Origin of the sequence: Nostoc sp. UHCC 0870, from assembly GCF_022063185.1 — a bacterium.
Classification (GTDB): domain Bacteria; phylum Cyanobacteriota; class Cyanobacteriia; order Cyanobacteriales; family Nostocaceae; genus Trichormus.
The window spans coordinates 1,470,230-1,527,900 of sequence record NZ_CP091913.1; the positions used below are offsets into that span (position 1 = coordinate 1,470,230).

Below are 57,671 nucleotides of genomic sequence, written 5' to 3' on the forward strand. Positions count from 1 at the left end.
TGCAGGGATTTGGGATTAAGTGCTTTAGACTCAGCAATTACTTGGGAGATAGCTTGAGATTTCTTAACTGAAATTGTCTCTTTATCTTTCTGGTCTAATTTAGCTTGAAGGTCTACTAATTGATTTTGGAGGGTTTTGAGAGTTAGCTTATCTGATACTTCTGGAGTTTCAGTCTCAGAAGGTTGGTTTACTGTAGATAAGGTTTTCTTAATTTCTTTACTTAATGAGGAGGCTAATCCTTGATTTGCTTTTGTGAAGTCTTCTTTTAAACCAGAAATAGCTTCAGCAATACTAGAATTAACAAGTGCGGTGATTTCTTCAGGTGTCATAAAATCCTTTGTAAATTTAAGGTATCTGTATATTATTCTCAATACAGTTTGAGTAGTCTGGTTTGAGGCTTATCCAGTTGCCATCTTATATAAAAGAATACTGTCCAATGTTTTTAAATTAAGTATTCTCTTTCTATAAATATTAAGTGTCCAATACTATAGAAGGGGTGTCCAAGATTAGGGGTTCTCTAAGTTTGGCTTCAATCTCTTTCTTAATTTGCTCCTGTTGTTCTGCTGAAAGATTACCTGTAGCTTTAGAAATTAGGTCAGTGTAAATTAAACTGTAAGCTGTAGCAGGTATCTCTCCTCTTAATTTATTAAAGTCAACTTCAGATAAAGATATTAATTTAGATATCTGGGATTCTAGAGTATCATTCTCAAATTCATTTAATCCAGTAACACTAATAAGGTCGGGAGAATACCCTACTGATTTAGCTACTAATTGAAGAACCTTTTGATATGTGCTGGAGAGTAACTGTCCATAGAATCTTAATAAGGTTTCTTCCTTAACAAAGTCCATTCTCTTAGACTCACCAGATTGAGCTACAACACCTAATTCAGCAGAAACCCCACCTTGAGATAGAAGTGTTTTTACTTGACCCTCTATCTGCTTTAGGGCATCCATTAGGTGAGGAATAATATGTCCTTGAGGTTCACTCCACTCAAACTTATCTAATTCCAAAACATACTGTAATCCTGTTGGGGGTGTTCCAGATTCTGAATCTGCAAATGATTCCTCAAAGTTACTATCAGGGGTTTGAACTTTCTTATAAGTTCTTTGAAAGTAGGCAAATGTTAATAAATCATACTTTGCACAATCTGTTCTTAAATGTTCTAAAGCTTTGGCAGCAGCTTGGTCAGTTAACCACATCTCATCAGGTAACTCCAATTTGACAACAGGAATCTCCCCTAAACCATGAGCTATTAATTTACCTACTAAAGGTATAGTGGTATCATCATTTACATTCTCATCTTCTATTTTAGAGATTGCTCCACTTTTATCTAACTCAACATTAGAAGCCTCATACCTGGCAATATAATTTGAATCAATAAAAGTCCAGATAACTTTAGTAATTGGAGGTAGGAGAGGATTAGAAGTATCTGTTATAACTTGCCTAACTTTAATCCACTGGGGTTTACCTTTACTCTCAGACCAGTTAATTACTTCAAAAGGAGAATAGGTTGTAATATAAGGTTTGATTTTTAAAAGTTCTTCTTGGGCTTTATTAAGTGGAGTTATCTCACTTCTAGTTTTGTCTATATGTAAATAAACTTTCTTGAACTTGAGGGCTTCTCTTAATAAGTGGGCAAGTAATGTTTTTTCATCTCTGCCTGATAAGTTGGTATCTGTTCTAAATTGATTTATTTCCTCAACATCAGCACCTGATACAACTAAAGAACTATTAGATAATTTAGAGGTTACATCCCCTATAGCACTAGCTAAAATGTTTAGATAGGTAAACTTCTTTAATCTGAATTCATAGGTCTGGGCATCTTCTCCAGGTCTCTGAGGTAAGAATAATTCTATAGCTTGCTTTAGTTTATAACCGCCTGAAGCTAATAAATCTATCTCTCCCCAAACTGGTAACATACTAGAGTATTCTGGATGGGTTGCTTCCAAAATACCTAAACTTAAAATATTAGGATACATATAATATTATTTCTTGGATTGTATTAATTGATGTAAGGTTGCAAGGACATACCTAGAAGCATCTACTAGGTGGTCTTCTTGATGATCAGCAGGTTTATTTAATATCTGATTCTCTGAATTAGTTGCCCTGTGATAGTTCTCAAACTGTAAGATAACTTCACTAAGAGATTGCTTTATAAATAGGTTGTTTTGATATAAAAGAGAATTGATAATCTCACAACCTTCCATTATCTTTATCTCATTTCTAACTACCTTCACTGCCCTCTGTAAGCCTGGTATATTCTTCTCTTTACCTAGGTTTCTAGCAGCTAAAATTGAGCTAGGTCTATCATCAGGAAGATAACATCTGTAAACTTTATATTGATTACAGAACTTGGCTACTTTATCTAAAAACTCATCTTGAGTTATTGGTTGCCCAGTTGAGTTATACCAGGAGTCTACTATATAAAACTGAGTATGGTCTTTAGATAATCCTATTACTGAGATTGCTGGATTTACATCCCCCCAATCACACCCCAAATAATAAGATAAATCATCAGGTATTTTATTTACTTTATGGTTGATATTAAATTGGTCAAATATCTGCCCATCAAAATCCTCAAATGAAGCCTGAAATTCTTGACGGTAACTTTTATCAGGCATTTGCTTTTTAGCTTGCCTAAGTTGAGCCTTTGGGAAGAATGGATTATCCTTAGTTAGAAAATGAAAGTAAGCCCAATCTTTTAAGTCTTTAATCTTCTGATAGAAATGATATAGCGGGTGAGCTTTACCTTTAGGAGTTGCACATATGGTTGCTTTTGAGCCTTCTGTATCCCCTAATGCAGGTAAGATAACATCATCCCAGATTCCTACTTTGAAGTCCTGAAACTCATCGCAGGCACAGAAAAAGAATTTTAAACCTCTTAATCCATCACCCCCATCATCATTTGCACCCCTGAGTATAATGTCTGGTTTGTTTCCTTTGAGAGTTATTCTGTAATCTGTATTGTTAATACTCTCTACAAAAGGGGCATCCTTTAATATACTCTTTAAAGCTTTCCAATGTACCGCTTTAGCTTGCTTAAGCGTTGGCATTATTAAGGCTACTATTGGGGGGAAGTTAGGATCATAGGGTTGATTGAAACTTGTAGCAGCATATATAATTTCAGTCCTTAACTCATGAGACTTCCCAAATCTCCTACCACAAACAAGTAATTTAAATCTAGCAGGGTCTGTAAATATCTTCTTTTGATTAGCGTGTAAGTTTATATTAAAAGCTTTATAGTTCATCATCCCCCTCAAGTTCTTCATAGTCTGGAGTCTTAGGAGGAACAGCATCCCCTATCTGAATTACATAAGTAGACTGTTGGTTATCACTTACACCTACCTCTTCTTTAATAGCTTTGATAGCATTTATAGCTGTTGAGAAATCTTTCTTGTTTATAACTACTACTTCTCCCCTGGATGTTTGTATTTCATGAGGGTCCCCATTTATACATTTATTAGCTATATCTTCTAAAGCTATAATTCTATTTATCTTTTCACTTAAAGTTACAAGCCCTAAATTCCTAGCTAACTCAAGAGTTAAAGCTTCAGAATCCTTAGTCTTATTTATACTCGGTTTAAGTTTATGGAGTAAATCCCTTAATTGTGTATCAGTAATAATAGAGTCAAATTTGGATTCATATAAAGCTTGAATTTGTTTGCGAGTTAACCCAGGTTTTATTACTGCCAGTAATCTTATAAAGTCTTCTTGTTGAGGAGTTAACCTCTGGTTTTTTGGGTTCATATAAGCAACAAAAAAGGTGCTTAATACACCTAACATAATAAAGTCTTATTTATATAAACTTATACTCTGTCCAATTATTTACAAAATATCCAAGATATCATAAGACAATAATTCAAGAGCTTCAATAAATGTTGCCGCTATCCAAGAGTCAACAGATGAAGTATTCTGCTCTCTTATATAGTACTCATACAGCAAACTCTTATTAAGTTCAGGGGATTGGTCATAATTTAATTTGAGGGCTGCTTTATGGGCAGAGGGTAGTTTACTAATAAGTTTACTAACAGTGTCTGAATCTAATTGACCCCATAAAGTATTAGTAGGGTGTAACTTAGCAGGCTCCATATAAAGTCTACCAAGGTAAGGTTCAACATTATCCAACTCATTGGCAAAGTAAGCTTCTAGAACTTCCTTGAGGTCATCTGTATCAATATAGGATTCTGTGAGGGTGGTAACTTGTTCTGGGTAAATAAAAGCTTGATTATACATTTTTTAATATCCTTTAAATTTATAAATAGGGTAATAATAATAATTAGGCGGTCAACATTGCTTCAAATAAAGTCTTCCAATCTTTCTCTCTTCTTGAACACTGCTCTCTAGTTAACTTATCTAATTTACTATCTGAGAATAGTGGGGTTTGATGATTTCTTATATCAGAATCTATAACACTTGAGAGATTTAAATATAACCAACTTTTAATAGTATTCTTTTCTCTTTTACTTAAACTAGGGCTTCTAAGATATTCATTGATTACTGACATCACCCCTTCTTTATTCTTAAGACTAGAATAATTGTCTCCATATCTTTTCTTGAATCTAAAACTTAAAGTTGATTTGGGAATCTTAAATCTTTTCTCTAAATTACGTAAACTAAATCCTTGAATGTAAAGTTGAAAAGCCTTTTCTAATGTGTCCATACTTCACCCCCTATACTTTAATATTAGATTATTAATGATGTTAAAAGTGGGCATAAATTATACCCACCTTATATACTAAGCTGCTATATCTAAACTGTTTATAGAAACTACATTATTAATAGATTTACGAACTAAAGTTCCATCCATATAAGCTTGGCTAACTTGAGAATTCAATTTACTAATTGTTCTAGGACTCACCACAAAATTTAAATCTTCTGTTCTTAACTTATTTAATAACCAAAACCAGGATTCAATAGGGTTATTGTTAACTATATTGTCTACAAGTCTTTGAGAAATATCTTGGAGGTCTACAAAAGAAATCTTAGCTTTGACACCTTGAATATTTGTATACCCTAATTGATCATTCATTAACTCTCTAATCAAGGCTTTAGCTTCCCAGGAAATTCCATTGGGAGAAGTGAATATAAATTCAATAGGTTTATTATTATACTTTTGTGCAGCTAACTCTAAATAATGTTTACTATATAAAGTATTCTTAATATCATTCTCAGAGATAGTTCTAGCTTTTAACTCATATACCTTAACAACTCTGGGTAACTGTTCAACCCAATCCCAGCGTCTATGGGAGGCTTCATCTGGGGTGTTAAAAGAATTCTTTATCCCTACTTCAAATCTTAGGTTAATAGTTGAGTAGGCTGTTAATTTAATAATCTGATCCTGAAGTTCATTTTCTGAAATTAATTTAACAGGAGGATTTTGAGAATTGTTAATTCTTTTTATTTCTTTAGTTGAGGAATCTTCAATTGCTCTGGAACCTAAACTTTGAAAATCTTTAGCTGCTTCTGTTTTACCTTGAATTAAATAGGCATAAGCATGTTGCCAATCTCCAACTCGGATAGCAGAAGCTCTACCTAAACTTTTACCATAGGTCTCTTCATAGGTTTTTTTGAATCTAGCTAAACTTTTACCTTTTAGTAAAAAAGCCTTTCCAGGTAAAGATTCTAACTGCCGCCCTTTTGCGGCGGGAGTGGATTTAGCTTCAGGACTCCAATGCTTTCTATAATCTTCTGGGTCTAAACCTTTGGCTACACTAAGTTGACTCATAATATAGTAAGCTCCATTGTCTTCCTTATTAGGAACCCACTTTAAATTATGTTTTCTTGTTAGGAAACAAAGCTCTTCTAAAATGGTGGAGTCTACTTCTGGAGTGGAAGCTAAAATAGAATTCTTTAAACTATCTGTTGATATAATATTCATAATTTGTTAGTAATAAGTTTTATTTATATTTACATACTAACAATTAAGTATTGTATAATCTGGGCATTATTAAGTTAAATAGTATTTTTATACTAAAAAAGGCCCCTAAATTAGGGCCTTCTAAATTCTACTCTTTAATAATTATTCTTTATCCATTTCCCTAATTTTAGTTTTCCAATCAAGGTCAATACCCTCTAACTCCTTAGCTAATAACTCCTTAGCTAACTTTTCTAACTCTAAAATACCTTTTAAATTATTAGTATTCTCAACTGCATTATCTAATTCTACAACTAACATCCCAGATAACATTAGTACAGGATTCATAGTGCATATACCTGCTAATCCTAATAAACCTGCTGTACCTAATCTAGCTGCTTTTCCAGTATCCATAATCTTTTCCTTAATCTTTTATCTATATCTATATACTAACAAATTGGTATTGTTAAATCTGGGCATTAATAATAGGTCCGCTATCAGCCTCTAAATATTGAAGATGTCTTAATTATGGGGCTAAACATAGGGACCTTAACAGATTACTAAACCTATCAATTCTATATCTGGTACTCTCATTACAGAACCAGTTAATTACCTATATTAAGGGGCTTATATAGGGACCTTAACTTGATTACTAAACCTATCAATTCTTAAGCTTGGGTTACTTTAACTTATGTTTACTTAAAGCCCTCCGGGCTATTAGGGAGAAATAAATCTACCTCCCCAACTTCACCCCAGCCCCCTATTTTTAAGTTTACTGTCACAACCCAGTTTCTAGTTTATTAGTATAGAAAAAGGTTGTGACAGTAAACTCTACTCTATGATAATTTTACTTTTTAGTTTACTTTATCTATGGTAAACATTAGGTTAGAAGGTAGTAGATTTCTTCTCCCAGCTAGAAGCTACACCCCCCCTATAAATCTCTAGTAAGTAAGCTGCAACTTGAGTTGTCAAAGTTAAGAAAACCTAATCAACACCCCTATTCAAATTAACTCTCTTCAGATTCCTCATCCTCAACCTCACAATATATTCTAGGAGTTTTGTAATAGTAAGCTCCAACTTTGTCATATATATAGAAGAGATCTTTTTCAACTAAAGAGTGAGCTAAATTATAATACTGCCAGGGATGAATTTGGATTAATTTATCTTTTACTTGATCCTCCATTACATTCAAAGCTTCTATTACTCTGTCTAATTTATCTCTAGATGTTTTTAATTCTTTTATTATTATTTGTAAGTTGGGCGGTGGATCTGATGGGTACATAAAGTGGGATTTATTTGTGGGTTGCTGTTACTATTTTACCTTTTATGCGGGGGGTTTTAGCCTTTTCTTAAGCAAAGATTACTAAATAAAGTAAACAACATAGAAAACAACAAAACAGTAAACAATGACAGAATAAGTGAACAATCAATACTAAGTTAACTAAATATTAATTCAGTAAAATCCTCATTGGCACTTTAGAGTAATACTGAATAAAATTGATACAAAACAATCTATAAAATTAGAGGGGTTTAAATAATGAAGATTATAGATAAACTTTCAGAATTATCTGATGCTAATTTGATATTAGTTGTGTTTCTAGTCTGTGTAACTGGGGGAGGTGTAGTAGGGCTTATATCTGAAGCCTGGAAGATTTCTGAAAAAAGACAACAAGAGGAAGAAGCTCGCCAGGTGTGTGAAAAAATGAGGAATCTTAGAAATGTAACAATTGAAAGGATGAATAAAGGATATAAAATTTCCCCTGCTGAAGCTGGTGCAGCCTATCAGATAGGAATTATGACCTCTGAGGGGTGTGAGCCAATAAAATAGGCAATAAAAAAGACTCCTGAGATGAGATTTTCAGGAGTCTTTTTTATTTAAAATATTGGACACTTCTCTATATATAGAGAGACATACTAATATTGTGTACATACAACATGAAAGACTCAAGAATCATTTTTCTAATAAATAGACACACAAAGGAATACTGGAAGGAGTTAGCTGTTAAGAATAATATATCCCTATCTTCTTTAATCATTACAGCCATTAACAAATATGCTAAGGAGGTGGGGCCTGGAGAAGAGGAGGAGCACGTACCCCCCACACTGTATACCTATAAAGGGGAACCTTATTACTTACCAAATAACTCAAATGATTATGACGAGTTAGATTGGAAAGTATATTTAGGGAATATTAAATAGAGAATTATTAATTTTTAATGATTTATAATTGCCTATTTTATACCTTATAAACAGTGGACGTTTCTATTATTAATTGCTAAGATATAGAGAGAGGGGATAAGAAATCTAGAATCTGAAAAGTAGAGGTCAGTTTCCTTTACCTTCCCCCTTTCCCAAAAAACTAAATAAACAACAGAATAAAATAATTAAAACTGAATATGAATAAATCTTATATTATTTCCAATTTAAGAGCCCCAGAAGTAACTAAGTTATACCTGGACAAATTACTAAAAGATTATACTAAAGAAGACTATCAATTCTTTGCTCATATATATAACTCTACTTTAATCTCCTACCTTAAAAAAGAAAGTGGTTGGGTTCCTATAAGTTCCACTTTAATTAGAAAGAAGTGGGGTAAGAAAGGAGTACAGTTTCAAAAAATGGTAGAGGATGAAATCTTAGAAATTAAGTTAATAGATACAATTGAAATAGCTGATGGAATATTTCTAGACCAATTTTATTCTAAAAAAGATGGGTTATCTAGGTGCTTTAGAGTACCCCTAGAGGTATTGGATAACATAGACTATCATTCTCCTAAGACAGTTCAAGATTTTGCTAAATGTAATTACTATGATTTAATGTCTGGCAAAAAAATGAACAAAGTAATTAGATATCGTAAGAATGATGATAGTAATCACCCATTTCCTGATTTAATTTTAAAAGCTATGGAAATTATATCAACCTGTACAGTTAATATAAAAGCACTACAAGACCATATAGATTTGTTGAGTCTGAGAGCTGATTCAATGTGGGGAGAAGATAAGAATAAAGAAAAAAATAGGAGGGCTTTAATAGTAGATAGATCATGCTTTAATCATATCATGGCAAATATTGTTGAAGTAGATGGGGACTTTGTAAACTATAAGGTTTGTTATAAAGATCCACAGATGAGTGGAAGATTAACTGAGAGAGGTAGCGGGATGCAATCACCTTCAAGAGAGATGAAAAAAGTAGGGTTCTCTGGAATTCCCAATCTAAAAAACTATGATTTGAAATCTAGCCAAGTTTACGGGTTAATTCAATGGTTTGAAAAAGCTAATATTGATACATCTTGGCTACATGAATACTTAAATCAAGATAAATTGGTTTATGCAAATAAAGTTGGTATCAGCAAAGATAGATGGAAACAATGCTTCATGGCTTTAATTATGGCTGCTCATTTACAAAAGAAAGTTACTAAAAAGAACTTTGAAGGTAAGAAAGTTGTGAAAGAAGTCAAAGGAATAGAAGTAGAAAGTATAGAATATGTTGATGTAGCAATCATACGTGCCTTATGTGAGGAAGCTGAGGGTGATGCTGATAAAGCACTAGATTTCTATCTAAAGTTTTGTGAATTGGTTGCCCCTCTTAAAAAATCTATTGATGCTTGGCAGACTTGGTTAGTAGATGTTTACATCCCTGAAGCTTCAATCTATCCAGGGGGCAAGCAGCTTGTAGTAAACAAGACTGGTATGACTTTTGATCTTACTGATTATAGAAGTGATAAAGGGGATTGGATTAATTTAAATGCCTTGAAGAGAAAAATATCAGCGTTCTTCTTGCAGGGTACTGAAGCAGCCTATATTCATCACTTAACTATAATTAGTGAACACTTTGGGTTTAAGGTAATTAGTAATCAACATGATGGGATTGTTACAATAGGTGAAATTCCCCAGGAAGCTATGGATATAGCTCAAAGGAATAGTGGTCTAAAATACGCCATTCTTGAAGAAAAAGATTTTGTTTAATTTAATAAAGTTTACTTAAAAGCCCTACGGGCATAGGAGAGGAAGGATTACTACAATCCCTCCTTTTTTTTAGTTTTCATCCGCTTAAGTAAGCTTAAATTAAGTAAACTCGCAAACCTAGGGAAATGGAGGGACAGAGAAGGAGATATGGAGGGGAATTAGGAAATATAGGAGAGGAAATATACAAGATAGGATAAGTTGTCTATAGGTATCCTTACAAGCCTTACCCTGTATAGTTTACAGCCATTTTACACACCTCGCACACATCAAGTAACCTGATGGTTGAAACCCCCAGATTTCAGTAAAAGATATATCAAAATAGCAGAACAGCTAATCTGCGGTGGATAGGGTTAATATAATATTTACAGGAAATTTGAATCCCTCCTTTTTTAAATCTCTTATTCCCCAAACTACTTGATTTTTATTTCATATTATTATCTTGCCCTTGAGTCTGCTAATAAGTTTATTAATATTCAGTGATGACACTATAGCCTCTTTGATTACCACTAATGTAGTATCAATGAATACCTAACATTATTAGAAAGAAGTATGAAAGATTTGTCAGATAATATTTCTATGATCTTTTTTTATTTATGTATAATTGCCTTTATTTATCAAGGTGTACATTGGGTTAAAGATATAATTTTTCCAGAACCATACTGTTATACGCAAGGATATAGGATAAGTAGAATAAAAATAAAGTGTAGTGAGCTTAACTCCAATGAGTAAAATCGATTCAGGGAGTAAAGTAATGGTTTACCCTATAGGTGTCTAAAATAGGTAATAAATAATGGCTGAATCCCTTGCTAGATAAAGATTACAGCCATTTAAAATTACTTCGTTTTCTAATCACAAGGTTCCCATAAAGATGCTGTTAGGCTCACTGTTGTACAACTTAATCCTCTTTTTTCTGCACAACTTTTAGATATTTTTTTACCATACCCAGCACAAGTTGGTCCTACCCAGCAGCCTGATAAAACCCCAGATAAAGCTAAAAATATAAACAGAAATTTTAATGGGTTTTTTTAAATTATTAAATACCATAAAGTCTCCTTAGAAAGATACAGATGAGTGAAATTTAACATTTAGAATTAATACAAACATCAGTAAAATCCGAGGAATATAAATTAAGGGGTAAAGTGTAAAACGCCCCTCATTTAAATTGAAGGTGAGCCCTACTAAACCCATAAGTAATAAAATACAGCCTTGAACAAAGCAGCTTGTTTAGAAGACCCTACCATACATGAATTGTATCTATATGAATGTTGAGGGTCTACACAACCTCTGAGTAAACTAACCATCAAGATAAACATAACAAGCATCCCTGACATCTGTTGCGGAGTAAAATCATCACTCATTTCAATTCCCCTATAATCTCAAAACTTCTCCTCCAAGTTAACTTTTTTATACCTAATTTATTAGAGAATAAATACTTAAAAACGTATGTATTTATTGTAAAGCTTATACACTAAACTTAATCCTCCCCCACCCCAGGTTCCCCTTCATTCAAGAATCCCTGGCTAATGTAGATTTAGCAATCCCACCAATTTAAGCCACCTTTAAGAGCAGTATAGAATCTCTCCCTTAACCTCTTTAGCAAACTATAGCTAAGGGGGTTTTTAGTTTTAGCCCCCTATTATTAATGCCCAGATTTTACAACTATACTTTTGCTATATTAACAATATGAATTAAGGGAAATAACCCCTGAATTCTAAATTAAATTAATTAAATTAAAGAGAGACATTATGGATTTTTTGAGTAAAATTACTAATCCCATTAAAGCTATTAAAGAAGCTAGACAACGTGATCTAAAAGAGAGGATAGAGCATCTTGAAAATATGGGGAAAATGTTTAAGGATATTGACGAGTCTGGTGTACTAAATGAACCTGGAGTAAACCAAGAAAATGTAAATGATGTATTAGTTGCAGAAGCAGAAAAATGGATGAAGGAGAACAATATAAAAGATATTAAAGGTAGACTGTTAAAAGATGATTAAGAATTTAGTTTAATTTGTTTTCTATAATTAGCCTCCTGAGAAATCAGGGGGCTTTATTATCGATTATCAATAATGATAAGCGTGACTATTGCCCACTTTTTACAACTACCCTTTTGCTATTCTTTAAGTATAGAAAACCACATAAATAAATTTCTTAAAAATTATGACAAACTTAACTATCAAGACCATTAATTCTACTTTAGTTGTTGATTCCAGACTTATTGCTGCTGAATTAGGTATCAATCATAAATCTTTTAAAGAAACGATTAGGACCTACCAAGTTGACTTTGAAGAGTTTGGTAATATTGCCGTTCATAGCGGCAGTATTATTGGACCAGGGAAACCTGAGACTTTTTACTATTTAAATGAAGCTCAAGCTAATTTATCCTTAACCTATTCTAATAACACTCCTATTGTTAGGCAGGCCAAAATTAAATTAATTAAAGCTTTTGAGGCAGCTAAAGAAGCACTTAAAACATTAAATTAACCTCAACTACCTACTACATATTTAGAAGCCTTAAAAGCTCTTGTGGGGGCAGAAGAAGAGAAGCAACTATTATCTAAACAGGTATTAGAATTAGCTCCTAAAGCAGAGATTTTTGATATTATTGCTAATGATGATAATTTCCTCTCCTTAAGTGAGGCAGCTAAATTAATTAACTCCCCTGGATTAGGAAGAAATAAATTAATGGTTCTATTAAGAGATAAGGGTGTACTTCAAATGAGTAACCTACCCTATCAAAAATATGTTGACCAAGGTTACTTTGTGGTAGTAGAAAAGGTAACTACTAATGTTGGTGTGCAATTAGTAACCAAGGTAACGCAAAAAGGAATTTCTTTCTTAATTAGACTTCTTCAAAAGGAAGGTTATACAGTTCCCTCTAAATCCCTAGCTGCATAAAAATAGACAAATAAAAAAGACCTCTGAAAACTCAGGGGTCTTTTTTATGCTTATTTACAGCTCAGGTAACTTTGGTTTCTTCACGCTACCTAAATAATGGTCAAGTAGAATTTTAGGATTATGCCCAGTAATTGAAGACACCTCAGCAACTGTTAAACCACTATCTACACAATGGCTAACAAAGGTATGTCTAGTATTGTAGAGAGGTCTGTGAGCTATCCCCAAAGCCTTCAGAGTGTTCCTCCAACAACGCTGGCTGAGATTATGGTCATCTATAGGTAAACCTGTAGGAGAAGGAAACAGTAACTCTTCCTGCCCTTTTTTGGGGCGTTCCTGTAGCATTCTGAGTACAGTATCATTAATAGGGACAATCCTATACTTACCAGTCTTTGTAGTCTTTCTTTCTCTCACACTAGAGCTACCCTTAGACCTGCCTAAAGATTCATAGATATGTAACTCTCCTTTCTCTAGGTCTACGTGCTTCCATTGCAGACCTATAGCTTCAGAGGTTCTTAACCCAGTATTAAATAGCAGACATATCAAATCATGGTAGTGAGAGTAATGTTGACTTTCTTGAAGGTAATTTAGTATCTGCTTAACTTCTGCCCTAGTAAAAGGTTTAGCTCGTGGAGTTTGAGCAACCTTAACTTCCAGTTCCCCAAACAGATCCCTCCTGACTGCTTGTAGGATAGCAAGATATCTTTTTCTACTAGATGCTTTCAAACCCCTAGTAGTTAGCCACTTCATGAAAGCTTGTGCATCCTTTGAATTAGTTATTTCCTTACCAAAAGATTTCAGTAAATTTATGAGAGCAGAATCCGCATCATTATAGGTTTCTTCCAAACGTTCTTCTAATAGAGAAACCAAAGGAGGAAACTTTGCAGTAGGTTTTGGACCACCATTACCTGAGTAGACAATTCCTTGCAACCATAGATTATATTTATTTAAAGTATTGTCAAATTCACCTACTAGACAATCTTGGTATATTAATTTACCACAGTATTCCAGCCTAGCCCTTTCAACCTTATCATTCCACTTACCCCAGGTTAGGGAGTAATCTATCCCCTGATAAGTCCACCTGAGTAGACATCTAGAGCCATTCTTCCTGACCTTTAGTTCTCTCATGCCCGTATGCAAGTTTATGCAAAAACATGAAGACAACTATTAAAAGTAGAACCAAAGAATCAGTGTTCTAGCCATTAAGGGGGCTACAGCCTTCAATGCCATTGAAGTGCTCTACCAACTGAGCTATAACCCCTTCTGTTGCGTTATAGATTATCTCTTAATATTTAGTGTATTGTCAAGCGGTTTTGCAAATTAATTATTAACTTTAATATAGTGCGGTGTGAAGTAATTAATAGTTCACTTGCAACAAATAGCTCATACAATGCCCCATGAGAAAATACACAACTAACATGGCGGCGGCGGCAAGGGCAACCAATGTACCTGCCAACATGAGAGAAAATTCTTTATGCTCAACGGCCTTCTCCATTAGGTGTAGTGACCAAGCGACTAGAGCCACATCAAATAACAAAATAGGAATTAACATATTTCTTAATATTTTTTAACACTATGTGAAATAATCTTAACACTGTTTTGGGGAACTGTATTTAACTGGGGGTGATGTGACTCAATCTATATAATGGCTTTAGAATTAAGCGTACAAACGTACTGGGACTTGGCGATCGCGCAAATAATTCTTAATTTCAGCGACACTTAACTGTCCGTAATGTAGAAGCGATGCCAATAAAGCAGCTTCCGCCTTACCTTCAGTGAGTGCAGTATGGATATGTTCACAATTACCAGCACCACCAGAAGCAACCACCGGGATTTGTACAGCCTCAGCAATTGCCCGTGTTAACTCAATGTCATAACCAGCTTGAGTACCATCAGCGTCCATACTTGTCACCAACAGTTCTCCTGCGCCGCGTTTTTCAACTTCTTTAGCCCAAAATAGGGCATCTAAGCCAGTATTTTCTCTACCTCCACGCACATACACATCCCAGCCTGGATTATTGGGGTCAATTCTGCGCCTAGCATCAATAGCAATAACTATGCACTGATTACCAAAGCGATCGCTAGCCCGATTGATCAAGTCTGGATCACGTACTGCCGCAGAGTTAATACTAACCTTGTCTGCCCCAGCCCGTAACAAAGCTTTAACATTTTCTAAGGATTGGATACCGCCACCCACAGTTAAGGGAATAAAGACCTGTTCAGCAGTCCGGTGAACCACATCAAAAATAATATCTCTGTCTTCATGAGTAGCCGTAATATCTAGAAATACTAACTCATCTGCCCCAGCTTCGTTGTAAACCTTGGCCAGTTCTACCGGATCGCCTGCATCCTTGAGGTTGACAAAGTTAACTCCCTTAACAACCCGTCCCGCCTTGACATCTAAACAAGGTAAGATTCTTTTAGATAACATATATTTTTTAGCTCCTGGGTAATTGTCCGGAATTTAAATTGTAAATTGAGGTGGGCATTTCCCGCCGAAAATCTTCGCAGGCGTGTCTATGTGCAGTGTTATGGCGGAGATTGCGCTCAAACAGACCTAAACTGAAAGTTAAAGCTGAATTATGGCGATCATCTCCTCAAAAAAACAACCTCCAGAACCCAATGGAGAACCAAAACAGCATCGGGAGTCAGCAAAAGCAGCACCCAAAGAAAAGATTTTGCAACCTGAAGCGGCTGTTGATGAACAAGGTAAGCAAGAAGAAAGTATCAGACCACAAAAATTTGCTGACTACATCGGACAAAAAGACCTCAAGGATGTTTTAGATATTGCCATCAAAGCAGCCAAGTCGCGGGGTGAAGTTTTGGATCACTTGCTACTGTATGGCCCTCCCGGATTGGGTAAAACAACAATGGCAATGATATTAGCATCCGAGATGGGAGTCAACTATAAAATTACGAGTGCGCCAGCCTTAGAACGACCCAGGGATATTGTTGGGTTATTGGTGAACCTTAAACCGGGAGATATATTATTTATTGATGAGATTCATCGCCTCTCGCGGATGACCGAAGAAATACTGTATCCAGCGATGGAAGACTACCGCCTAGATATCACTGTGGGTAAAGGTTCTAGTGCCAGAATTAGAAGTTTACCCCTGTCCAAGTTTACCCTAGTAGGTGCAACAACCCGCGCTGGTGCTTTAACCTCACCACTGCGCGATCGCTTCGGCTTAATTCAAAAACTGCGCTTTTATGAAGTTGACGAACTCAGTAAAATAGTCCTGCGGAGTTCCCAATTACTCCAAACCAATGTCACCGACGATGGCGCGATCGAAATTGCCCGCCGTTCACGGGGAACACCACGGATTGCGAATCGGTTACTTAAACGTGTACGTGATTATGCTGAAGTAAAATCCTGTGCAGAAGTTACCCAAGATGTCGCAGCCGAGGCATTGCAACTATTCCAAGTAGACCCATGCGGTTTAGATTGGACAGATCGCCGGATGCTAAGTGTAATTATTGAACAATTTAATGGGGGGCCTGTAGGCTTAGAAACCATTGCCGCAGCCACTGGTGAAGATACCCAAACCATTGAGGAAGTTTACGAACCCTACCTGATGCAAATTGGTTACCTCAGTCGAACTCCCCGTGGAAGAACAGCCACAAAAGCCGCATACAAGCACATGGGATTTACACCACCCAATGAGCAGATGTCTTTACTTTGACCCCCAATCCCCAATCCCCAATCCCCAATCCCCAGTCCCCAGTCCCCAGTCCCCAGTCCCCAATCCCCATTCCCCAGTCCCCATGATGATGAAGTTAATTAGTATTGTTCTCAGTTTGCTACTTGTGTTGGGCTGGGGTACACCAGTCATGGCACAAACCCAACAACCAAGCATCACCCAAGAGCAATTAGAACAGGGTGATGAGTGGGCAAATCAAGCCTTTGCAGCCACGAATAAAGGTGATTTTGCGACGGCGGAAAAGTATTGGACAAAGATCATTGAGAATTTCCCCACGAATGCAGGTGCATGGAGTAACCGGGGTAATTCGCGGGTGAGTCAAAATAAGCTAGAAGCGGCACTAGTTGATTACAACAAAGCCGTAGAATTAGCCCCCAATGTCACCGACCCTTACTTAAATCGTGGTACAGCCTTAGAAGGGTTGGGCAAATGGGACGATGCGATCGCAGATTATAATCATGTTTTAGAACTAGATCCTCAAGATGCAATGGCGTATAACAATCGGGGTAATGCCAAAGCCGGTCTAGGAAAATGGTCAGATGCGATCGCAGATTATAAAAAATCCTTTGAAGTTGCCCCAAACTTTGCCTTTGCCCGTGCTAACTATGCCCTTGCTCTCTATGAAACTGGGCAAACAGACCAAGCCATCCGTGAGATGCGGAATATTACCCGTAAATACCCCAGCTTTGCTGATGTGCGTGCTGCATTGACAGCTGCTTACTGGGTCAATGGTCAGCAAGGTGAAGCAGAAAGTAACTGGGTGGCTGCCTATGGCTTGGATAGCCGCTATAAAGATATGAACTGGGTGAAAAATATCCGTCGCTGGCCGCCTAGCATGGTCTCTGCTTTGGATAAATTCTTGAAAATTAAGTAACAAAGAGCATATTAGGCATTGGAAATCCCATCTCCTGGATTTTTTCAATCCCAGCACTCTTATTTGCATTTAATGTTGCATTCTCGTAAAAATCTGTTACATTACGTTACAGGCAGTCGCAACTGTACAACGCAATACATTGGAGTTTTTTTATGTCAGGTTTCAAGAATCCTACACCTACTGTTTCCGAAGATCCTAATGCTGTGCGTTTTGGTTTCACTCGTCAGAGTGAAAATTGGAACGGTCGCTTTGCCATGATTGGTTTTCTATCTGTCGTTTTGATTGAAGCTTTTTCAGGTCAAGGCTTCCTCCATTTTTGGGGTATCCTGTAAATTGATTTGAGAATCTCCCGGCGGCAAAAATTTGGCTTGTCTTTGCTTTGCGAAGCTCATTTTTGCAAAAAGCCGGGGGATTCTAAATTTAGAAAAAGCTCTTAACTCTTGACATATTAAAATACAAGAGGGTTTCAATTTTATTATATTCTCAACAACTTTTCATTAATGACAGAGAATGAGATTGCGGCATAGCCATAGTAGTATAGTGAACAATCACACTCTCCAAAAATATAATAGGAAAGCTTAAGTTCAAACTTATAACCTAAACTACATCTGCGATGGTCTTAGCTCTATTAACTTTGAGACTATAACCCATCCATTCAGTACCTCTTAAGGCATGAATCGCTGCTATCTCTTCAGTATCAGTTTCCATTTCTATAACTGCAAATCCCCTCTTATTACCCATTTTATGGTTCGTAGACACTAAAATTCGCTTCACAGATCCATACTTTAAAAAAAACTGTCTGATATCATGATCTTCCACTTTATGAGATAGATTACCGATATAAACGGACATAGGGTATCTCCTAATTCTAATCAGGGTATGATTGATATGTAAATAATGCCACTGTTTTAAAACCAGATATCGTTGATGATAATGGTGTCATTTACATCATTAATATAGTGTTGATTCCTAACTAAGCAAACGGATAAACAACACTATTTATAAGGCAGTAAATATAGATAATTACTGCCTAGTACAATAAGATAAAAGTCACAATTCAATCAGACAGGGACTTTATTTTCTCTGGAATGTACTTGATGTATCAAATCACTCAACTCACTTGGCTGTTAACCTTTCCCTAGAGCATCTTGATTTGGAGTGTAGTGGGAAAACTGGAAAAAGTGTAATTCGTTGTTGTAGCTATTAACCTAAACCATCATATCTATTTGGATCTTTTTTATCCTTTTTTTTATCAGGATCTTTTTTAGGTTTTTTGGCTTCTTTGTTACCCTTTTTTTCCTTAGACATGATGACTCTCCATTGTAGTAATAAGTAAAGTAGCTATAAGGTGGTGTATTTCTACCTTATGCAATATTTCGTCAAACTTTAGCCAAAATTTTTTAAAACATAATTACCACCCCCCCCATTAATCAAAAATGTCATTACCTTACTGGAGTCCAGCGATTAGGTAGTCGAAATAACCGCCTACTTCATTAGCGTCTTCTCCAGACATCATTGAGGTAGCAATACTCTTCATCGCACGGATACTTTCAGAAACAGCTGCAATCGAAGTACCAAGAGACCTGTACATTTCACGCGCGCCACTAACCCCAATCTCTTGAATTGGAGTAGAATCCCCAGCTACAATACTGTAAGTAATCAAGCGTAGGTAGTAATCCATATCTCGTAGACAAGTTGCCGTCATTTCCTGACCATAAGCATTCCCACCGGGTGAGATAATATCTGGACGCTTTTGAAACAGTTGGTTTCCAGAGAGTTTAACAATACGCTCCCGATTTTCAGTTAAAATCTGAACAAGGCGCAGACGACTTTCACCACTCTTAATAAAGCTTTTGATTGACCCTAATTCACCAGGGCTAAGATATCGAGCTTCTATATCTGCACTAAGAATTGACTTTATAATCAGGCTCATTAAATAATTCCTTCAAAAAAACTATGTTCGATTCACTCTATTAAAATTCTAGAGTTTGCTTAATAGACTAAGATAAAGCCTCTATTTAAAGGTTGAAATTCCTATACCTGATTCCTGCCAAATCTGCCTGCCTAAGATTTATTTATCTGGCTGTATATACATTTAAAATTTCTTTAGCACCCATCTTGGCTGCCTTTCAATGTGTAATTTTATTCTTTGCTTTCTATTCATATCATAGCAGTATATTTTCATAAATACTTTATATAAGTAAAACCCATCACTTTAGGATGAGAGGATACTTGCTTCTACTGCTTTGAGTCCGACTATTACACATTGTTCAACGAGTAAATCGACGCGAAAACCTCTGTCTAAACGAGTGTTGTCATAAACAACAGGTAACTCCCCGCACCGCCCTACCCTTCAACGCTCCGCGAACGGGACGGTGTGGGGCTGCTAGCGGGAATAGCTCAAAGCCTCGCTACCACTCACAGCACTTGGAACTCTTCATTTTTAACTTTTGCGTAGTAGTGCTAGTGCGATCGCCTATAAGATTATCCCGTTATATCGAAAAACATTATCCCAAACGTAATCAATCACTGCTTTAGCATCATCCAAGGGAAGAACTTGACAAGCCCCCTGGTGATCATAGGTGAGTAAAGGTATTTCTAGGGAATCGTCTGTTATTTTACTATTCTGCACTACTTGACCATGAATATTTTCTAGATTGTCCAGAGGCCCTTGAATATCAAAGTTAATCGTTGTACCTAGTTTATTCTCCATCCAAGTTTCGATGTGATCATCTAATTGCTGAGGGTTTAATGGTGTGGGGCTGGTAAGTAAGTGGTAGTATACCAGAATAATTTCCTTACATTCTTCTTCTTCTGCTAATTCAATAAACATTTGAAAGACACTGGCATTGTTAGCTAAATTCTTGAAAAATAGCGTATCTGTAACATATTTTTGAAATTTAATTTTTTTATTCTTGTAGTTAGTGTATTGTTTAAAGGCGAATCCACCCAAAGTAATAGTTAATGATAAAGTTGCCACCAAAACAGGCATGACATTTCGGACTTGTTCTAAGTCTACATTTAATGATTCAACCAGAAATGGTACATTCAATACTATAAAAATTGCGGCAACTAGCAATAATAAATTAGGTAACGTTCTTAATATTAGCGGAATTGCCGACCCAATCGCTGGAATGCCAAAAAGTAATCTATCTTTCCATGTCATGCTTGTTTCGACGTTAGGAAAGAGTAAGTCAACATCTAGTTTGGGAATATTTTTGTAGAAATAAACATACATCTTACCAGGAATAAATTTCAAATCTTGATTTTTTTTCTTCTTGGCACGGAAGTAAGCGGCTTCTTTAAATTTTACTAATAAAACAATCCTTTCAAAAATATCAATTATCTTTTCTTTTTTCCAAAAAAACAATTTTTTTCCTAGAATTGTTTTACAATTATCACCGCGATAGTAACACAAAAAGCGGTCAAAATCATCAAAATTTACTTGAGTTGTCAAATCAATTAGAGATTTAGTTGTTAGTGCTTGTTTGATAATTGATTCAGGTAAAGGCATATAATTGGCTCTTTCCACAATATGCTCAAAGCTATTAACGACATTCAACTCCATGTCATCATATTGCTCAAATGTCGGTGGAGTTATTGGTTGAATATCTGCATTGGGGTTAAAGGGTACGTAATTATCTTTGATAGTTTCTAAGGTTCTGTGGAAGCGAAAGTGATAGTATGCAATGAGAATTTTGCAGAAATCTTGAAATTTTTGGGCATCAGTCTCATTTAGCTGACCATCTTGCAAGCAAAGTTTGATAATATCGCTGCGAGTGTAGGGAATGAATGCCTCTCGATTTGCGTAAACAGCCATGTTAAAACATTAATCGGAATCTAACTAAATGGGTTTGCCAAACCCCACAAAAACGGCAACCATGAGACATGATGTCTTCATTGACAACTTAATTCTAGTATTTTGAGTGGTAAATCTAGCAATTTTTCTGGAGTAGAGAGTGTTTATTCCACTCCACGACGATGGTTAGCAGCTTGCATTAACAAAGAATCAGCAAAAGCGATCGCATCACTTGCAGACTTACCACCGGCTAACTGTGCTAATTCCTCTCGGCGAGTGGTCAAATCATCCAAGTTCGTGACACGCACCACAGTACGCTGTTCAGTGTTGCCATTGTCTGCTTTCTTACCTTTACCTTGAGTAATAGTTTGCTTATTCACCCGAAAGTGTTGATCTGCCATAGCGGCTACTAAGGGTTGGTGAGTCACACATAATACTTGATGATGTTGACTAAGCTGGTGTAATTTTTCTGCTATTGCTTGCGCTACCCTCCCCGACACACCCACGTCAATTTCATCAAATACCAGCGTCCCCGCCGCATCAGCTTGAGTAAAACAAGCCTTCAGCGCGAGTAAAAACCGGCTCATTTCACCCCCAGAAGCAATTTCTGTCAATGGTTGCAATGGTTCGCCGGGATTGGGACTAAACATAAAGGTGATCTTGTCTGCACCCGCAGCAGTTGGCGCAGTGGGGACAATTTGTACTTGAAACTTTACCTTTTCCATCGCCAAGGGTTTGAGTTCCGAGATTAAGCGAGATTCTAGAGTAGCGGCGGTTTTTTGACGTAGCTTAGTTAATTTTTCACAAGCTTGAGTTAATTTTTCCAAACTAGCTTGTTCTTGCTGTTCTAAACTTTCAATAGATTGTTCACTATCATTGAGTTCTGCTAATTCCCCATTGATGCGTTGATAATAGGCGATCGCTTCTGTCAGTGTAGGGCCATACTTGCGGACAATTTGTTTTAATTCCCGGATGCGTTCTTCTACTTCCTCTAACCTTTGGGGGTCAGCTTCTAAATTTTCCCCATAGGCGTTGATTTGTCGCGCTACTTCTGTTAATGCTGTTTGAGCATCTCTAATTAAATCTAACAGTGGTTGCAGTTGGGTATCATACTCCACCATGTGATTTAATGTAGCTTCACTGTCGCCCAACAGGTCGCCGGCGGCTGGGGTTTCGTCGTCGTTTTGATACAAAGCTTGGTAAACTTTGTAACTCATCTGTTGCAAATCAACAACATGATTCAGGCGTTCTCGTTCTTGCTGGAGTTGTTCTAATTCCTGGGGGTCGTTGAGGTTGGCTGTAGTTAATTCCTGGACTTGATAGGTGAGTAAATCCAGTTGTTGTAAGCGTTCCCGTTCCGAGGTGCGGCGTTTTTCTAGGCTGCTGTGGGCTTGTTGGTAAGCACTAAAGGCTGAGGTGATGAGTTGACGCTGCTTAATTAAAGCTTCACCGCCATACATATCTAACCAATCACGGACTTGGGCGGCTTGTCCGACTTGGACAGTTTGACCTTGGGCAGTAATTTCCACCAAGCGATCGCGCAATTCTGTTAAAATTCGACGGTTGACCAATACACCATTCACCCGCGATCGACTGCGGATATTACTAGAAGTGACTGTAATTTCTCGGCTAATAACTATAGAACTATCATCAATTAAATCTATTTCTTGTTCCGTCAACCAAGCTGCTAAAGGCGTTGTTGAGGCAAAAGTTCCTTCCACCATTGCCCTAACAGTCCCCGTGCGAATAGCGCGACTAGAGACTTTTCCGCCTAAAATAGCATCTATAGCGTCTAAAATAATCGATTTTCCCGCGCCGGTTTCACCTGTCAATACATTCAGTCCCGCGCCAAATTCTAGTTCTAGTTGATCAATCAGGGCAAAGTTCTCAATTCGCAAGCAGAGCAACATCAGAACAAAGTCTCCAGGAAAGGGAACAGGGGATAGGGGACAGGGGACAGGGGACAGATAACAGGGGACAGGTGACAGGGGACAGGGGACAGGGGACAGGGGACAGGGGACAGGTGACAGGTGACAGAACAAAGCGATTTGAAGTTACAGGAGGTTAAGCAGGATTTTTGAGAATCGCCAAATACCTACTACCATTGAACTAGCAAGCACATTTTAGTGTAACAAAAAAGTCAATGCTCATTAGTCGTTAGTCATTAATTACTCTCCTTATGTCCCAATCCCCAATCCCCAATCCCCAATCCCTAGTTATTTAATTTTGACTTGATTTATTGCGAATTACGTAAAGCCTGCGGCATAGCTGCGCTTAGAGCGGAGCGGGACGTTAGTCCATTACAAATTACGAATTACGAATTACGAATTACGAATTGGATTTGTTCCCAATCTTAAGAAATACGAAATATTTTAAACATATTGTTACAATACTTAACAGACTCAATCCCACTGGTGGCTTTTTCTATGATTGTTAAGACACTTCCCACAGACTCCCGACCGATTGAGGGTGAACTGCAAGTTACAGAACAGGCGACGCTAACAAAAATTGTTGAACCTGAGATATTAAGTTACAACCCGGCGGAAATAGCAGCCCATTATCAAGCTAGACCTTGGCAAGTTATCGGGCGTATTTTCGCAGTTTTAGGGCCTACTATATCCTTTGTTTTGGGGTTGTGGTGGGATCTCAAACGGGGAGTTGTCGTCAAAAATGACCAGCGTCGAGCAATTCAATTAAGAGAATTACTAACCCAGTTGGGGCCTGCTTACATCAAAATTGGGCAAGCTTTATCCACTAGACCAGATTTAGTTCCTCCCCTATATCTAGAAGAACTCACAAGATTACAAGACCAATTACCGGCTTTTCCTAACGAAATCGCCTACCAGTTTATTGAAGAAGAACTAGGAAACCCACCTGAAGAGGTTTACGCTGAACTCTCAGCCATGCCGATCGCAGCTGCTTCTTTAGGTCAAGTTTATAAAGGTAAACTAAAAACTGGGGAAGAAGTAGCGGTGAAAATCCAGCGTCCTGACTTAAGGGAACGCATCACTATTGACTTATATATTTTAAGAGGCCTAGCGGCTTGGGTACAGAAAAAAGTCAAGCGTGTACGCAGTGACTTAGTTGGGATTTTAGATGAATTAGGCGATCGCATTTTTGAAGAAATGGATTATATCCATGAAGGCGAAAATGCCGAACGGTTTTTTGAATTATACGGTCACATTAAAGAGATTTACGTACCGAAAATATACTGGCAATATACTAACCGTCGTGTATTAACGATGGAGTGGATTAACGGTACAAAGCTCACCCAAACAGCAGAAATAGAAGCCCAAGGCATAGATGCGCGGTATTTAATTGAAGTCGGTGTACAGTGTTCTTTACGGCAACTTTTAGAACATGGCTTCTTCCACGCTGACCCCCATCCAGGTAACTTATTAGCCACACCAGATGGCAAACTAGCTTATCTTGACTTTGGGATGATGAGCGAGATTCAACCGCCCCAACGTTATGGTTTAATAGAGGCGATCGTCCACGTTGTTAACCGCGACTTTGAAGGACTAGCGCAAGACTACGTTAAACTAGATTTCCTATCTCCAGAAACAGACTTAACGCCAATTATTCCCGCCTTCGCCAAAGTATTTGCTAACGCTCAAGGTGCTAGCGTCGCCGAATTTAACATTAAAAGCATCACTGATGACCTCTCAGCCCTGATGTACGAATATCCTTTCCGTGTACCCCCCTACTATGCTTTAATTATTCGCTCCTTGGTGACACTGGAAGGCATCGCTATATATATAGATCCCAACTTTAAAGTTCTCAGTGAAGCATATCCTTACGTTGCCAAACGTCTATTAACCGACCCAGCACCACAATTAAGAATATCACTCCGAGACTTACTGTTTAAAGAGGGTAAATTCCGGTGGAATCGGTTAGAAAATTTATTAAAGAATGCGCGGAAAAATCAAGACTACGACCTCAATTTAGTAGTTAATCAAGGCGTAGATTTTCTATCTTCTGAACGCGGGTCTTTTATTCGTGACAAACTAGTAGATGAGTTTTTAAATGGACTGAATGCTTTAAGCAAAAATGTCCTACATAACTTTACCTATCTACTAAGAGAAAGAGTAGGTATTACAGCCATCAACGAAACCCCAGGTGCAACAGTTGAGCAACAACAAACCTTAGAACATATCAAAAATATCTCCAATATCTTAAGAGAAACTCGCGGCTTTGATGCAGCACAACTTGCACCACAAATAGCTCAATTATTAGTAAATCCTGGCGTACAACGTTTAGGTCAGCAAATTACCAATCAATTGCTACAAAAGGCTACAGTCCGATTACTACGGGAATTGTTAGCAGCAGAAGAAGTTAATAGCAATGAAAAAAGTCAGTTAGCGAAATCTACAAACTTATCTCTGTCTACCAAAAGACTATAAACGTAGGTTGGGTTGACGAAAGGAAACCCAACACATCCCAACGCAAGTTCGATAATTTCTCAATACCTCTCCCCAACGCTAGGGCTACGGTATACACACATCTGGAGGGCTAGGTGCAAAATGTGGTTTGATCCCCCTAAATCCCCCTTTTTAAGGGGGACTTTGAATCTATTCCCCCCTTTTTAAGCTACGGTGTATACACAAGTCAGATTTTCTTTCTAGATCAAGGTTTTACCCCCCTTAATCCCCCCTTGGAAAGGAGGGAAACCGGAAAATCTAGTTCCCTCCCCTTTCCAAGGGGAGGGTTAGGGTGGGGTAATTCGAGGACATATAGTGATTCGATAACTTGTGTATACACAGTAGCCTTTTTAAGGGGGGTTAGGGGGGATCAAAACGATGTGGAATAAGGTTATCAAACTTGTGTATACACCCTAGCCTCGCTTCCTCTTAGGGGGTTAACCCATTCAACAGAGAAACGCTATAATTGCCAGACTCCCACTATCCCATGAATCATTCCAGACAATCAGAGTCGGGAAAATCGGGCAAAAATACTATAATTTGTAAGCAGCGTCATCTATTCAACCCAAAATGGCAGAGGTATCGCCCAAGATATTCATTTCCTACTCACACGAAGACGAACCCCTGAAAAATGAACTCATTAAACACCTGAGTATCTTAAAACGGCAGGGAGTGATTTCTATATGGCAAGACCGTAAGATATCACCCGGAACAGAGTGGGATAAAGAAATTAAAGACAATCTTCAAACAGCCGATATCATTCTGCTTCTCGTCAGTCCAGACTTTATTGCTTCTGAGTATTGTAACGGTGTAGAAGTTAAGATAGCCATAGAACGTCATAATGCTGGAGATGCTAGGGTTATTCCTGTTATTCTCAGAAATGTTTTTTGGCAATTAGACCACTTTGTTAAACTGCAAGCTTTACCCACAAATGCTACACCTGTTAAATCTTGGACGAATCAAGATGATGCGTTTACCGATATAGCTCAAGGTATTAGAAAGGTTGCTCAAGAGTTAATTAGGAAGCGTCAGGAAGAACAAGCACGCGCGAACAAAGCATCAGCACTAGCTCAATATCGCCAAAAAGTGGAAGAATTTGCGGCTGATGGCGAAATTTCTATGGCAGAGTCTTTTATCTTGCAAGACGAACAAAAAAAGCTGGGATTAACAGACCAAGAAGTTGAGAAAATCAGAGAGCAAGTATTAGAGCCTTATGGAATATATAAGGAAAATCTAGACAAGTATCGGCAATTTTTTACGCAGTTGGTAAAGGCGCAAGGATATCCACTGGGGGCGAAAGGTAAAGCTGAGTTACGCACGGTGCAGAAACACTATAACCTGAAAGATGAAGACATAGCCCACATAGAGCAAGAACAAGAGGTAATAGAACAGGAGCAACCACAGCCTAAAATTCAGTCGTTTGATTTTGACACCGCTACCGTAACTGTAAAATCAGGAAAATGTCTAGTTAATCGCAGCAAAGGTAGAGCCGAGCTTTTCACTGAAAACCTAGGTGATGGTGTCAATCTAGAAATGGTCGCTATTCCTCGTGGTCAGTTTCTCATGGGTTCGCCAGCAAGTGAAGCGAACCGAGACAGTGATGAAAGTCCCCAGCACACAGTGAAGATTCAACCCTTCTTCATGGGGAAATTTCCCGTCACCCAAGCTCAATGGAGAGTAGTTGCTGGTTGGGATAAGGTAAATATTGATTTAAAATCTGACCCATCTAGATTTACAGGTAATAATCGTCCCGTAGAACGGGTATCATGGGATGATGCGGTGGAGTTTTGCGCCAGGCTATCTAGAAAGACTAACAGAATCTATCGTTTACCCAGTGAAGCAGAATGGGAATATGCCTGTCGAGCCGGAACAACTACACCATTTTACTTTGGCGAAACTATCACCCCTGAACTAGCAAATTATGATGGTAACTCTACTTACGGTGCAGGCTCAAAAGGTGAATATCGTCAACAAACAACCGATGTAGGAATATTTCCTGCTAATTTGTTTGGTTTATACGATTTACATGGTAATATATGGGAATGGTGTCAGGATGAGTGGCACGATAATTACAATGGTGCGCCAAATGATGGTAGTGCCTGGGTAAGTGATAATGATAATCGAAAGCGGCTGCTGCGCGGTGGTTCGTGGTCCTACAATCCGTGGAGCTGTCGCTCGGCGTATCGCGGCTGGATCGCGCGTGTCGGTTGGTACGACCACGTGGGTTTTCGGGTTGTGATTTCCGTCCTCAGGACTTAAACTAGCCCTTTACACTTTTGCCCTTTTGCCCTCTGCGCTGTTTTCTTTGCTCTTAACCCCTCCGCCGCAGGCGGATCAAATTTTTTTCTTGGTGTTCAGATGAGTGATTTACCCATCATACAAAAAACATACGACTTAATCAAGTGGTATGTCCCAATTCTTAACCGCTTACCCAGAGATCATAAATTTTTACTAGGTAATCGCATCACCACAGAACTTTATAATCTTCTTGATGGCTTAATCATAGCACGCTACGCCCAACAAAAGTTAACTCAATTAGAAACCTTAAACACCAAACTAGATATATTACGTTACCAAACCCGGTTACTCTTAGATTTACACCTAATCAAAACAGAGCGTTACGAATATGCCCAGAAACTCTTAAATGGTATTGGCATAGATTTAGGCGGTTGGATCAAACAACAAAAAAGCCAAAATCATGAGATAGTACCAACGTCCCGTTTTCACTGATGCACCATACATTTTAAATATTTTTTATCTGTAATTCCCTTAATAGCTTATTTATACCAATTCTTGATGAAGCTGCATATAATTCGATCCCCCCTAGCCCCCCTTAATAAGGCTACGGTGTACACACAAGTCTTAAAATCCCAGTCAACACTTGCTTTATAGCCCTGAAATGTCATTCTGAGTGGAGCTTTGCGGAAGGAAGAATCCGCGTTTTCACCGTTATACTGGGATGCTTCCTTCGTCAGCATGACATAAAAGGGGACTTTTCAAACATCCTCTAAGCTTTACTTGATAAATAAGCTCTAAATACGATGAAAAGATACGGTAACTTGTGGCAAGATATTACAGCATTCAGTAATTTACTAGCCGCCTCCAAACAAGCACAAAAAGGTAAACGTTTTCGAGACAACGTTTTAGCCTTTAACTACAATCTAGAGCAAGAATTATTTCAACTACAAACTCAATTACTATCAAAAACATATTCTCCAGGAGCTTACCGCACATTTTACATTTTTGAATCCAAGCCACGGATGATTTCGGCTGCTCCCTATCGTGATAGAGTCATACATCACGCTTTATGTAATATTATTGTCCCCATCTTTGAACGCACATTTATAAGTGATTCCTACGCTAACAGAATAGGGTTTGGTTCTCATCGAGCGTTACGACGCTTTACTAAATTTGCTCGTTCCCATCAATATGTTTTGCAAGCCGATATTTGTAAATACTTTCCTAGCATTGACCACGAAATATTAAAATCATTAATCAGGCGAAAAATCAAGTGTGCAATATAAAAAAATATCCCAATCGCTACAAAGTTGGGTTGCTCACCTCAAACATGGAAACACTTGGAAACTGCGCCAGCAAATATTTAACCTGACGGTATTTGGAACATTGAGCCACTGAGCAACCTAAATTTCCACTAAAGAACGAACACTGAAAATTTCGTGATTTCTCAGTGGTTTAATATCAGTTATGGGAACGATGACAACAGCGATTGATTCACCAGTTGCATTGAATACTTCTAAAACACATCCTTGTTCGCCATTGCTGGGATGAGGGACAAAATCAATTAAGGTTGCTACATCACCTTTTTTTAATTGATATTCATCCAAGTCCCGATTTAAAGCGACACGCTGGTATAGTTCAAAGTTCATTTGCAGACTCCTTGTTAGGTTTGAGGGTGATTAACTGAAACTTGCCGTCAACAGCCCTTTGCAGCCAAACTGTAATCACTGCTAGGTTTCGCCCCTTTAAGCCGATTAATTCACCAGTGACGCGATAGAACACCCCATATTCATTATCTCTATCTTGTATTGCTTCTGTTGAATCTGCCAGTTGCCGAATTGCTGCTTTCAATAGTTCTGGGTTGTCTTGTGTAAATCCAGCTAGGGCGAGAAACTTTGATTTATCATCGTGTTCTCTTGGTACTAATAAGTAGCGAGTAATTTTTTCGTCGGCAATAATAGCATCAGGCGGAATTTTCATATTACTGTGTCTACGACTTTCCCCGCGTTGTTGCTTCTGCAAGCATAGTGATGGATAAAGTCGAGCTTAAAGCGCATTATATAACTGAGTATCTTAAACTACCTAATGGGGTAGGCAATTCCGGCTGCTGCGCGGTGGTTCGTGGAACAACAATCCGAGGAACTGTCGCTCGGCGAATCGCAACAGGAACGCGCGTGACAACAGGAACAACAACGTGGGTTTTCGGGTTGTGATTTCCGTCCTCAGCACTCTTCTGCTGTCAGAATTAGTGAATGGGAATTCATTAAGCGTACCATAGAAGAGTCCAGACCTATTCCAGTGAAGTTGGTCACAATTTCCAAAAATAAAACCGAGTTGGGTAGCTTGGTAGGCTGTAAAGTCGAACAGTTATCTGACTCATCTAATACCAGATATTTTTTAAGTAATTGCAACAACAAATAATTCCCAAATTAGAACCCCATTTTCTTGAAGAAAACGGGGTTTTGTTAACATGAAATAAATTCTACTTACAACCTAAAGACTCGCGAGTATCCACACCAGTTTTAGAATTTACCCCACTAGCATTAATACAAAGTTTTTTCACCTGCACACCATCTAAAACCGCATTCGTGAAATCTGCACCAGTGACATCAACATTATTAAAAATAGAACGCAGCATCATCGCATCTGTCAACACTGCATCACTTAAATCAGCATTCTTAAACTGGGCTAAATAAGCAATACCATTACTAAAATCGACACCATGCAGATTTACACCCTCCAACACTGTACCGTTAAACACGCCACCGCGTAAATCAGCGTTGCTAAAATTAGCATTCTTTAAATCCACATTAGTAAACTCAGTCCCAACTAAACTTTGACCGGTAAAATCCTTAGCTGTAAGTTCATCACCAGCCGAACGGGTAATGCTAGAAGAACTAGCAGCCTCCGCCGACAGAGGAAACAAAAACAAAACCATAGCTAGAACAAAACTAGCTAGCACTTGCCAATATCTCATAATTTATTCTTAACAAAACTCAACACTCCCATTCAATATTAAACATCAGATGGGAGTGGTGAGTGGTGAATTCCCAATCCCCATAGAAGTAGGATATATATTGAAGTGCGATCGCATAAGCAAAACTACCTGTGGCTAATCAACAAGAAACTGCCGAAACCTTAGCGCGAACCCCTTTATATCAACAGGGTGTAAAACTCAAAGCCCGCTTTACCAGCTTTGGTGGTTGGGAAATGCCGGTGCAATATAGTGGTATTACCCGCGAACATGAAGCGGTGAGAAATAACGCTGGGATGTTTGATATTTCCCACATGGGCAAATTTACCCTCCAAGGTAAAAACCTGATTTCTCAACTCCAGGGTTTAGTACCTTCAGACTTGAGTCGTTTGCAACCAGGTCAAGCTCAATACACTGTATTATTAAACCCCCAAGGGGGAATCATTGATGACATCATTGTCTACTACCAAGGGGAAGATTCCACTGGTACACAACAGGTATTCATCATCGTCAATGCAGCCACTACCACCAAAGACAAAGCATGGTTATTACAGCACCTTGACCAAAATGAGGTCAAGTTTCAAGACCTTTCCCCAGAAAAAGTTTTAATTGCTGTCCAAGGGCCAAAAGCCATCAAATATCTGCAACCTTTTGTCCAAGAAGACCTACAACCAATCAAAGCTTTTGGACACCTCCAAACCACAATACTAGGTAAACCCGCCTTTATTGCCCGCACAGGTTACACCGGGGAAGATGGTTTTGAAGTATTACTAGACCCAGATGTAGGGGTAGAGTTATGGCGTAGTCTCTCTAATGCTGGTGTCACCCCCTGCGGATTGGGTGCGAGAGACACCCTACGCCTAGAAGCAGCAATGGCACTTTACGGACAAGATATCGACGACACGACCACACCCCTAGAGGCTGGGTTAGGTTGGCTAGTTCACCTCGATACCAAAGGAGATTTTATTGGTCGGGCTATTTTAGAAGAACAAAAAGTAGCCGGAGTGCAACGCCGACTCGTAGGTTTACAAACCCAAGGGCGTAACATTGCCCGTCACGGCTACCCAGTGATTGCAGACGGTAAAGTAGTAGGAGAAGTTACTAGTGGCACTCTATCGCTTACACTCGGTTATCCTGTGGCCTTAGCTTACGTTCCCACCACACTATCGAAGGTGGGACAGCAACTAGCAGTAGAAATTCGTGGTAAAGCATACCCAGCAAATGTAGTTAAACGTCCCTTTTATAAGTCGAAAAATAAGGTTTAGGGACTGGGGACAAATCAAGTCAAAAGTCAATACTTCTCTACGAGAAGCTGCGCCAATGACAGGCTCAGTAATCAGTCAAAAGTCAAAATTAAATAACTGGGGACTGGGACAAGAGAGGATGACTAATGACTTAGGTTTGACTACTAAATGTGTTGTAAGATACTCAAGCTTACTTGCTAAGTATGTTTTGAATTACTGTGAGAACGATTTTTTTGATATTGCAGAGGAAGAGAGATGTCATCGTTTGAATACCCTCAAGATTTAAAATATCTGGATACTCATGAATATGTGCGGCTAGATGGCGAAATTGCCACTATAGGTATTACAGAATTTGCCGTAGATCAATTGGGTGACGTGGTATTTTTGGAACTCCCAGACATTGGTGATTTGATTACTAAGGGAGATAAGTTTGGTTCAATTGAATCAGTGAAAGCTGTTGAAGACTTAAATACACCAATAACCGGTACAGTTATAGAACGCAACGAGGCTTTGATTGAATCTCCCGAAGCTGTTGCAGATGACCCTTATGGTGAAGGGTGGCTTTTAAAATTACGCGTCAATGACCCTGATGAAGCAAATGATGCTTTGACTGCGGATGAGTATCGCGCTGAGGTGGAAGGAGAATAGGGGACAAATCAAGTCAAAAGTCAAAAGTCAAAAGTCAAAATTAAATAACTAGAGACTGAGGATTGGGTGAAAATATCCCTTGTTTCCTTTGTATTCCTTAAGGTTTATCTAGAAGTCTTGTAGAGACGTAGGATTGCTACGTCTCTATTTTTTCGGCAATGTCTCATGATCTTTGATGCCAATGACAAAATATTTCATAATTTGTTAAAGAATTTACAAACTACTCCGACCTATCCAGATTATTTATTGCAAAATATGAATTAGTTACCTCTGGAGTATTAAGTTTGTGGTATCTATTACCTCTGTTTCGCAGTCTAGCGATGGGTTAAGCCTCACTAAAGGCGATCGCTTTCACTCTTCACTAGAAAAAAAAGATAATTTTATACAAAGGCATATAGGCGTAAATTCTCAAGACATCCAGCAAATGCTTGATGTTTTAGGATTGTCTAGCCTAGATGATTTGATTGATAAAACAGTACCGACAGCAATCAGGCTGAATCAACCGCTACAATTACCAGCCGCACAAACTGAGTACGCAGCACTGGCAAAGTTAAAACAAATTGCCGCGAAAAATCAAGTGTTTCGCTCATACATTGGTATGGGATATTACAACTGTATTACTCCCCCTGTGATTGGGCGTAATATCCTAGAAAACCCTGGTTGGTATACAGCTTACACCCCTTATCAGCCAGAGATAGCCCAAGGGCGACTCGAAGCACTGCTAAATTTCCAAACGATGATTATTGATTTAACGGGTTTGGAAATTGCCAACGCTTCGTTATTAGATGAAGCCACAGCCGCCGCCGAAGCTATGAGTATGAGTTACGGCGTGTGTAAAAATAAAGCCCATGCCTATTTTGTTTCTCGTGATTGTCATCCTCAAACTATCGATGTCTTGCAAACACGGGCGAAACCTTTAGGCATTGAAATTATTATCGGTGATCATCAGACCTTTGATTTTGCTCAACCAATTTTCGGGGCAGTTCTGCAATATCCCGCTAGTGATGGTACTATCTACGACTACCGCGCTTTTATTGAAAAAGCTCATGCTCAGGGTGCATTGGTAACGGTAGCAGCAGATCCTTTAAGTTTAACTCTACTCACCCCTCCCGGTGAATTTGGTGCTGATATTGCTGTCGGTAGCACCCAACGCTTTGGTGTTCCCTTGGGTTTTGGTGGCCCTCATGCGGCATACTTTGCGACTAAGGAAGAATACAAGCGGCAAGTTCCTGGGCGCATTGTGGGTGTGTCTAAAGATGTCCACGGTAAAATAGCTTTGCGTCTGGCTTTGCAAACTCGTGAACAACATATCCGCCGCGAAAAAGCGACGAGTAATATTTGTACTGCACAGGTGTTACTAGCAGTGATAGCGAGTATGTACGCCGTCTATCATGGTTCAGAGGGACTAAAAAATATTGCTGAGAATATTCATCAGCTAACTGCTATCCTGGCAGCAGGATTAAAGCGTCTGGGTTACAAGATTAGTTCAGAAAATTTCTTTGATACTTTGCGGGTAGAGTTAGGTACACAAAACCTAGAGGCTATTCTTGCAAGTTGCCAAGCTCGAAATATTAACTTGCGGGTTTTCGATAATACTGCTGTTGGCATTTCTTTAGATGAAACCACCACCTTAGAAGAGGTGATTGAACTCTGGCAAATTTTTGCTTTGAATGATGAATTACCCTTCACCGCCGCAGAGTTAACATTTGCTTCTCATCTCCCCCTCCCCCGTACTAGCAGCTACCTAACTCACCCCGTCTTCAACCGCTATCATTCTGAAACTGAGTTATTGCGTTATCTGCACAAGTTAGAAACCAAGGATTTATCTCTCACAACATCAATGATTCCCTTGGGTTCTTGTACGATGAAGTTAAACGCCACAGCTGAAATGATTCCGGTGACATGGGCTGAATTTGGCAACATACACCCCTTTGCACCGCCATATCAAACACGGGGTTATCAAATTCTGTTCCAACAATTGGAAGCGTGGTTAGGAGAAATCACCGGCTTTGCGGGAATTTCCCTGCAACCAAACGCAGGTTCACAAGGAGAATACGCCGGACTTTTGGTGATTCGTCAATATCACGAAAGCCGAGGAGAAGCACACCGCAACGTTTGTTTAATTCCCAACTCAGCCCACGGTACAAACCCCGCTAGTGCGGTAATGTGTGGGATGAAGGTGGTAGCAGTCGCCTGTGATGCTAACGGTAATATTGACGTTGAGGACTTAAAAGCCAAAGCAGCAAAACACAGTCATGAACTGGCGGCTTTGATGGTGACTTATCCCTCAACTCATGGCGTATTTGAGGAAGCCATTCAGGAAATCTGCGCGGTAGTTCATAGTCACGGCGGCCAAGTCTACATGGATGGGGCAAATATGAACGCCCAAGTAGGGATTTGTCGCCCTGGTGATATTGGTGCAGATGTGTGTCACCTGAACTTACATAAAACCTTCTGTATTCCCCACGGTGGCGGCGGCCCTGGTATGGGGCCAATTGGTGTTGCATCTCATCTTGTCCCATTTTTACCGGGACATCCGGTGTTGGGGACTGGGAAGAATGCAATGTCCAATTCTCAACTTGGTGCTGTGGCTGCTGCTCCCTGGGGAAGTGCTAGTATTTTGGTGATTTCTTGGATGTATATTGTGATGATGGGGGCTGCTGGGTTGACGGAAGCAACCAAGGTGGCTATTCTCAACGCCAATTACATCGCTAAGAGATTGGAAACCTACTATCCAGTGTTGTACAAAGGGCAGAATGGTTTAGTTGCCCATGAATGTATTTTAGATTTACGCGCCCTCAAAAAATCCGCCAACATCGAAATTGATGATATCGCAAAACGCCTGATGGACTACGGTTTCCACGCGCCGACTGTCTCCTGGCCTGTGGCGGGGACAATTATGGTTGAACCCACAGAAAGCGAATCTAAGGCAGAATTAGATCGTTTTTGTGATGCGCTGATTACGATTCGCCAAGAAATTGCGGAAATTGAGTCAGGTAAGATGGATGCTGAAGATAATCTCTTGAAAAATGCACCCCACACCGCCGCCAGTCTCATTGCTGGTGAATGGACTCATTCCTATTCTCGTGAACAAGCCGCCTATCCTGCACCGTGGACACGGGAACATAAATTCTGGCCGAATGTGGGCAGAATTAACGCGGCTTTTGGTGACAGGAACTTCGTTTGTTCTTGTCTACCAATGGATGCTTATCAGTAAATCACATTGTAGCTTGGGTCGTTAGGACACTAAGTTCTGTCGTTAGGACACTAAGTTCTGTCGTTAGGATACTAAGTTCTGTCGTTAGGACACTAAGTTCTGTCGTTAGGATACTAAGTTCTGTCGTTAGGACACTAAGTTCTGTCCTTAGGACACTAAGTTTTAATATCGCTGAGTTAAGTTTTGAAGCCTCTCTCCTGGTAGAGGCTACGGTTGTACACACAAGTCAAATTACCCCCCTTAATCCCCCCTTAGAAAGGGGGGAAACAAGAAAATCCAGTTCCCTCCCCTTTCCAAGGGGAGGGTTAGGGTGGGGTAATTCGAGGACTGATAGTGATTCGATAACTTGTGTGTACACCGTAGCCTGGTAGAAGCTAAGATATACACACAAATTTTGGCATAGTCTATTTATCCCGCCTCGGAATTATAGCGGTTTGCAGTTGAGTCTAATACAGACCTAACCCCCAACCCCTTCCCTACAAGGGAAGGGGAGTAAGCCTCAAAGCTCTCCTTGTAGGCTACGGTGTACACACAAGTCTTAAAATCCCAGTCACAACTTGCTTTATAGCCCTTCAATGTCATTCTGAGTGGAGCGGAGCGGAAGGAAGAATCTCGGACTTGCACCGTAGTCTCTAGATGTTTCATTTCGCTATCGCTACATTCAACATGACAGTTGAGAATTTTGTCAAGGTTCTGAAATGTATGTGGGTAGCACTTGTGTGTACACCGTAGCCTTGTAGGAGAGAGGTTTGGAGAGAGGTTAGAGTGTATTGCATACAAACGAGAAGTGCTATGATTCCGAGGTGGGATATCAGATTCAGCGTGAAAATTTCCGACTTATTGTAAAATAATTTGCCCTCATTTAAGTAAAAATGCTAACAATTCTCAGTAAAATGTTAATAAAAAATTAAATTATTTGTGAACTTCGCTGAAGCGGAACAAAGTTGAATTAAGACAAACTAGCTTTATCAGGATTTTTGAGGAGTATAGTTATGTCTCGCAAAAAACGCACATCCCGCGTTGTAGAAAAAGCAGAGTTAAGATCCTTTGGACTCAAAGCAGTTGATCCAAATATGGATTTTGGCAATAATTGCAATTTAGCAAATATGACTAAGCTAATAGAAGAATATCGGATCAAAATTGATGCTTATAATACTGCGTTAGCCGTTATCGACTCATCTAGAACTCAAATGACAGAGTTAGAAAGGAACTTAAGTGAACTATCAGAGAAAATGTTAATTGGTGTTGCTTTTAAATATGGCAAAGACAGCATTGAATATGAAATGGCTGGTGGTGTCAGAAAAAGCGATCGCGTTCGCAGAAGCATGGTTAGCCGCATCAAAGCTAATTCAGAAACTCCATCTAGTGATACTTCTCAAAGTGCATAATTAATCACTATTCGTATATACACAAGTTATCGAATCACTAGAAGTCCTCTTGTTACCGCACTCTAACCCTCCCCTTGAAAAGGCTACGGTGTACACACATCTGGGATGCTCCCTGCTAAATGTGGTTTGATCCCCCTAAATCCCCCTTAAAAAGGGGGACTTTGATTCTATTTCCCCTGGGATGCTCCCTGCTAAATGTGGCTTTATCCCCCTAAATCCCCCTTAAAAAGGGGGACTTTGATTCTATTTCCCCTGGGATGCTCCCTGCTAAATGTGGCTTTATCCCCCTAAATCCCCCTTAAAAAGGGGGACTTTGATTCTTGTCCCCCCTTTTTTAAGGGGGGTTAGGGGGGATCAAAACGATACGGCATAAGGTTATCAGACTTGTGTATACACCGTAGCATCAATTGACTACCGATCTAGGCCGCAATAACTGGACGAAGGTATCACTTACAGTATGGTCTTTTGTATTGGCGGCGTATTGAATTAACTTTTCTCGCAACTCTCTAGCAGCATCTAAAGGTAATAAAGTTGCTAGCAAAAAGTATACACCACGAAAACGGGGGTCGCCCATGTGGTCGATCAGACGGTTTTTAGCTTTCTCACTCTCGCCGAGAAAGTTATGCACCAAAAAAAATTCCATAATTTTATCGTGGCGGAAGTACCATTCTCGCTTGGGCTCGCCTTCTTCGTCTTGCCATTGACGGCTGACGACCATTTTATATTTCTCATCTTCTAAAGACTGTAAGACTTTATTAAATTCCGCCGCAGGTAACGCCTGTTCATCGTTAAGCCGCATTTGATAGACTGCATCAGAGAATTTTTTGGCTCTCCCAGAGTAGTTATGCTAGAATAGCATGAATAAATCCAGTATAATTCAATAGAATTAGCAGTGATTAGTGGCGATAATCCAAGCTGGGAAGGAGTTATACAAGCAATTAAGACTATAAATAAGCAAGAAAGGTTGAGAATAAAATTAGCATTTTAATAAATATGCCTTCTAATCCCCTACTTCATTTTATTACTAAAGTTATTAATATTGAAGATATTAAGGTTGTGAATTACAATTTTATCACCGATGATGAAATCGTAATTGAAATCCAAAGTCAGTCAAAAGTTGCTCAGTGTCCTCGCTGTGGAAAGACAACTGATAAAACTCATCAAAATCATTGGTATATGGTCAGAGATATACCCATGAGTGGCTATCAAGTAATTTTAAAAGTAAATCGTCGTCAATTGAAATGTACAGAATGTCAGAAAGTATTCAGCGAAAAACTGTCTTTTGTAAAAAGTAGAAGAACTTACACAACAAGACTAGGGATGAAAGTAATCAAGGAAGTATTAGAGACGGATGTGGAGAGTGCAGCTAGAAGAAATAGAATGACACCATCTGAGATAGAAACAATATTAAAAGAGTTAGAAGCAGATTTGCTAAAAGAAAAACCTCGTCAGATAAAAAAGCTAGGAATAGATGAAATCACACAATTAAAAGGGGGAAAGAATTATGCAGCAGTATTAGTAGATTTAGAGACAAGAAGACCCATAGCTTTGTTAGAAAAAAGAAATAAAGCAGTTATAGCAGAATACTTATCCAGTCTAGGTTCAGAGGTACTGAATCAAATAGAAGAAGTCAGCATAGACTTATGGATACCCTATAAAAGTTTAATCCAAGAAATGCTACCGAATGCTCAAGTGGTGGCAGATAGATTCCATGTCATGAAACAAATAAACCAGGAGTTAGACGCAAGAAGAAAACAGGAAAAAAGAGCAGCAGAGAAAATTAAAAATCGCCAAGAAAGAGAAAAGAAATTAGCTGGCTTAACTCACAGTAAATACCCTTTGCTAAAGAAAAAAGAAAGCCTGAGTGATGAAGAAAAGGCGAAGATAGCTTCACTCCAAAAAGTTGCTCCAGAGTTAGGAGAAATGTATCGGAATAAAGAAGCAATTAGAGATATATTTGAAAGTCCGATAACCAGTGATGAAGCCTTAGATAAATTCCTGGAATGGACTCAAGCAGCTTATAAATTATTCCCCAAAAGTTGTCGAACCATCTGTAGATGGATAGATGAAATTCTTGCTTATTTTGATCACCGAACTACTCAAGGTATCGTAGAAGGAATTAATCAGAAGATTAAGCTCATTAAACGCAGAGCTTATGGCTTAACTAACTTTAATAGTTTTAGAAGAAGGGTTTTACTAAATTGGTATTTCTGTTGTTAATTTAACATATCTAGTCTGGGAGAGCCAATTTTTTTAACGGAAATTCCTGTTTCCACTCTTGCAAATACTCCGCCGCCATCAATTTATATTGCTGTTGTTGCAGGTGAAATAAGTCTGGGTATTCACCTTGGGATATCATTAATGCTACCAGGGTTAAATCCATTGGGTTGGAGAGAGTCCTTTGGTTGGCGGCTAACTCTTCTGGTGATTGTTGCTGGCTGAGGGCTTGAGTTAAATAATTATTGCAGGCTTGTTTATAACCATCACCTTGAAGTTTGCCGTTTTTGGGCAGTTGTGGCTCACGGGAAAGCAAAAATTGCTGAATTTGCTCTGGTTCAAGAGGCTGTAATTTATATATCTTGGCGGTTGAGGGTGGAGTCCACTGTAGGGGTTGGGTAGTCATGATGATGTTACTGAGGAAGTAGCTTTCGACAAACTGGCAGATTTTCGCCCTGGTGTCGGCGGTGACTTCATTGAGTCCGTCGATACAGATATCTAATGCGCCACTGTAAATTAGGCTTTTGAGGAAATTAGTGTCCTGTGGTAGTCCTTCGAGTTTGGTGTAAATGGCTTCAATTACACCGCCTTCACACTTACGGGCGGGTAGATAAACGACAATGCGGGGTGAGGTTTGCACCAAATGCCGGAGAAACATTGATTTACCCAAGCCAGAATCCCCTTCTAGAACGATTTGCCCTTTGATGCTGGGTAATACTTGGTTAATAGCTTGGGTTTCTGTGCTGGAGACTTGCACCTGAGATTCTGGGAAGTAGGCTTGGGAGTTAAAATTATCTAACCCAGCATCGGCTAATAGGGAAGTTTTGAAGGGTTCAAATAATTTGCGACGGAAAAAGGGAAACCAGGTGAGGAGAAAGCCGACATAGCCCACGCCTAAGATGCGGCGTACCCAAGGATTCCAGAAAAAGATGGCTTGGACTTGGGGAAATTTGGGATAGGCGAAGATGAGGGCAAGCCAAAAGGCGGCGTGTATGAAAATAGTGGTTCTAGCGTTGAAAAACCACTGCCAACCTTTGAGGTTAACTATGACTGATTGCAGTGAATCAGCTTCGTTGTGTCTGGCGTTTTTGAGGTTTTTGTAGTGAGTTTCTAATAGGAGAATATCTTGGGGTTGCCAAGATATTTTTCTGGCGACTACAGCAATTTGCTTTGCTAAATCTTCCCGTAATTCTGTGAGATCATTGCTGAGTTTCCAAGCGTCGCGGAATACTTCTAGTGTTTTGACACCTTCAGCGTGTGTTAATTTATCGGGAGTTGCTTTAGGTTTGCCTAACCATTGGAGGAGGGTTTTCACCTCATCAGTACCGCCAGCAAGGAAATAGGTGAAAAACCTCCACTGTGCAATTTCTGACTTAGCTTCGTCATAAACACTATCCAAAATTACGACAACATTATTCAGCTTGAGTTGTTCTATTTTTCCCAATGCCACTGCTGCACCGGAACGAACAAGAGCGGTAACGGATTTATCCTTGAGGATATCAGCGATGTCTTTGACGTAGGGTTTAGCAGCCTCCCCCAGATTTCCCAATGCCTCTGCTGCACCGTAACGAACATAAGAATCAACGGATTTATCCTTGAGGATATCAGCGATGTCTTTAACGTAGGGTTTAGCAGCCTCCCCCAGATTTCCCAATGCCACTGCTGCACTGTAACGAACATTAGAATCAACGGATTTATCCTTGAGGATATCAGCGATGTCTTTGACGTAGGGTTTGGCAGCCTCCCCCAGATTTCCCAATGCCACTGCTGCACTGTAACGAACATTAGAATCAACGGATTTATCCTTGAGGATATCAGCGATGTCTTTGACGTAGGGTTTGGCAGCCTCCCCCAGATTTCCCAATGCCTCTGCTGCACCGGAACGAACATTACTGTCAACGGATTTATCCTTGAGGATATCAGCGATGTCTTTGACGTAGGGTTTGGCAGCCTCCCCCAGATTTCCCAATGCCTCTGCTGCACCGGAACGAACATTACTGTCAACGGATTTATCCTTGAGGATATCAGCGATGTCTTTGACGTAGGGTTTGGCAGCCTCCCCCAGATTTCCCAATGCCACTGCTGCACCGGAACGAACACCAGCGTCAACGGATTTATCCTTGAGGATATCAGCGATGTCTTTGACGTAGGGTTTGGCAGCCTCCCCCAGATTTCCCAATGCCACTGCTGCACCGTAACGAACACCAGCGTCAACGGATTTATCCTTGAGGAAGTCGAGGATGTCTTTGATGTAGGGTTTGGCAGCCTCCCCCAGATTTCCCAATGCCTCTGCTGCACTTCTACGAACAGTTGAGTCAACGGATTTATCCTTGAGGATATCAGCGATGTCTTTGACGTAGGGTTTAGCAGCCTCCCCCAGATTTCCCAATGCCTCTGCTGCACTTCTACGAACAGTTGAGTCAACGGATTTATCCTTGAGGATATCAGCGATGTCTTTGACGTAGGGTTTAGCAGCCTCCCCCAGATTTCCCAATGCCTCTGCTGCACCTCTACGAACATCTTTGTCAACGGATTTATCCTTGAGGAAGTCAGCGATGTCTTTGACGTAGGGTTTAGCAGCCTCCCCCAGATTTCCCAATGCCACTGCTGCACCTCTACGAACAGTTGAGTCAACGGATTTATCCTTGAGGAAGTCGAGGATGTCTTTGACGTAGGGTTTAGCAGCCTCCCCCAGATTTCCCAATGCCACTGCTGCACCTCTACGAACAGTTGAGTCAACGGATTTATCCTTGAGGAAGTCGAGGATGTCTTTGACGTAGGGTTTAGCAGCCTCCCCCAGATTTCCCAATGCCACTGCTGCACCTCTACGAACAGTTGAGTCAACGGATTTATCCTTGAGGATTTTTGCAGCTTTCATAGCAATAGCTTCTGGTTTGTCCACTAGACATCTCCGAAAACAGTCAAAGCCTTTGTTTGGCTAGGCTGTAGCCACTAAATGCAATCATCTTAAATTAGCTATTCTGTACGATGAAATAAGACTTTGAGATATTTGCTGTTGATAATTAGGCAAAAATATCTAGTTATATGCGATAATTTTAACCTGATGATATAGCTGATATTTCTAATGGTAATATTAGCCCTCGAATCCGTAACCTTACTAGCCCACAAATCGTCAAAATTACTTGCTTATATTTGCGGGTATTTAACCTAAATCTCTCTTGGACAACTCGAAAGATTTTGACTGACCGTATTCGATGTTCAACAAAGATTCGTTTAGATGAAAATATTTTGTTCTGTTCTTTCTGTTCAGTTGTTAGTTCTTGATTTCTTGGTTTCTTAATTGGAGTTGTAATTAAATCTTCTCCAAGATATGCCTTATCTCCTTTAAATCTTTGTTTGGCATCAAACTCTGAACGATATTCTCGGAACAAAGTTATATCGCTTTTTGGACCAGGTTCACCTGCCACAACATCAACGATATCACTAGCATCAGGTAAAATAATCATTTGAGTTTTAAATGTATGATTACTCTTCTTACCTGAAAAATATTTCTTTTGTTCATCATTGTCTCTAGGTCTTTCTCTGACTTGTTCATAGCTATCTACTATTAATTCATATTCTGTGAGCATTTCTTTTACTACTTCATAGTCAGAAGCGTTTTTTTTTACTTGTTCAAGCAAACTTGATGGCAGTAATTCTCGCAAGTTAGGCAACCAATAGTTAAACGTATCGTTGGCTGTAGACTCACTTACTTCAAACTGAATACCTAGAAGTTGAAAGGTTGTCAGATGTCGGAGATACACTAAAGTTAAAATGATTTGTTCAGAAATAGATAATTTTGGTTTCCGACCTCCTCCACCAGCAATAATTCTCACTTTCTTAGATTCCAGTAAAGCTTTTTTTTCATGATATAATCTTTCCCCATTTATGATTAATTGTTGTAACTGTTCATATTCCAGACCTATTAACCTTTGGGTTTGTTTAGGATTCTCTTCAATGTAATTCAGTATATTGCTCATGCTTCTGTGTCAAAATAACGCTTTAATGTTCTTTTATCACAGAATAATACTATTTTGGAGATGTCTACTACTGATTGCAAATTCTGCAAATCATATTCATTCAGTTTTTCAAAAGCCAGTTTTTTCACTCCGTCATGTCCATCATCCAGGGCGGCTACTATGCCGTTAATCTGCCATGCTGTTGGTTGGGGCTTGGGCGGTTCTTTTGCACTCACCCAAGGCAAAAACAACAAGAGAGTCAACAGCAGGGTGAGAAAAAAAAGTAACAAGGGTGAAGTTTGTTTAATTTTGTATAGACACATAGGTAATTCGTAGTTTATGGAGTTATTACTAAATTTTTGCTCTGCACAGCGATAATTACCCGCCTTCTGTAGTGAGAAGCGGGTAGGGGGGGTTAGGTTTTTTACTAATTAATACAGAACAGCTACGTTATTTCTTTACCGTTTGATAACTAAACCTAGCTAAACACGGAACACTAATGTAAATCCTACAGGAATTTCAAAATATATAGTCAAAGTGAAAATATTTGCTGAATTTTGCGGTTAAAATTGCTTAACATACTTTGAAATATTCAAACCGACTTACTTATGTCCAGGAATTACGCAAGTGTCACAATCGATAGTTGGTGCGTGACGCTATAAGTCTCATGACTACCTTCAAATACAGCGTCACACAACGGCAATAAAGCGGGAGGAAAATCCACACCGCTTTTTGCCTCCCCTACGTAAAAAATATGCCCGTTGCGTAAGAGGCTGTTTGAAAAGTTTTGTCAGGTATCCTTTGTCATTCTGAGTGGAGCTTTGCGGAAGGAAGAATCCGCGTTTTCACCGTTATACTGGGATGCTTCCTTCGTCAGCATGACATAAAAGGGGACTTTTCAAACACCCTCTAAGTCTTAATGTCATTACATTTACTACGAGACGCTGGCGTGTAGCGTTTCGTAAAGAGGGAAACAACGCAATTACAAAAGTTTTATGAGCTTTACCAGCTAAGATTAACGAATAGGATTATGCACCGTAACTAATTTTGTCCCATCAGGAAATGTTGCTTCTACCTGAACTTCATGCACCATTTCAGGTATACCTTCCATCACATCATCTCGTGTTAATAAAGTTGTGCCATAACTCATTAATTCTGCTACAGTGTTTCCATCTCTTGCACCTTCTAAAATAGCAGCAGAAATATAAGCAACAGCTTCAGGATAATTGAGTTTTAATCCTCTATTTTTACGTCTTTCTGCTACTAAAGCGGCAGTAAAAATTAATAGTTTATCTTTTTCTTGGGGCGTAAGTTGCATTTTTATAGCAAGTAAAGCAAGTATCTTTTCACCGAACAGAGTAACTTATTATAACTGTTAATATCAACACCTTAATTCTATGCTGAACCCCACCCCCAACCCCCTCCCCGCAAGCCTACGGTGTACACACAAGTGCTACCCACATACATTTCAGAACCTTGAGAAAATTCTCAACTGTCATGTTGAATGTAGCGATAGCGAAATGAAACATCTAGAGACTACGATGCAAGTCCGAGATTCTTCCTTCCGCTCCGCTCCACTCAGAATGACATTTAAGGGCTATAAAGCAAGTGTTGACTGGGATTTTAAGACTTGTGTGTACACTGTAGCCCCGCAAGCAAGGAGGGGGCTATGATATACTTCATGTGATTAGCAAACCCTACGTAAAGCCTGGGCATAGCTGCGCTTAGAGCGTAGCGGGGCGGAGCATCGTTACGAATTACGAATTACGAATTACGAATTACGAATTACACTTGCCATACTCTTGGTATGCAGCCACCGCGATCGCTAAAATCAATTCTTAGCATTTGCCACACAGCCGTAAACCATCTTCTCACCTCAGATGTGGAAGCACCACGATATCGGCACAAAAACCCATTTTCTAGGCGGGTAACGCCCATAAGGGTTGACTGTTGACTGTTGACTGTTGACTGGTAAGTAAATACGGAACGTGCTTTGTCAATGGTTTCTGCTGCAACTTGACTACCTAAGTAAATGAAACTAGCAGCTATTGGTTGTCCTGATAAGCCGTGGGGACTATGAAACACCTCTTCGCTACCTGGTAGGTATTGGCGATCAATCCACAAGGGAACGCCTTGTTGCCAAATTTCAGTATGCGATCGCCATTCGCCTTGCAAAAATTTCTCTCCTCTAGCACTGCGTCCAAATCGGGTAATTTCCCAGCCCAAGAAACTAGCACCGATCGCTAATTCTACCCGTAAATCTTGGCGATAAATTGCCCCGTTAAATAAAATTGTTTCTTGCGGTAGCCATTCTAAACAAGCACCCGCATCTACTTGTATATTTATAGTTTGTTTAGCTTCCAAGCCATTGCTGCGATATATCTTCCCGGCGGCGGCTGTAGTGATTAAAGCTTGGGTATGCGGTTGGAGGTGAATATTAGTAGATAAGCGATCGCCTCCCACGACTCCCCCAGCTGTATGTAAAATGACGCTATGACAGACTTTTTCCCCTTCTGGGTAAAACGGACGTTGCACCTTTAGCGGTGCTTGCTGGTGATTATAAATTAACTCAGTTGCACCCAGGCGATCGGCATACACTAAGTTAAGTTTGCCATGCCAGCCTTTTTCATGATTTAAATTAGCAGGCATTAATATAAAGTAAGAGAATTTGGCCAGGAAAAAATGACTACACTAGTCAATTCCATCACCTTAGAAGCATTCCTGCAACTCCCTGAAACCAAACCCGCTTCTGAATATATCGACGGAAAAATTACTCAAAAACCTATGCCCCAAGGAGAACATAGCCGCCTTCAAGGTAAACTCGTGTCCACTATCAATGGAGTGGCTGAACCTCAAAAAACTGCCCTAGCTTTCCCCGAACTACGGTGTATTTTTGGTGGTGTTACGATCGTTCCTGACATTGCCGTATTTCGCTGGGAACGCATTCCCCGTGAACCATCAGGTAGAATTGCCAACAGATTTGAAACTTATCCTGACTGGGTAATAGAAATCCTATCCCCAGATCAAACCCAAGCTAAAGTTCTGCGTAAACTGCTGCACTGTTCTCAAAATGGCACAGAACTAGGATGGTTAATTTTTCCAGAGGACGCTAGTATTTTAACCATCTTGCCAAATCAACGGGTGGAAATGCTTACAGGTACAGACACACTACCAATTCTTAGCAATATTGACCTCTCCCTAACAGTTGAGCAAGTTTTTAGCTGGTTAAATCTCTAAAGAGGCGTAGGCGGGAGCAAAGGAGAATAACTAATGACTAATAACTCACAAAAAACATGGGATGCAAAGTAGCATCCCCCCATCTTTTGCCAGATTATTGACGATATTTAACCAAATCTACCACTAACGTAATCTCTGGTAGCTTCTTGTTGGGGATTATTGAAAATTGATTCTGTGGCATCATACTCTACTAAATAGCCGCTACGACTGCCTCCATCTGTAGCTCGGACGTTGAAAAAGGCTGTCATGTCAGAAACACGGGCAGCTTGTTGCATATTGTGGGTAACGATAACAATAGTGTATTGCTCTTTCAGTTCGTGAATTAGTTCTTCTACACGTAGGGTAGATACGGGGTCTAAGGCTGAACAGGGTTCATCCATGAGGATAATTTCTGGTTGAACAGCGATCGCCCGCGCAATACATAAACGTTGTTGTTGTCCACCAGATAAAGATGTACCACTTTGGCGCAATTTATCTTTGACTTCATCCCACAACGCAGCTTGTCGCAAACTCTTTTCGACTAATTCATCAAAATTACCTTTGTAGCCGTTGATTTTAGCACCAAAAGTAATATTGTCATAAATCGTCTTAGGAAATGGGTTTGGTCTTTGAAAAACCATGCCAATTCTCCGGCGGACTACTACCGGATCAATTTCGGGTGCATACAAGTTTTTATCGTAAAAATAAATTTTCCCCTCTGCCCGGAATGATTCGATTAAGTCGTTGAGACGGTTATAGCATCGCAGCAATGTACTTTTACCACAGCCGGAGGGGCCAATAAAGGCTGTCACCTTATTTTTGGGTATGTCCATCCAAATATTCTGTAAAGCTAAAAACTTGCCGTAGTAAACATTCAAGTTTTCTGCCCGTAAAACAGTTTGGGTGTCATTCACTGTACTAGTTTGAGTAGCCATAATTTAGTGTAGTGTAGATTTTTGCCATCAAGAACTGTAATGGAGATACAGTTGCGCTAAGATTTTTGGTTAGTTTCCCAGAGAGAAATGCTAGAACTTCTTCTGCCGACTGAAGTAACGAGCTGTAATACTAAATAACAGCACAATTGACAATAAAACTAAGGCTGCGGCCCAAGCCAAAGACTGGGAAGCCTTATAAGGAATAATCGAGAAAAAGTAAATCAATACTGGCAGAGTGGCCACAGGTTCCCAAACATTCCCAGCCCAGAAATTATTGTTAAAGGCAGTGAACAGCAAGGGAGCGGCTTCCCCAGATGCACGAGCAACAGATAAGACAACACCCGTCACAATTGAAGTCAAAGCTGCTGGTAGCACAATCTGGACAACAGTTTCAAATCTTGTCGCACCAATACCCGTTGATGCCAACCGCAAATCATTAGGTACTAGCAACAAAGCTTCTTCTGTAGACCGAATAATAATAGGTAGCATTAACACACCCAAGGCTACCCCACCAGAAAAAGCCGAAAATGACCCTAAAGGCCTAACCACAATGGAATAGGCAAATAAGCCACAGAGAATAGCCGGTACTCCAGTGAGTACGTTGCAGGAAAATTTAACTAAGTAAGCCAACTTAGTTCCCCGACCAAACTCAGCTAGATAAATAGCAGCAATGACACCAAAGGGAACTGAAATTAGTGTACCAACTCCTAGAGTCATTAAAGTCCCCACAATGGCATGACCAAAACCCCCCTCAGACAAACCAGGAGGTGGGGGGAGCTTAGTAAAAATATCTGGAAATATGAGAGAATCAACACCCTTTTGAAACACGCTCACCAGAACCCATACCAGAGGGACAATTACTATTGCGGCGAAGACCATAGTTAAAATCGTCAACACCTGCTCAGTAATGCGGCGATGGGGAGCCATAGCCTTAGCACTGATATCGAAATCATTGCCTTCATAGGCAAAGGAAGGCTGATTACCCGAAGTATCCATAATTGATCTTTTGTAAACTTAATCTTGCATCCACTCTGATTAAAAGCTGAAGAAAACACCTGCAACTTCACTCAATATTCTGGAATCGACGAATAATCACCTCAGCTAAAATGTTTACCACCAGGGACAAGATCATTAGCACTAAACCCGCGTACATCAAAGCGGCAACTTGGGTGCGTCCGGCTTCTCCGAACTGGGAGGCAATTAAACCTGTGATAGTCGATCCAGGCTGAAGCCACGATATATTAATACGGTTGGCATTACCAACTAGCATGGCGGCGACCATTGTTTCTCCCATCGCCCGTCCCATAGCCAACATGATGGAGCTGACAATACCAGACAAGCCAGCAGGAATCATGACTCTCAGAATCGTTTCCCAACGGGTTGCTCCCAAGGCTAAAGAACCGTTGCGGAGGTCTTTAGGTAGAACTTCTAAAGTGCCACGGGTAATAGAGATAATAATAGGCACAATCATAATTGACAGTACCAAGCCAACGAGCAGCAGGCTATTGCCTAAGCCGCCACTACCACTAAAAATGGGAATCCAGCCCAAGTAGGTATTGAGAAAGCCAAAAATCGGCCGAATAAAGGGAATGAGAACGAAAATACCCCAAATCCCTAACACCACGCTGGGAATAGCGACGATTAACTCAATGGCAAAGGCGATGGGAGTTGTCACCCACTTCGGCGCAAATCCTTCTGTTAAAAAGATCGCTACTCCGATGCCCAAGGGGACTGCAATTACTAGGGCAATAAAGGCGGTGACTAAAGTTCCATATATCTGAGGCAGTACCCCATAGACGTTGGTGACAGGATTCCAGGTTGTACCGAATACAAAACCAAAACCAAATTCTTGAATGGCTGGTATAGCTTCTAGAGCTGTCTGTACGATTATCCAGAGTAAGACTGCTCCGGCACTTATGGCTAGTAGCAGGGTTAGCCCCCAAAAACCGACATCGAGAACCCTAGCCCTACTGTTTTCTTTTTCAAGGCTATGCCCGGTTAATCGAGTAGATTGGTCAGCCGATGTCATGACGTTTTTTTGCTCCATAAAAGGTTTTTCTTACATGGTAGTTTCCCAACTCAGGTATCCTGGATCAATTTTGGGAGTGTCTTTGATCATCAAACACTCCCAAGCATCTCCGCTCCTTACTTGGCGTTCACGGTGTCAAATTCCTTTTTAATCCGCTCTACTAGAGGTTCAGGAATCGGGACATAAAGAAGTTCCTCTGATAACTTCCTGCCTTCTGGACCTAAAGACCATTCAAACACTTTACGCATCGCTTGCCATTTGGCATCGTCTTCATACTGCCGATAAATCATTACCCAAGCTAGACCGACTATGGGGTAAGAATCCTTACCTGCTGGGTCGGGGACTAAGAGGGCGAAATTATCGGGTACTGGCTCATCTAATAGAGCTTTACCTGCTGCTTCCGGGGATGGGGCGATAAAAGTTCCCGCTTTGTTTTGAATTAAAGCTGAGTCAATTTTGTTTAGGGCAGCATAGGCATAGGATAAATAACCAATAGCTCCGGGATTTTGCTGAATGGTAGCGGCTACACCTTCGTTACCTTGACCGCCAACCCCCACAGGCCACTGTACTGAAGTTCCTGCGCCAGAAGTCCAGTCTGGGCAAACAGTTTTAATATGATTGGTGAATACAAAGGTAGTACCACTACCATCAGATCGGTGAGCAAAGGTGATGGGTAAGTCAGGAATCTTTAAACCAGGATTATCAGCTGCGATCGCAGGATCAGTCCATTTATTAATTTTACCCGTAACAATGCCACAGTAGGTTGTGCGAGACAGTCTGAGTTCTTGATCTTTTACTCCTGGCAAGTTGTAGGAGAAAGATAAAAAGCCTCCAGTCATAGGAATTTGGATCGGATCGTAATTGTGCTTCGCTTTAAAAGATTTGAGCCGATCCGCCGAATCAGTAATGGGTGCTTCACTAGCCCCGAAGTCTACCGTCTTATTAATGTACTGCTCCAAACCTGCCCCACTACCAATAGACTGATAGCTTACCTGAATATTGGGGTTGACTTGGCGATTATAGGCATCAAACCACCGTTGAAAAAGAGGTGCAGGGAAGGTTGCTCCAGCTCCACTAATGGTTACTTTTTCACCAGTAGCGACTACATTTTGTCCACCACCGTTACCAGTGGTAGTGGTAGGCTCTGAGCTAGGCGCACAGGCTGTTGCTACCAACATCATGGGTAGAGAGGCAACTGCTAAAAGGACTTTGCGATTGAGAATCATGAAAAATTATGTTCACTTTGCGAAACGACTGACTACGGATTCAGATCAAAAAGACCTTACTTCATCGGTAATGGCAACATCACTGGCACCAAAGTCTACAGTTGTAGCAGTACCATCGGAAATGTTTCGGTTTGCTGTCCACCACAAGCCACTAGTCTCGATGTCATATCTAACACCGATGCTTTAGCTGCTAGGCGACTCTTTTTCATTAAATAATTAGGTAGCCGTGATAGCATTGCTGTCAATTGTTCGTGAATTTATTCACGTGGGCTACACTAAAAATACCCCTAACATAGAGGGTCAAAGGTTAACATAAGGTTAATAAAAGTAAAAAAGTAGATCTTTTTTTGATAAATCCTTCCATATGATTTTTTTGCTACTGAATAAAATTTATACTTAAATTAAGTAAATGCAATTAGAACTAATACTTAGACTCACTATATCTTTATTGACTGACAAAATTTGACTTTTTTGAATTCCCTGTTCGCGTAGCGTCCCCTAGGGAAGTGGTTAAACCAATTCGCAATGGGCTAAAACCCCGCTTCTCTACGAGACGCTACCGCGAACGCTAACGCAATGAACTAACGTCATGGCTTCGCTAACGCAACGATGCTCCCGCCCCGCTCCGCTCTAGGCGCAGCTATGCGGCAGGCTTTACGCTTTTTCCGTGTTGTAACGGGGATTTAGACCTCTATACAACACTTACGGTTTGATAGAAGCCGGGGATTTAAACCCCTACATTTTGTTAACTGACTATACTGGTTGCTGTTGCTTTTTCCTTTAGCCTAATCATCAATGTTTGCCGCTTCCAATCAATTACTATGGTCTATGATTGGCTTACTCTTGACAATAGGTGGTACTTTTTTAGAAGCCTATAGTATCACCTTACCTTGGAGTTGGAGTCAGCATGGAATTCAAACTGTTTCTTTAGGTGTCACTTATCAAATTGGTGCGGTGCTGTTAATAGGCTGCCTAGGAGGACAAAATGCTGGTGCGTTGTCACAAATTGCTTACTTAGTTATGGGTTTAACTCTGCATCCTGTATTTGATGGAGGTGGTGGCGTTGGCTACATTAAGCTATCTCAGTTTGGCTATCTACTAGGATTTATTCCTGGCGCATGGATTTGTGGCTTTGTTGCTTTTCAAGCTAGACCAAAGCTGGAAACGTTAACATTTAGCTGTGTTTGTGGCTTGCTAACTATCCATATTTGCGGAATTATTTATTTAATCATTAGTCATACTTTTCAAGGGCAAGGTATAGATAGCCCGCTATTAACACAAGCCATTCTCAGATATTCTTGGTTTGTCATACCCAGCCAGCTTGGTGTAGTCTGTGCCGTTACCGTAGTAGCATATGTGTTGCGACACTTAATGTTTTATTAGTCATAGAGAAACAAGTACCGCTTTTCATGCGTTTAAAAAATCCCCTTTTCTTGATCGTTGCCTTTGTAGCAGTTATTTTAGACCAACTAACAAAATACTGGGTAGTAGAAGCATCTTCATTTTGGCCGTTAGAAACTATCATCGACTCCAAAACAGGGATTCCATATGATAGAAATACGCTACCACTTCTACAAGGCATATTTCATTTCACCTACGTAAAAAACGACGGTGCAGCTTTTAGTATATTTAGCGGACAGGTAGATTTCTTACGCTGGCTCTCTTTAGGAGTAAGTTTAATCTTAATAGGACTAGCATTGTTTGGCCCGGTCTTAAACCGTTGGGATCAGCTGGGATATGGTTGTATCTTGGGTGGTGCTGTGGGTAATGGTATTGATAGGTTTGCTTTAGGCTATGTAGTTGATTTTCTCGATTTTCGATTGATTAACTTTGCTGTATTTAATGTGGCAGATTCATTCATTAGTATCGGTATTGTTTGCTTATTAATTGCTTCGTTCCAAAAAACACCTACTTCCAGTCGGAGACTTCGTTAAGCAAGTTGTAACAATTTGCTAGTACACTGTTGAACTACTAGTACAGACAGAAAAGGACAAGGTATTTGACCCTTGTCCTTTTCGTTTTAAGTAACTATTAATTTAATTAGATGCACTATTTACTAGTTACCAGTAGAGGGAATTGTGGGTAAACCAGAATCTGGAAGTTGGTTTGGAGAGATGCTTTCTGGTGCTGGAATTGTACTGTCAGGAGTGATGGACTCAGGTACATTCATGTTTCCTGGCGCGGGAGTTGTACTGTCAGGAGTGATGGACTCAGGTACATTCATGTTTCCTGGTGCGGGAATTGTACTGTCAGGAGTGATGGACTCAGGTACATTCATGTTTCCTGGTGCGGGAGTTGTACTGTCAGGAGTGATGGACTCAGGTACACTCATGTTTCCTGGTGCTGGAATTGTACTTTCAGTAGGTTGAGTTTCTACTGGGGTACTATCAGGAGCATTAGGTGTGACAGATTGATTATCTGCACAACGGGAATTGAGAGGAAAACGCTCACACAGAATTTTAAATCCTTCTGGTGATAACTTGATTTCCGTTGGTGAACTGGTGGATGAGCTACTAGATTGCGCGATAGGGGATTTACTGGATTGGGCAACAGCAACATTAGCTGTGATTGCCAAAGTTAGGACTGTACCAATCACGGTCAGAGATTTTCCCATAATTCTGAACTTAACCTTAACGGAAACGGAACACTCGCACCATTAAAACAGACAATAAATTTTTAGAGAATATTCCTAAATGAAGATGTTTGCTTTTGTTGTAATGTAGGTGGATATGTAAAAGTAGTAAAAGTTAAATCCCTATTTTATTGATAAGAAGCGTTAAATAATACAAAACTCAAAGTGTTCCCTCTAGTTATTTAACCCATTAACATTAGTGAAAATAAACATTGTAGATGAGAGTTGAAAAATTTCATCTGTATTAACCAGTACCCAACTCCACAAAGTAAATTTACTAGATAGCTAGTCTATTGATGTAAGATTGAATCGGCAATAATTCCGTATAGCCAATTAATTTTTTGGCTTAGGAGTAAAATGGTGTAAAACCAATATAGAGACCGCCATTCGCCCGATTCTTCACTCTTCACCGTGATGTAAACAGCCGATGAACTCTCCCCAACCTCCTCACAAATCACAAACTTTACTTGGTCAACTGACTCAAGCAGTACATACGATTCAAGCTAGGGTTGATTTTTCTAAACTGGCACTCAAGCCCAATGCCAAAGTACCAGAAATCTGGGTGCAGGATGCAGGGGCAGATAAAGCGGAGGTTTATCCACTGTTGGGCGATCGCTATATGCTGGGTCGCAGTTCCAAATCCTGTGATATAGTCATTCGCAACCCAGTTGTCAGCCAAATTCATTTGTCCTTATCGCGGGATTCTTCCCAGCGTACCCCAGTTTTTATTATCAAAGACGAAAACTCCACCAATGGCATTTATCGCGGCAAACGGCGAGTTAATACCTTAGAACTACGTCATGGCGATGTTCTCACCCTAGGCCCACCAGAACTAGCAGCTTCGGTGCGATTGCAATATGTCGATCCGCCACCTTTCTATGTGAAAGCGGCAACTTGGACAGGCTATGGTATTGCTGGCGTGAGTGCCTTGTTAGGGCTGGTAATCGGGGTTGAATCGTTCAAATTTAAAGTTAGACCTTTACCGACAGCTACCCGCGCTCCTATAGTGGTTTACGCCCGCGATGGTAGCACCCCATTACGTGAACCCCGGAATGTAGCTCATGTTGACATGAAGCGTCTAGAAGACTTTGGCCGCTATTTACCGGCGGCGGTAGTAGCCTCTGAAGATAGCCGCTATAACTGGCATATTGGGGTTGACCCCTTGGGTGTTTTACGGGCTGTGTTGATTAATACCCGTAGTGGAGATGTGCAGCAAGGAGCTAGTACCATTACCCAGCAGGTGTCCCGGAGTCTATTTCGAGATTATGTAGGCGCACAAGATTCTCTAGGAAGGAAAATTAGGGAAGCAATTGTTTCCCTGAAGTTAGAAGCTTTTTATAGCAAAGATGAAATTTTGCTCACTTACTTAAATCGGGTGTTTTTGGGGGCTAATACCTCTGGTTTTGAGGATGCTGGTAAGTATTACTTTGAGAAGTCAGCCAAAGACTTATCTCTAGCGGAAGCTGCAACATTGGTAGGAATTTTACCTGCTCCCAATGCTTTTAATTTTTGTGGAGATGGTCCGAGAAAACTCGATGCTGCTGATTACCGCAATCGTGTAATTAAGCGGATGTTGGAAATGGGCAAAATCAGCCAAGAGGAAGCTAACCGAGCCAGAAGATCAACCGTGCAAGTTAGTCCTAAAGTATGTGAGCAGCAGGCTAAAACTATAGCTCCTTATTTTTATGACTATGTGTTTCAGGAACTAGAAAAAATATTAGGTGAAGGTGCAGCTAGAGAAGGAAACTACATCATAGAAACCCAGCTAGACCCAAGAATTCAAGCTCAAGCCGAAACATCTCTACAAAATTCAGTCAACACCGCAGGTTCGGCTTTTCGGTTTTCTCAAGGGGGAATGGTAACGCTAGACACGAGAACCGGTAGTATTCTGGCAATGGTTGGCGGTACTGATTATCGTCAAAGTCAGTTTAATCGGGCAGTGCAAGCCAAAAGACAGCCAGGTTCTACCTTTAAAATCTTTCCTTTCACCCAGGCACTTGTACAGGGAATACCCACCTCTAGAACTTATTCCTGCGCCCCTTTACCTTGGCAGGGCTTTACTTATAAGCCATGTCGTGCTGGTGCAAATGTGAGTTTAGATGTTGCCACAGGATTCGCACTTTCAGAAAACCCTATTGCTTTGAGGATAGGTAGGGAAGTGGGATTAGATAAAGTGGTAGCGATGGCAAAACGTTTGGGTGTCAAGTCATCACTCGACCCTGTACCTGGGTTGATTTTGGGTCAAAGTGTAGTCAATGTTTTAGAAATGACTGGTGCGTTTGGTGCTATCGGCAATCGTGGCGTGTGGAATCCGCCCCACGCAATTAGTAGAATTTTAGACAGTAGTGATTGTCGCGATCGCAATGATTTGAAAACCTGCCGTGTCATCTATTCCTTTGATCAAGACCGAGAAGCTAACAAGCGAGTCCTACCAACAGCTATAGCCGATCAGATGACTAATTTGATGCAACAGGTAATTACAAGGGGTACAGGGCGCGGTGCTGCTATTGGACTGGATGAAGGAGGCAAAACTGGGACAACCGATAAAAACGTTGACTTGTGGTTTATCGGCTTTATTCCTAGTCGGCGGCTAGTCACAGGTGTTTGGTTAGGCAATGACAATAACTCCCCCACCAATGGTAGTAGCGCACAGGCTGCTCAGTTGTGGGGTAATTATATGAGAAGAATTACAAGATAAATTCGTAGTTCGTAATTACGAATTACGTTAGCGGAGCGGGACGTTAGTCCATTACGAACTACGAATTATTACTGATATCCCTGCCAAGGGGCAACTTCTAATTGACCGCTAGGCTTGAATATGACCTGGAAGTGGGCTAAAGCTTCCTTGTTGTTGGGTGCAGCTGCATTTGAACCGTACACGGCTTGAAACATTTTCGGTAAGGGTGTTTCCCGGAAATAGTCAAAGGCTACTTGGTTGAGCGGTTCATAATCAGCAATTGTGCCATCTTTATTGATGGCGACGCGATACTTCAAATCTTTGTTAAAGCCGGGAGTTCCACTCCAATTTTGCCGGACTGTATCGTAAAGCTTTTGATTTAACGTTTTGATGGTATTAGCATCAGAGATTTTTTTCCCGACAACTTCCGGGGTTCTCGCATAACCACGCCAAGGGCTAACCTCTAGTATGCCTTTGCTAGTAAAAACTACTTTAAATTGGGCAATTGGTTCATTCGCAATGGGAGGACGGTTAGCAGGATTGTAAAGTAAGTTAGGCAGGGGTGTTAATTCTATACTTTCATTTGCCCCTTGGTTGACTGCTTTGTAACCCACAATTGACCCATCTGCTGCTACACCTAAGCGATAAACTAAATCCTGTTTAACTCCTGTGCGGTTATTCCAAGCGGGATCAATTTGATTCCAAACCTGCCGATTTAAAACACGTAGTTGAGAGGGGTCGATGATTTCATTAACATTATTTAAAAGTGCCTCTAAATCTTTAACTGCGGGTTGAGTTGCAACTTCTGTAGGCGTGGGAGTTGCGGCGGCTGCGGTGGCTGCTGGTGTTGGTGTGGGACTTGCTGCCGTTGTGGGTGTTGTCGTTGGTGTTGTCGTTGGGGACGCTGTAGGATTGGTAGTAGAACTTTGTTCCTCTCGCTTGGTTTCTGGTGGGCGTATTTCTGGCGCAGGAATCATGCTAAAGGCGATCGCTGCTACAGCTAAACTAGAAACACCAATAGTTGCTGGTACTGCCTGTTTCATGACAGCTTGACTAGTACCACCATAACGTCTAGTAACTGGTTGTAATTCTAGGGATAACTCCGGTAAAGTTTGAGTGTCGGCAAAAAACTGATCTACGGCTTCTACTAAATCAAACAACTGTACCGTATTCAAATCTAGTTGAATTGGTTTTTGATTATCGCTAGAGCCAGAATTAAATTCATCTGGTGCATTCTCAGCGTGAACTATTAACCTGTGGCGGTTAACATCTATGTTCTGTAACTCTACCAATTCAGAGTCTTGATTATGTGCTTGTGGGTTCGGCACATTACTCAAAAACTCTTGAGCATAACCACTAACTGCTCTCACTAAACTTTCAAAAAATTCTCTTCCTCCCACGAGGGGTTGATTGTGGTTGGAAATATAACATTCTGCATTTACTAAAATTGACAGTTCAGGCCGCATTTCTTGGAAATGTGTGCCTCTGGTAGCATCACTTAATCCCTCTAAAAGCAATGTACAATTAGGCAAACTGTACTTACGTTGAATGTTCATTCTAC

Annotated in this window: 54 protein-coding genes and 3 pseudogenes (2 of these 57 running past the window's edge); 23 read left to right on the forward strand and 34 right to left on the reverse strand. The window is 40.0% G+C overall.

Translation table 11 applies throughout. The features are described 5' to 3' along the window. The 9 genes from L6494_RS06560 to L6494_RS06600 all read right to left on the reverse strand — a co-directional run. On the reverse strand, nt 1-371 hold the 5' portion of the coding sequence (locus tag L6494_RS06560; RefSeq protein WP_237992777.1) for a hypothetical protein. Its footprint begins 250 nt before the window's first position; the window shows 371 of its 621 coding nt (coding positions 1-371); the start codon lies at nt 369-371; its stop codon lies off the left edge, out of view. A 100-nt stretch (nt 372-471) separates the two neighbouring features. Beyond that, a complete protein-coding gene (locus L6494_RS06565) occupies nt 472-1,980 on the reverse strand; it encodes a hypothetical protein (RefSeq protein ID WP_237992779.1) in 1,509 nt (502 codons plus the stop codon). A gap of 6 nt (nt 1,981-1,986) precedes the next feature. Beyond that, nucleotides 1,987-3,252 (reverse strand): terminase large subunit domain-containing protein, encoded by a 1,266-nt coding sequence (locus L6494_RS06570; RefSeq protein ID WP_237992781.1) that lies wholly within the window; start codon nt 3,250-3,252, stop codon nt 1,987-1,989. Further along, complete coding sequence (locus tag L6494_RS06575; RefSeq protein WP_237992783.1) at nt 3,239-3,784, reverse strand: hypothetical protein; 546 nt, start codon at nt 3,782-3,784, stop codon at nt 3,239-3,241. Before L6494_RS06575 ends, L6494_RS06570 begins: the two co-directional genes overlap by 14 nt. A 42-nt stretch (nt 3,785-3,826) precedes the next feature. Then, entirely contained in the window at nt 3,827-4,234 is a 408-nt protein-coding gene (locus L6494_RS06580) for a hypothetical protein (protein WP_237992785.1), read from the reverse strand. 43 nt (nt 4,235-4,277) lie between these two features. Then, nucleotides 4,278-4,661, reverse strand: coding sequence for a hypothetical protein (locus L6494_RS06585; RefSeq protein WP_237992788.1), 384 nt, complete (start codon nt 4,659-4,661; stop codon nt 4,278-4,280). A 75-nt stretch (nt 4,662-4,736) separates the two neighbouring features. Then, on the reverse strand, nt 4,737-5,879 hold the full coding sequence (locus L6494_RS06590) for a hypothetical protein (RefSeq protein ID WP_237992790.1): 1,143 nt from the start codon (nt 5,877-5,879) through the stop codon (nt 4,737-4,739). Nucleotides 5,880-6,020: 141 nt separating this feature from the next. After that, entirely contained in the window at nt 6,021-6,269 is a 249-nt protein-coding gene (locus tag L6494_RS06595) for a hypothetical protein (protein WP_237992792.1), read from the reverse strand. A gap of 592 nt (nt 6,270-6,861) precedes the next feature. Further along, nucleotides 6,862-7,137 (reverse strand): hypothetical protein, encoded by a 276-nt coding sequence (locus L6494_RS06600; protein ID WP_237992795.1) that lies wholly within the window; start codon nt 7,135-7,137, stop codon nt 6,862-6,864. Nucleotides 7,138-7,392: 255 nt separating this feature from the next. On the opposite strand from L6494_RS06600, the gene L6494_RS06605 reads away from it, so the two are divergent. The 5 genes from L6494_RS06605 to L6494_RS06625 all read left to right on the forward strand — a co-directional run bounded on the left by L6494_RS06605 (nt 7,393) and on the right by L6494_RS06625 (nt 12,718). Then, nucleotides 7,393-7,683 carry a hypothetical protein gene (locus L6494_RS06605; RefSeq protein WP_237992797.1) on the forward strand — a complete coding sequence of 97 codons (291 nt, stop codon included), beginning with the start codon at nt 7,393-7,395 and terminating at the stop codon, nt 7,681-7,683. A 568-nt stretch (nt 7,684-8,251) separates the two neighbouring features. Beyond that, a complete protein-coding gene (locus L6494_RS06610) occupies nt 8,252-9,820 on the forward strand; it encodes a hypothetical protein (RefSeq protein ID WP_237992799.1) in 1,569 nt (522 codons plus the stop codon). Between the two features lie 1,745 nt (nt 9,821-11,565). Then, nucleotides 11,566-11,817 (forward strand): hypothetical protein, encoded by a 252-nt coding sequence (locus L6494_RS06615; RefSeq protein ID WP_237992802.1) that lies wholly within the window; start codon nt 11,566-11,568, stop codon nt 11,815-11,817. 163 nt (nt 11,818-11,980) lie between these two features. Continuing rightward, on the forward strand, nt 11,981-12,304 hold the full coding sequence (locus L6494_RS06620) for a Rha family transcriptional regulator (protein WP_237992804.1): 324 nt from the start codon (nt 11,981-11,983) through the stop codon (nt 12,302-12,304). 42 nt (nt 12,305-12,346) lie between these two features. Beyond that, entirely contained in the window at nt 12,347-12,718 is a 372-nt protein-coding gene (locus L6494_RS06625) for a phage antirepressor KilAC domain-containing protein (RefSeq protein ID WP_237992806.1), read from the forward strand. A 54-nt stretch (nt 12,719-12,772) separates the two neighbouring features. On the opposite strand, the gene L6494_RS06630 is transcribed toward L6494_RS06625, so the two are convergent. From L6494_RS06630 to hisF, 3 genes are all read right to left on the reverse strand, one after another. Further along, on the reverse strand, nt 12,773-13,843 hold the full coding sequence (locus L6494_RS06630) for a site-specific integrase (protein WP_237992808.1): 1,071 nt from the start codon (nt 13,841-13,843) through the stop codon (nt 12,773-12,775). A gap of 229 nt (nt 13,844-14,072) precedes the next feature. Then, entirely contained in the window at nt 14,073-14,267 is a 195-nt protein-coding gene (locus L6494_RS06635; protein ID WP_190703821.1) for a hypothetical protein, read from the reverse strand. Nucleotides 14,268-14,372: 105 nt separating this feature from the next. Then, nucleotides 14,373-15,146 (reverse strand): imidazole glycerol phosphate synthase subunit HisF, encoded by a 774-nt coding sequence (gene hisF, locus L6494_RS06640; RefSeq protein WP_237992819.1) that lies wholly within the window; start codon nt 15,144-15,146, stop codon nt 14,373-14,375. Between the two features lie 151 nt (nt 15,147-15,297). Here hisF and ruvB point away from each other — a divergent pair, with 151 nt between their 5' ends. The 3 genes from ruvB to L6494_RS06655 all read left to right on the forward strand — a co-directional run bounded on the left by ruvB (nt 15,298) and on the right by L6494_RS06655 (nt 17,622). Continuing rightward, entirely contained in the window at nt 15,298-16,398 is a 1,101-nt protein-coding gene (gene ruvB, locus L6494_RS06645; RefSeq protein WP_237992830.1) for a Holliday junction branch migration DNA helicase RuvB, read from the forward strand. 85 nt (nt 16,399-16,483) lie between these two features. After that, nucleotides 16,484-17,290, forward strand: coding sequence for a tetratricopeptide repeat protein (locus L6494_RS06650; protein WP_237995859.1), 807 nt, complete (start codon nt 16,484-16,486; stop codon nt 17,288-17,290). 152 nt (nt 17,291-17,442) lie between these two features. Further along, a complete protein-coding gene (locus tag L6494_RS06655) occupies nt 17,443-17,622 on the forward strand; it encodes a chlorophyll a/b-binding protein (protein ID WP_237992832.1) in 180 nt (59 codons plus the stop codon). Nucleotides 17,623-17,887: 265 nt separating this feature from the next. On the opposite strand, the gene L6494_RS06660 is transcribed toward L6494_RS06655, so the two are convergent. Further along, nucleotides 17,888-18,142: an RNA recognition motif domain-containing protein gene (locus L6494_RS06660; protein WP_237992835.1), complete on the reverse strand. Its 255-nt coding sequence runs from the start codon at nt 18,140-18,142 to the stop codon at nt 17,888-17,890. 68 nt (nt 18,143-18,210) lie between these two features. Between L6494_RS06660 and L6494_RS31130 the strand changes: the two genes are divergently transcribed. Next, entirely contained in the window at nt 18,211-18,267 is a 57-nt protein-coding gene (locus tag L6494_RS31130; RefSeq protein ID WP_442947007.1) for a hypothetical protein, read from the forward strand. Nucleotides 18,268-18,737: 470 nt separating this feature from the next. Here the strand turns inward: L6494_RS31130 and L6494_RS06665 are convergent, their stop codons facing one another. The 4 genes and pseudogenes from L6494_RS06665 to recN form a co-directional block, all read right to left on the reverse strand. Beyond that, nucleotides 18,738-19,223, reverse strand: a complete 486-nt coding sequence (locus tag L6494_RS06665; protein ID WP_237992837.1) for an allophycocyanin — start codon at nt 19,221-19,223, stop codon at nt 18,738-18,740. 282 nt (nt 19,224-19,505) lie between these two features. After that, nucleotides 19,506-19,580, reverse strand: a pseudogene (locus L6494_RS06670) (hypothetical protein); the annotation flags it as partial. Between the two features lie 186 nt (nt 19,581-19,766). After that, nucleotides 19,767-21,110, reverse strand: a complete 1,344-nt coding sequence (locus L6494_RS06675; RefSeq protein WP_237992839.1) for a TMEM143 family protein — start codon at nt 21,108-21,110, stop codon at nt 19,767-19,769. A gap of 143 nt (nt 21,111-21,253) precedes the next feature. Continuing rightward, nucleotides 21,254-22,999: a DNA repair protein RecN gene (gene recN / locus L6494_RS06680; RefSeq protein WP_237992842.1), complete on the reverse strand. Its 1,746-nt coding sequence runs from the start codon at nt 22,997-22,999 to the stop codon at nt 21,254-21,256. Nucleotides 23,000-23,515: 516 nt separating this feature from the next. Between recN and L6494_RS06685 the strand changes: the two genes are divergently transcribed. The 4 genes and pseudogenes from L6494_RS06685 to L6494_RS06700 form a co-directional block, all read left to right on the forward strand. Further along, nucleotides 23,516-25,492 (forward strand): ABC1 kinase family protein, encoded by a 1,977-nt coding sequence (locus tag L6494_RS06685; protein WP_237992844.1) that lies wholly within the window; start codon nt 23,516-23,518, stop codon nt 25,490-25,492. 588 nt (nt 25,493-26,080) lie between these two features. Beyond that, entirely contained in the window at nt 26,081-27,769 is a 1,689-nt protein-coding gene (locus L6494_RS06690; protein WP_237992853.1) for an SUMF1/EgtB/PvdO family nonheme iron enzyme, read from the forward strand. 99 nt (nt 27,770-27,868) lie between these two features. Beyond that, nucleotides 27,869-28,240 (forward strand): diversity-generating retroelement protein Avd, encoded by a 372-nt coding sequence (avd, locus tag L6494_RS06695; RefSeq protein ID WP_237992855.1) that lies wholly within the window; start codon nt 27,869-27,871, stop codon nt 28,238-28,240. A gap of 311 nt (nt 28,241-28,551) precedes the next feature. After that, nucleotides 28,552-29,025, forward strand: a pseudogene (locus L6494_RS06700) (RNA-dependent DNA polymerase); the annotation flags it as partial. A 126-nt stretch (nt 29,026-29,151) separates the two neighbouring features. On the opposite strand, the gene L6494_RS06705 reads toward L6494_RS06700, so the two are convergent. Together L6494_RS06705 and L6494_RS06710 are read right to left on the reverse strand one after the other, a co-directional pair. Continuing rightward, nucleotides 29,152-29,397 (reverse strand): DUF4926 domain-containing protein, encoded by a 246-nt coding sequence (locus L6494_RS06705; protein WP_190703782.1) that lies wholly within the window; start codon nt 29,395-29,397, stop codon nt 29,152-29,154. After that, nucleotides 29,387-29,728 (reverse strand): DUF6883 domain-containing protein, encoded by a 342-nt coding sequence (locus L6494_RS06710; RefSeq protein ID WP_237992858.1) that lies wholly within the window; start codon nt 29,726-29,728, stop codon nt 29,387-29,389. Before L6494_RS06710 ends, L6494_RS06705 begins: the two co-directional genes overlap by 11 nt. A gap of 127 nt (nt 29,729-29,855) precedes the next feature. On the opposite strand from L6494_RS06710, the gene L6494_RS06715 reads away from it, so the two are divergent. Beyond that, a complete protein-coding gene (locus L6494_RS06715) occupies nt 29,856-30,026 on the forward strand; it encodes an SUMF1/EgtB/PvdO family nonheme iron enzyme (protein WP_237995861.1) in 171 nt (56 codons plus the stop codon). 204 nt (nt 30,027-30,230) lie between these two features. Here the strand turns inward: L6494_RS06715 and L6494_RS06720 are convergent, their stop codons facing one another. Continuing rightward, nucleotides 30,231-30,725, reverse strand: coding sequence for a pentapeptide repeat-containing protein (locus L6494_RS06720; protein WP_237992860.1), 495 nt, complete (start codon nt 30,723-30,725; stop codon nt 30,231-30,233). Nucleotides 30,726-30,856: 131 nt separating this feature from the next. On the opposite strand from L6494_RS06720, the gene gcvT reads away from it, so the two are divergent. The 4 genes from gcvT (at nt 30,857) to L6494_RS06740 (ending at nt 37,219) form a co-directional block, all read left to right on the forward strand. Beyond that, entirely contained in the window at nt 30,857-31,987 is a 1,131-nt protein-coding gene (gene gcvT / locus L6494_RS06725) for a glycine cleavage system aminomethyltransferase GcvT (protein WP_237992862.1), read from the forward strand. A 234-nt stretch (nt 31,988-32,221) separates the two neighbouring features. Continuing rightward, nucleotides 32,222-32,614, forward strand: a complete 393-nt coding sequence (gene gcvH / locus L6494_RS06730; protein WP_237992864.1) for a glycine cleavage system protein GcvH — start codon at nt 32,222-32,224, stop codon at nt 32,612-32,614. Between the two features lie 286 nt (nt 32,615-32,900). After that, nucleotides 32,901-35,831: an aminomethyl-transferring glycine dehydrogenase gene (gene gcvP, locus L6494_RS06735; RefSeq protein WP_442946984.1), complete on the forward strand. Its 2,931-nt coding sequence runs from the start codon at nt 32,901-32,903 to the stop codon at nt 35,829-35,831. A 992-nt stretch (nt 35,832-36,823) separates the two neighbouring features. Continuing rightward, a complete protein-coding gene (locus tag L6494_RS06740) occupies nt 36,824-37,219 on the forward strand; it encodes a hypothetical protein (RefSeq protein WP_237992867.1) in 396 nt (131 codons plus the stop codon). 403 nt (nt 37,220-37,622) lie between these two features. Here L6494_RS06740 and L6494_RS06745 read toward each other — a convergent pair. Further along, a pseudogene (locus L6494_RS06745) lies at nt 37,623-38,045 on the reverse strand (HEAT repeat domain-containing protein); the annotation flags it as partial. Nucleotides 38,046-38,212: 167 nt separating this feature from the next. Between L6494_RS06745 and L6494_RS06750 the strand changes: the two are divergent. Beyond that, the gene (locus L6494_RS06750) at nt 38,213-39,439 is read left to right on the forward strand and encodes an ISL3 family transposase (RefSeq protein ID WP_237988450.1); all 1,227 of its coding nucleotides are present in this window, start codon (nt 38,213-38,215) and stop codon (nt 39,437-39,439) included. 10 nt (nt 39,440-39,449) lie between these two features. Here the strand turns inward: L6494_RS06750 and L6494_RS06755 are convergent, their stop codons facing one another. From L6494_RS06755 to L6494_RS06775, 5 genes are all read right to left on the reverse strand, one after another. Next, the gene (locus L6494_RS06755; RefSeq protein ID WP_237992869.1) at nt 39,450-42,338 is read right to left on the reverse strand and encodes a HEAT repeat domain-containing protein; all 2,889 of its coding nucleotides are present in this window, start codon (nt 42,336-42,338) and stop codon (nt 39,450-39,452) included. A gap of 154 nt (nt 42,339-42,492) precedes the next feature. Further along, nucleotides 42,493-43,416 (reverse strand): transposase, encoded by a 924-nt coding sequence (locus tag L6494_RS06760; protein WP_237988802.1) that lies wholly within the window; start codon nt 43,414-43,416, stop codon nt 42,493-42,495. Then, nucleotides 43,413-43,718 carry a hypothetical protein gene (locus L6494_RS06765; RefSeq protein ID WP_237992871.1) on the reverse strand — a complete coding sequence of 102 codons (306 nt, stop codon included), beginning with the start codon at nt 43,716-43,718 and terminating at the stop codon, nt 43,413-43,415. The genes L6494_RS06760 and L6494_RS06765 overlap by 4 nt, the downstream gene beginning before the upstream one ends. A 692-nt stretch (nt 43,719-44,410) precedes the next feature. Beyond that, nucleotides 44,411-44,713: an urease subunit gamma gene (ureA, locus tag L6494_RS06770; RefSeq protein WP_237992873.1), complete on the reverse strand. Its 303-nt coding sequence runs from the start codon at nt 44,711-44,713 to the stop codon at nt 44,411-44,413. Nucleotides 44,714-45,180: 467 nt separating this feature from the next. Next, entirely contained in the window at nt 45,181-46,044 is an 864-nt protein-coding gene (locus L6494_RS06775) for an urease accessory protein UreD (protein ID WP_237992875.1), read from the reverse strand. Nucleotides 46,045-46,077: 33 nt separating this feature from the next. Between L6494_RS06775 and L6494_RS06780 the strand changes: the two genes are divergently transcribed. Beyond that, a complete protein-coding gene (locus L6494_RS06780) occupies nt 46,078-46,632 on the forward strand; it encodes a Uma2 family endonuclease (RefSeq protein ID WP_237992877.1) in 555 nt (184 codons plus the stop codon). 107 nt (nt 46,633-46,739) lie between these two features. Here L6494_RS06780 and pstB read toward each other — a convergent pair whose 3' ends face one another. From pstB to L6494_RS06805, 5 genes are all read right to left on the reverse strand, one after another. Beyond that, on the reverse strand, nt 46,740-47,546 hold the full coding sequence (gene pstB, locus L6494_RS06785; protein WP_237992886.1) for a phosphate ABC transporter ATP-binding protein PstB: 807 nt from the start codon (nt 47,544-47,546) through the stop codon (nt 46,740-46,742). Between the two features lie 90 nt (nt 47,547-47,636). After that, on the reverse strand, nt 47,637-48,542 hold the full coding sequence (pstA, locus tag L6494_RS06790) for a phosphate ABC transporter permease PstA (RefSeq protein WP_237992888.1): 906 nt from the start codon (nt 48,540-48,542) through the stop codon (nt 47,637-47,639). 67 nt (nt 48,543-48,609) lie between these two features. After that, the gene (gene pstC, locus L6494_RS06795) at nt 48,610-49,593 is read right to left on the reverse strand and encodes a phosphate ABC transporter permease subunit PstC (RefSeq protein WP_237992890.1); all 984 of its coding nucleotides are present in this window, start codon (nt 49,591-49,593) and stop codon (nt 48,610-48,612) included. A gap of 98 nt (nt 49,594-49,691) precedes the next feature. Then, entirely contained in the window at nt 49,692-50,801 is a 1,110-nt protein-coding gene (pstS, locus tag L6494_RS06800; RefSeq protein ID WP_237992892.1) for a phosphate ABC transporter substrate-binding protein PstS, read from the reverse strand. Nucleotides 50,802-50,896: 95 nt separating this feature from the next. Continuing rightward, nucleotides 50,897-51,037, reverse strand: a complete 141-nt coding sequence (locus L6494_RS06805; protein WP_237992894.1) for a hypothetical protein — start codon at nt 51,035-51,037, stop codon at nt 50,897-50,899. A gap of 559 nt (nt 51,038-51,596) precedes the next feature. Here L6494_RS06805 and L6494_RS06810 point away from each other — a divergent pair. Then, nucleotides 51,597-52,184: a biotin transporter BioY gene (locus L6494_RS06810; RefSeq protein ID WP_237992896.1), complete on the forward strand. Its 588-nt coding sequence runs from the start codon at nt 51,597-51,599 to the stop codon at nt 52,182-52,184. Nucleotides 52,185-52,210: 26 nt separating this feature from the next. Beyond that, on the forward strand, nt 52,211-52,735 hold the full coding sequence (gene lspA, locus L6494_RS06815) for a signal peptidase II (RefSeq protein ID WP_237992905.1): 525 nt from the start codon (nt 52,211-52,213) through the stop codon (nt 52,733-52,735). 122 nt (nt 52,736-52,857) lie between these two features. Here the strand turns inward: lspA and L6494_RS06820 are convergent, their stop codons facing one another. Continuing rightward, nucleotides 52,858-53,415 (reverse strand): hypothetical protein, encoded by a 558-nt coding sequence (locus L6494_RS06820; RefSeq protein ID WP_330911069.1) that lies wholly within the window; start codon nt 53,413-53,415, stop codon nt 52,858-52,860. 445 nt (nt 53,416-53,860) lie between these two features. On the opposite strand from L6494_RS06820, the gene L6494_RS06825 reads away from it, so the two are divergent. Beyond that, entirely contained in the window at nt 53,861-56,131 is a 2,271-nt protein-coding gene (locus L6494_RS06825) for a transglycosylase domain-containing protein (protein ID WP_237992917.1), read from the forward strand. 68 nt (nt 56,132-56,199) lie between these two features. On the opposite strand, the gene L6494_RS06830 is transcribed toward L6494_RS06825, so the two are convergent. Together L6494_RS06830 and L6494_RS06835 are read right to left on the reverse strand one after the other, a co-directional pair. After that, nucleotides 56,200-57,666 carry a DUF4335 domain-containing protein gene (locus L6494_RS06830; protein WP_237992919.1) on the reverse strand — a complete coding sequence of 489 codons (1,467 nt, stop codon included), beginning with the start codon at nt 57,664-57,666 and terminating at the stop codon, nt 56,200-56,202. Further along, a protein-coding gene (locus tag L6494_RS06835) for a DUF3038 domain-containing protein (protein ID WP_237992921.1) crosses the window boundary here: on the reverse strand, nt 57,663-57,671 show its end. 618 nt of this gene lie beyond the right edge of the window; 9 of the gene's 627 nt are visible here — the last part of the coding sequence; its start codon lies off the right edge, out of view; the stop codon is at nt 57,663-57,665. Before L6494_RS06835 ends, L6494_RS06830 begins: the two co-directional genes overlap by 4 nt.

Bases quoted from the DNA above. Each gene is read 5' to 3' on its own strand.
- L6494_RS06610 (WP_237992799.1), top strand. From the start codon at position 8,252: ATGAATAAATCTTATATTATTTCCAATTTAAGAGCCCCAGAAGTAACT.
- recN (WP_237992842.1), bottom strand. From the start codon at position 22,999: ATGTTGCTCTGCTTGCGAATTGAGAACTTTGCCCTGATTGATCAACTA.
- L6494_RS06570 (WP_237992781.1), bottom strand. From the start codon at position 3,252: ATGATGAACTATAAAGCTTTTAATATAAACTTACACGCTAATCAAAAG.
- L6494_RS06655 (WP_237992832.1), top strand. From the start codon at position 17,443: ATGTCAGGTTTCAAGAATCCTACACCTACTGTTTCCGAAGATCCTAAT.
- pstC (WP_237992890.1), bottom strand. From the start codon at position 49,593: ATGGAGCAAAAAAACGTCATGACATCGGCTGACCAATCTACTCGATTA.
- L6494_RS06575 (WP_237992783.1), bottom strand. From the start codon at position 3,784: ATGTTAGGTGTATTAAGCACCTTTTTTGTTGCTTATATGAACCCAAAA.
- L6494_RS06750 (WP_237988450.1), top strand. From the start codon at position 38,213: ATGCCTTCTAATCCCCTACTTCATTTTATTACTAAAGTTATTAATATT.
- pstS (WP_237992892.1), bottom strand. From the start codon at position 50,801: ATGATTCTCAATCGCAAAGTCCTTTTAGCAGTTGCCTCTCTACCCATG.
- L6494_RS06580 (WP_237992785.1), bottom strand. From the start codon at position 4,234: ATGTATAATCAAGCTTTTATTTACCCAGAACAAGTTACCACCCTCACA.
- L6494_RS06780 (WP_237992877.1), top strand. From the start codon at position 46,078: ATGACTACACTAGTCAATTCCATCACCTTAGAAGCATTCCTGCAACTC.
- L6494_RS06765 (WP_237992871.1), bottom strand. From the start codon at position 43,718: ATGTGTCTATACAAAATTAAACAAACTTCACCCTTGTTACTTTTTTTT.
- L6494_RS06660 (WP_237992835.1), bottom strand. From the start codon at position 18,142: ATGTCCGTTTATATCGGTAATCTATCTCATAAAGTGGAAGATCATGAT.
- L6494_RS06650 (WP_237995859.1), top strand. From the start codon at position 16,484: ATGATGAAGTTAATTAGTATTGTTCTCAGTTTGCTACTTGTGTTGGGC.
- L6494_RS06830 (WP_237992919.1), bottom strand. From the start codon at position 57,666: ATGAACATTCAACGTAAGTACAGTTTGCCTAATTGTACATTGCTTTTA.
- L6494_RS06710 (WP_237992858.1), bottom strand. From the start codon at position 29,728: ATGAAAATTCCGCCTGATGCTATTATTGCCGACGAAAAAATTACTCGC.
- L6494_RS06690 (WP_237992853.1), top strand. From the start codon at position 26,081: ATGGCAGAGGTATCGCCCAAGATATTCATTTCCTACTCACACGAAGAC.
- L6494_RS06810 (WP_237992896.1), top strand. From the start codon at position 51,597: ATGTTTGCCGCTTCCAATCAATTACTATGGTCTATGATTGGCTTACTC.
- L6494_RS06665 (WP_237992837.1), bottom strand. From the start codon at position 19,223: ATGAGCCTGATTATAAAGTCAATTCTTAGTGCAGATATAGAAGCTCGA.
- L6494_RS06820 (WP_330911069.1), bottom strand. From the start codon at position 53,415: ATGGGAAAATCTCTGACCGTGATTGGTACAGTCCTAACTTTGGCAATC.
- gcvH (WP_237992864.1), top strand. From the start codon at position 32,222: ATGTCATCGTTTGAATACCCTCAAGATTTAAAATATCTGGATACTCAT.
- L6494_RS06635 (WP_190703821.1), bottom strand. From the start codon at position 14,267: ATGTTAATTCCTATTTTGTTATTTGATGTGGCTCTAGTCGCTTGGTCA.
- L6494_RS06740 (WP_237992867.1), top strand. From the start codon at position 36,824: ATGTCTCGCAAAAAACGCACATCCCGCGTTGTAGAAAAAGCAGAGTTA.
- pstA (WP_237992888.1), bottom strand. From the start codon at position 48,542: ATGGATACTTCGGGTAATCAGCCTTCCTTTGCCTATGAAGGCAATGAT.
- avd (WP_237992855.1), top strand. From the start codon at position 27,869: ATGAGTGATTTACCCATCATACAAAAAACATACGACTTAATCAAGTGG.
- L6494_RS06685 (WP_237992844.1), top strand. From the start codon at position 23,516: ATGATTGTTAAGACACTTCCCACAGACTCCCGACCGATTGAGGGTGAA.
- lspA (WP_237992905.1), top strand. From the start codon at position 52,211: ATGCGTTTAAAAAATCCCCTTTTCTTGATCGTTGCCTTTGTAGCAGTT.
- L6494_RS06615 (WP_237992802.1), top strand. From the start codon at position 11,566: ATGGATTTTTTGAGTAAAATTACTAATCCCATTAAAGCTATTAAAGAA.
- L6494_RS06565 (WP_237992779.1), bottom strand. From the start codon at position 1,980: ATGTATCCTAATATTTTAAGTTTAGGTATTTTGGAAGCAACCCATCCA.
- L6494_RS06585 (WP_237992788.1), bottom strand. From the start codon at position 4,661: ATGGACACATTAGAAAAGGCTTTTCAACTTTACATTCAAGGATTTAGT.
- L6494_RS06760 (WP_237988802.1), bottom strand. From the start codon at position 43,416: ATGAGCAATATACTGAATTACATTGAAGAGAATCCTAAACAAACCCAA.
- L6494_RS06720 (WP_237992860.1), bottom strand. From the start codon at position 30,725: ATGAGATATTGGCAAGTGCTAGCTAGTTTTGTTCTAGCTATGGTTTTG.
- L6494_RS06590 (WP_237992790.1), bottom strand. From the start codon at position 5,879: ATGAATATTATATCAACAGATAGTTTAAAGAATTCTATTTTAGCTTCC.
- L6494_RS06825 (WP_237992917.1), top strand. From the start codon at position 53,861: ATGAACTCTCCCCAACCTCCTCACAAATCACAAACTTTACTTGGTCAA.
- L6494_RS06605 (WP_237992797.1), top strand. From the start codon at position 7,393: ATGAAGATTATAGATAAACTTTCAGAATTATCTGATGCTAATTTGATA.
- L6494_RS06775 (WP_237992875.1), bottom strand. From the start codon at position 46,044: ATGCCTGCTAATTTAAATCATGAAAAAGGCTGGCATGGCAAACTTAAC.
- ureA (WP_237992873.1), bottom strand. From the start codon at position 44,713: ATGCAACTTACGCCCCAAGAAAAAGATAAACTATTAATTTTTACTGCC.
- L6494_RS06630 (WP_237992808.1), bottom strand. From the start codon at position 13,843: ATGAGAGAACTAAAGGTCAGGAAGAATGGCTCTAGATGTCTACTCAGG.
- L6494_RS06595 (WP_237992792.1), bottom strand. From the start codon at position 6,269: ATGGATACTGGAAAAGCAGCTAGATTAGGTACAGCAGGTTTATTAGGA.
- ruvB (WP_237992830.1), top strand. From the start codon at position 15,298: ATGGCGATCATCTCCTCAAAAAAACAACCTCCAGAACCCAATGGAGAA.
- L6494_RS06805 (WP_237992894.1), bottom strand. From the start codon at position 51,037: ATGCTATCACGGCTACCTAATTATTTAATGAAAAAGAGTCGCCTAGCA.
- pstB (WP_237992886.1), bottom strand. From the start codon at position 47,546: ATGGCTACTCAAACTAGTACAGTGAATGACACCCAAACTGTTTTACGG.
- hisF (WP_237992819.1), bottom strand. From the start codon at position 15,146: ATGTTATCTAAAAGAATCTTACCTTGTTTAGATGTCAAGGCGGGACGG.
- L6494_RS06675 (WP_237992839.1), bottom strand. From the start codon at position 21,110: ATGGCTGTTTACGCAAATCGAGAGGCATTCATTCCCTACACTCGCAGC.
- L6494_RS06620 (WP_237992804.1), top strand. From the start codon at position 11,981: ATGACAAACTTAACTATCAAGACCATTAATTCTACTTTAGTTGTTGAT.
- L6494_RS06705 (WP_190703782.1), bottom strand. From the start codon at position 29,397: ATGAACTTTGAACTATACCAGCGTGTCGCTTTAAATCGGGACTTGGAT.
- L6494_RS06600 (WP_237992795.1), bottom strand. From the start codon at position 7,137: ATGTACCCATCAGATCCACCGCCCAACTTACAAATAATAATAAAAGAA.